This window comes from Paenibacillus sp. AGC31, assembly GCF_057334655.1.
Window position 1 is genome coordinate 56,595 of record NZ_JBHFJH010000034.1, and the last position, 57,671, is coordinate 114,265.

Annotated in this window: 58 protein-coding genes and 1 riboswitch (2 of these 59 cut by a window edge); of the genes, 38 read left to right on the forward strand and 20 right to left on the reverse strand. The window is 45.2% G+C overall.

The genetic code is table 11. The annotated features are described in order from the left end of the window. Positions 1-158: the final stretch of a tryptophan--tRNA ligase gene (gene trpS, locus ACE04G_RS21920; RefSeq protein WP_221823610.1), read on the forward strand. It extends 835 nt beyond the left edge of the window; the window shows 158 of its 993 coding nt (coding positions 836-993); its start codon lies off the left edge, out of view; the stop codon is at positions 156-158. A 123-nt stretch (positions 159-281) separates the two neighbouring features. On the opposite strand, the gene ACE04G_RS21925 is transcribed toward trpS, so the two are convergent. Beyond that, positions 282-482: a hypothetical protein gene (locus ACE04G_RS21925; protein WP_221823608.1), complete on the reverse strand. Its 201-nt coding sequence runs from the start codon at positions 480-482 to the stop codon at positions 282-284. A gap of 120 nt (positions 483-602) precedes the next feature. On the opposite strand from ACE04G_RS21925, the gene ACE04G_RS21930 reads away from it, so the two are divergent. Continuing rightward, positions 603-824, forward strand: a complete 222-nt coding sequence (locus ACE04G_RS21930) for an alpha/beta-type small acid-soluble spore protein (protein ID WP_056702318.1) — start codon at positions 603-605, stop codon at positions 822-824. Between the two features lie 115 nt (positions 825-939). On the opposite strand, the gene ACE04G_RS21935 is transcribed toward ACE04G_RS21930, so the two are convergent. Then, positions 940-1,920 carry a metal-dependent hydrolase gene (locus tag ACE04G_RS21935; RefSeq protein ID WP_221823605.1) on the reverse strand — a complete coding sequence of 327 codons (981 nt, stop codon included), beginning with the start codon at positions 1,918-1,920 and terminating at the stop codon, positions 940-942. Between the two features lie 424 nt (positions 1,921-2,344). On the opposite strand from ACE04G_RS21935, the gene ACE04G_RS21940 reads away from it, so the two are divergent. Further along, positions 2,345-2,956 carry an SCO family protein gene (locus ACE04G_RS21940; RefSeq protein ID WP_076319831.1) on the forward strand — a complete coding sequence of 204 codons (612 nt, stop codon included), beginning with the start codon at positions 2,345-2,347 and terminating at the stop codon, positions 2,954-2,956. A 68-nt stretch (positions 2,957-3,024) separates the two neighbouring features. Here the strand turns inward: ACE04G_RS21940 and ACE04G_RS21945 are convergent, their stop codons facing one another. Together ACE04G_RS21945 and ACE04G_RS21950 are read right to left on the reverse strand one after the other, a co-directional pair. Next, positions 3,025-3,372: a toprim domain-containing protein gene (locus ACE04G_RS21945; RefSeq protein ID WP_062837991.1), complete on the reverse strand. Its 348-nt coding sequence runs from the start codon at positions 3,370-3,372 to the stop codon at positions 3,025-3,027. Positions 3,373-3,903: 531 nt separating this feature from the next. After that, positions 3,904-5,079 carry an MFS transporter gene (locus ACE04G_RS21950; RefSeq protein ID WP_221823603.1) on the reverse strand — a complete coding sequence of 392 codons (1,176 nt, stop codon included), beginning with the start codon at positions 5,077-5,079 and terminating at the stop codon, positions 3,904-3,906. Between the two features lie 190 nt (positions 5,080-5,269). On the opposite strand from ACE04G_RS21950, the gene ACE04G_RS21955 reads away from it, so the two are divergent. From ACE04G_RS21955 to ACE04G_RS21990, 8 genes are all read left to right on the forward strand, one after another. Next, on the forward strand, positions 5,270-5,755 hold the full coding sequence (locus ACE04G_RS21955; protein ID WP_221823600.1) for an ATPase: 486 nt from the start codon (positions 5,270-5,272) through the stop codon (positions 5,753-5,755). A gap of 18 nt (positions 5,756-5,773) precedes the next feature. Continuing rightward, positions 5,774-6,919 carry a transglutaminase domain-containing protein gene (locus tag ACE04G_RS21960; protein WP_449003619.1) on the forward strand — a complete coding sequence of 382 codons (1,146 nt, stop codon included), beginning with the start codon at positions 5,774-5,776 and terminating at the stop codon, positions 6,917-6,919. A gap of 105 nt (positions 6,920-7,024) precedes the next feature. Further along, positions 7,025-9,061, forward strand: coding sequence for a peptidoglycan D,D-transpeptidase FtsI family protein (locus ACE04G_RS21965; RefSeq protein WP_221823595.1), 2,037 nt, complete (start codon positions 7,025-7,027; stop codon positions 9,059-9,061). 395 nt (positions 9,062-9,456) lie between these two features. Next, positions 9,457-11,406, forward strand: a complete 1,950-nt coding sequence (locus ACE04G_RS21970) for a peptidoglycan D,D-transpeptidase FtsI family protein (protein WP_179088519.1) — start codon at positions 9,457-9,459, stop codon at positions 11,404-11,406. 236 nt (positions 11,407-11,642) lie between these two features. Then, on the forward strand, positions 11,643-12,587 hold the full coding sequence (locus ACE04G_RS21975) for a metal ABC transporter solute-binding protein, Zn/Mn family (protein WP_449003618.1): 945 nt from the start codon (positions 11,643-11,645) through the stop codon (positions 12,585-12,587). A 31-nt stretch (positions 12,588-12,618) separates the two neighbouring features. Further along, positions 12,619-13,440 (forward strand): metal ABC transporter ATP-binding protein, encoded by an 822-nt coding sequence (locus ACE04G_RS21980; protein ID WP_260632921.1) that lies wholly within the window; start codon positions 12,619-12,621, stop codon positions 13,438-13,440. A 3-nt stretch (positions 13,441-13,443) separates the two neighbouring features. Then, positions 13,444-14,403, forward strand: coding sequence for a metal ABC transporter permease (locus ACE04G_RS21985; protein WP_221823592.1), 960 nt, complete (start codon positions 13,444-13,446; stop codon positions 14,401-14,403). Continuing rightward, positions 14,403-15,275, forward strand: a complete 873-nt coding sequence (locus tag ACE04G_RS21990; RefSeq protein ID WP_221823591.1) for a metal ABC transporter permease — start codon at positions 14,403-14,405, stop codon at positions 15,273-15,275. The genes ACE04G_RS21985 and ACE04G_RS21990 overlap by 1 nt, the downstream gene beginning before the upstream one ends. Positions 15,276-15,425: 150 nt before the next feature. Here ACE04G_RS21990 and ACE04G_RS21995 read toward each other — a convergent pair whose 3' ends face one another. Continuing rightward, positions 15,426-16,559, reverse strand: a complete 1,134-nt coding sequence (locus ACE04G_RS21995; RefSeq protein WP_221823589.1) for an SMP-30/gluconolactonase/LRE family protein — start codon at positions 16,557-16,559, stop codon at positions 15,426-15,428. 229 nt (positions 16,560-16,788) lie between these two features. Here ACE04G_RS21995 and ACE04G_RS22000 point away from each other — a divergent pair, with 229 nt between their 5' ends. The 4 genes from ACE04G_RS22000 to ACE04G_RS22015 all read left to right on the forward strand — a co-directional run bounded on the left by ACE04G_RS22000 (position 16,789) and on the right by ACE04G_RS22015 (position 20,719). Next, complete coding sequence (locus tag ACE04G_RS22000) at positions 16,789-17,484, forward strand: TetR/AcrR family transcriptional regulator (protein ID WP_221823587.1); 696 nt, start codon at positions 16,789-16,791, stop codon at positions 17,482-17,484. A gap of 300 nt (positions 17,485-17,784) precedes the next feature. Then, positions 17,785-18,534 carry a Cof-type HAD-IIB family hydrolase gene (locus tag ACE04G_RS22005; RefSeq protein WP_076211034.1) on the forward strand — a complete coding sequence of 250 codons (750 nt, stop codon included), beginning with the start codon at positions 17,785-17,787 and terminating at the stop codon, positions 18,532-18,534. Positions 18,535-18,588: 54 nt separating this feature from the next. After that, a complete protein-coding gene (locus ACE04G_RS22010; protein ID WP_047841365.1) occupies positions 18,589-19,029 on the forward strand; it encodes a DUF456 domain-containing protein in 441 nt (146 codons plus the stop codon). 61 nt (positions 19,030-19,090) lie between these two features. Beyond that, positions 19,091-20,719, forward strand: a complete 1,629-nt coding sequence (locus ACE04G_RS22015; RefSeq protein ID WP_221823585.1) for a putative polysaccharide biosynthesis protein — start codon at positions 19,091-19,093, stop codon at positions 20,717-20,719. 197 nt (positions 20,720-20,916) lie between these two features. On the opposite strand, the gene ACE04G_RS22020 is transcribed toward ACE04G_RS22015, so the two are convergent. After that, positions 20,917-22,203, reverse strand: a complete 1,287-nt coding sequence (locus ACE04G_RS22020; protein WP_221823584.1) for a DUF2515 family protein — start codon at positions 22,201-22,203, stop codon at positions 20,917-20,919. 141 nt (positions 22,204-22,344) lie between these two features. On the opposite strand from ACE04G_RS22020, the gene ACE04G_RS22025 reads away from it, so the two are divergent. The 6 genes from ACE04G_RS22025 (at position 22,345) to ACE04G_RS22050 (ending at position 28,033) form a co-directional block, all read left to right on the forward strand. Beyond that, a complete protein-coding gene (locus ACE04G_RS22025) occupies positions 22,345-22,689 on the forward strand; it encodes a thioredoxin family protein (protein ID WP_017692403.1) in 345 nt (114 codons plus the stop codon). A 483-nt stretch (positions 22,690-23,172) separates the two neighbouring features. Then, a complete protein-coding gene (locus tag ACE04G_RS22030) occupies positions 23,173-24,111 on the forward strand; it encodes a COX15/CtaA family protein (protein WP_221823582.1) in 939 nt (312 codons plus the stop codon). A gap of 191 nt (positions 24,112-24,302) precedes the next feature. Continuing rightward, complete coding sequence (locus tag ACE04G_RS22035; protein WP_221823580.1) at positions 24,303-25,019, forward strand: Cthe_2314 family HEPN domain-containing protein; 717 nt, start codon at positions 24,303-24,305, stop codon at positions 25,017-25,019. A 136-nt stretch (positions 25,020-25,155) separates the two neighbouring features. Continuing rightward, positions 25,156-25,297, forward strand: a riboswitch (SAM riboswitch). A 126-nt stretch (positions 25,298-25,423) separates the two neighbouring features. Then, complete coding sequence (locus ACE04G_RS22040) at positions 25,424-26,458, forward strand: methionine ABC transporter ATP-binding protein (RefSeq protein ID WP_221823578.1); 1,035 nt, start codon at positions 25,424-25,426, stop codon at positions 26,456-26,458. Further along, a complete protein-coding gene (locus tag ACE04G_RS22045; protein WP_036673326.1) occupies positions 26,459-27,118 on the forward strand; it encodes a methionine ABC transporter permease in 660 nt (219 codons plus the stop codon). A 75-nt stretch (positions 27,119-27,193) separates the two neighbouring features. Further along, positions 27,194-28,033 carry a MetQ/NlpA family ABC transporter substrate-binding protein gene (locus ACE04G_RS22050; protein WP_036605748.1) on the forward strand — a complete coding sequence of 280 codons (840 nt, stop codon included), beginning with the start codon at positions 27,194-27,196 and terminating at the stop codon, positions 28,031-28,033. 118 nt (positions 28,034-28,151) lie between these two features. On the opposite strand, the gene ACE04G_RS22055 is transcribed toward ACE04G_RS22050, so the two are convergent. After that, entirely contained in the window at positions 28,152-29,150 is a 999-nt protein-coding gene (locus tag ACE04G_RS22055; RefSeq protein ID WP_486094779.1) for a DUF2167 domain-containing protein, read from the reverse strand. Positions 29,151-29,323: 173 nt separating this feature from the next. Here ACE04G_RS22055 and ACE04G_RS22060 point away from each other — a divergent pair, with 173 nt between their 5' ends. After that, positions 29,324-30,103 (forward strand): SDR family oxidoreductase, encoded by a 780-nt coding sequence (locus ACE04G_RS22060; protein ID WP_221823574.1) that lies wholly within the window; start codon positions 29,324-29,326, stop codon positions 30,101-30,103. Between the two features lie 138 nt (positions 30,104-30,241). Here ACE04G_RS22060 and ACE04G_RS22065 read toward each other — a convergent pair whose 3' ends face one another. Continuing rightward, entirely contained in the window at positions 30,242-30,487 is a 246-nt protein-coding gene (locus ACE04G_RS22065) for a NifU family protein (protein WP_053783253.1), read from the reverse strand. A gap of 80 nt (positions 30,488-30,567) precedes the next feature. Here ACE04G_RS22065 and ACE04G_RS22070 point away from each other — a divergent pair, with 80 nt between their 5' ends. After that, positions 30,568-30,822 carry a YuzB family protein gene (locus tag ACE04G_RS22070; protein WP_036605750.1) on the forward strand — a complete coding sequence of 85 codons (255 nt, stop codon included), beginning with the start codon at positions 30,568-30,570 and terminating at the stop codon, positions 30,820-30,822. Here ACE04G_RS22070 and ACE04G_RS22075 read toward each other — a convergent pair. Together ACE04G_RS22075 and mqnE are read right to left on the reverse strand one after the other, a co-directional pair. Beyond that, the gene (locus ACE04G_RS22075) at positions 30,819-31,880 is read right to left on the reverse strand and encodes an NAD(P)/FAD-dependent oxidoreductase (RefSeq protein ID WP_036673332.1); all 1,062 of its coding nucleotides are present in this window, start codon (positions 31,878-31,880) and stop codon (positions 30,819-30,821) included. The two genes, ACE04G_RS22070 and ACE04G_RS22075, sit on opposite strands and share 4 nt — an antisense overlap. Positions 31,881-32,113: 233 nt before the next feature. Beyond that, positions 32,114-33,220, reverse strand: coding sequence for an aminofutalosine synthase MqnE (mqnE, locus tag ACE04G_RS22080; RefSeq protein ID WP_047841294.1), 1,107 nt, complete (start codon positions 33,218-33,220; stop codon positions 32,114-32,116). A 630-nt stretch (positions 33,221-33,850) separates the two neighbouring features. On the opposite strand from mqnE, the gene ACE04G_RS22085 reads away from it, so the two are divergent. Beyond that, positions 33,851-34,207, forward strand: a complete 357-nt coding sequence (locus ACE04G_RS22085; RefSeq protein ID WP_036605753.1) for a HesB/IscA family protein — start codon at positions 33,851-33,853, stop codon at positions 34,205-34,207. Between the two features lie 476 nt (positions 34,208-34,683). On the opposite strand, the gene ACE04G_RS22090 is transcribed toward ACE04G_RS22085, so the two are convergent. Beyond that, positions 34,684-35,061 carry a hypothetical protein gene (locus tag ACE04G_RS22090; RefSeq protein ID WP_221823572.1) on the reverse strand — a complete coding sequence of 126 codons (378 nt, stop codon included), beginning with the start codon at positions 35,059-35,061 and terminating at the stop codon, positions 34,684-34,686. 524 nt (positions 35,062-35,585) lie between these two features. Here ACE04G_RS22090 and ACE04G_RS22095 point away from each other — a divergent pair. The 5 genes from ACE04G_RS22095 (at position 35,586) to ACE04G_RS22115 (ending at position 39,366) form a co-directional block, all read left to right on the forward strand. Beyond that, positions 35,586-36,227, forward strand: a complete 642-nt coding sequence (locus tag ACE04G_RS22095) for an NAD(P)-dependent oxidoreductase (protein ID WP_221823666.1) — start codon at positions 35,586-35,588, stop codon at positions 36,225-36,227. 285 nt (positions 36,228-36,512) lie between these two features. Further along, entirely contained in the window at positions 36,513-36,878 is a 366-nt protein-coding gene (locus ACE04G_RS22100) for a hypothetical protein (RefSeq protein WP_221823570.1), read from the forward strand. A 345-nt stretch (positions 36,879-37,223) separates the two neighbouring features. Next, complete coding sequence (locus tag ACE04G_RS22105; RefSeq protein ID WP_486094784.1) at positions 37,224-37,802, forward strand: hypothetical protein; 579 nt, start codon at positions 37,224-37,226, stop codon at positions 37,800-37,802. Between the two features lie 150 nt (positions 37,803-37,952). Further along, positions 37,953-38,831, forward strand: coding sequence for an EamA family transporter RarD (gene rarD / locus ACE04G_RS22110; protein WP_017692421.1), 879 nt, complete (start codon positions 37,953-37,955; stop codon positions 38,829-38,831). A 193-nt stretch (positions 38,832-39,024) separates the two neighbouring features. Continuing rightward, positions 39,025-39,366, forward strand: a complete 342-nt coding sequence (locus ACE04G_RS22115; protein ID WP_339305561.1) for a hypothetical protein — start codon at positions 39,025-39,027, stop codon at positions 39,364-39,366. Positions 39,367-39,374: 8 nt separating this feature from the next. Here the strand turns inward: ACE04G_RS22115 and ACE04G_RS22120 are convergent, their stop codons facing one another. The 3 genes from ACE04G_RS22120 to ACE04G_RS22130 form a co-directional block, all read right to left on the reverse strand. Further along, the gene (locus ACE04G_RS22120) at positions 39,375-39,830 is read right to left on the reverse strand and encodes a hypothetical protein (RefSeq protein WP_449003617.1); all 456 of its coding nucleotides are present in this window, start codon (positions 39,828-39,830) and stop codon (positions 39,375-39,377) included. A gap of 865 nt (positions 39,831-40,695) precedes the next feature. Next, a complete protein-coding gene (locus ACE04G_RS22125) occupies positions 40,696-41,745 on the reverse strand; it encodes a glycoside hydrolase family 53 protein (protein WP_423804641.1) in 1,050 nt (349 codons plus the stop codon). A 347-nt stretch (positions 41,746-42,092) separates the two neighbouring features. Then, positions 42,093-42,320 carry a hypothetical protein gene (locus tag ACE04G_RS22130; protein WP_017692425.1) on the reverse strand — a complete coding sequence of 76 codons (228 nt, stop codon included), beginning with the start codon at positions 42,318-42,320 and terminating at the stop codon, positions 42,093-42,095. A gap of 248 nt (positions 42,321-42,568) precedes the next feature. Between ACE04G_RS22130 and ppk1 the strand changes: the two genes are divergently transcribed. Further along, the gene (ppk1, locus tag ACE04G_RS22135; protein ID WP_221821024.1) at positions 42,569-44,650 is read left to right on the forward strand and encodes a polyphosphate kinase 1; all 2,082 of its coding nucleotides are present in this window, start codon (positions 42,569-42,571) and stop codon (positions 44,648-44,650) included. On the opposite strand, the gene ACE04G_RS22140 is transcribed toward ppk1, so the two are convergent. Together ACE04G_RS22140 and ACE04G_RS22145 are read right to left on the reverse strand one after the other, a co-directional pair. Next, entirely contained in the window at positions 44,610-46,139 is a 1,530-nt protein-coding gene (locus ACE04G_RS22140; protein WP_221821023.1) for a Ppx/GppA phosphatase family protein, read from the reverse strand. The two genes, ppk1 and ACE04G_RS22140, sit on opposite strands and share 41 nt — an antisense overlap. A gap of 25 nt (positions 46,140-46,164) precedes the next feature. Beyond that, positions 46,165-46,419: a hypothetical protein gene (locus ACE04G_RS22145; RefSeq protein WP_017692428.1), complete on the reverse strand. Its 255-nt coding sequence runs from the start codon at positions 46,417-46,419 to the stop codon at positions 46,165-46,167. Positions 46,420-46,657: 238 nt separating this feature from the next. Here ACE04G_RS22145 and ACE04G_RS22150 point away from each other — a divergent pair, with 238 nt between their 5' ends. Then, on the forward strand, positions 46,658-47,317 hold the full coding sequence (locus tag ACE04G_RS22150) for a YheC/YheD family protein (RefSeq protein WP_221821022.1): 660 nt from the start codon (positions 46,658-46,660) through the stop codon (positions 47,315-47,317). A gap of 355 nt (positions 47,318-47,672) precedes the next feature. Continuing rightward, positions 47,673-47,816: a sporulation histidine kinase inhibitor Sda gene (sda, locus tag ACE04G_RS22155; RefSeq protein ID WP_017692430.1), complete on the forward strand. Its 144-nt coding sequence runs from the start codon at positions 47,673-47,675 to the stop codon at positions 47,814-47,816. Positions 47,817-47,837: 21 nt separating this feature from the next. Here sda and ACE04G_RS22160 read toward each other — a convergent pair whose 3' ends face one another. Both ACE04G_RS22160 and ACE04G_RS22165 read right to left on the reverse strand, forming a co-directional pair. Further along, positions 47,838-48,089 (reverse strand): hypothetical protein, encoded by a 252-nt coding sequence (locus tag ACE04G_RS22160; RefSeq protein ID WP_074096361.1) that lies wholly within the window; start codon positions 48,087-48,089, stop codon positions 47,838-47,840. 76 nt (positions 48,090-48,165) lie between these two features. After that, a complete protein-coding gene (locus tag ACE04G_RS22165) occupies positions 48,166-49,140 on the reverse strand; it encodes an NAD(P)/FAD-dependent oxidoreductase (protein ID WP_218639193.1) in 975 nt (324 codons plus the stop codon). Between the two features lie 551 nt (positions 49,141-49,691). Between ACE04G_RS22165 and ACE04G_RS22170 the strand changes: the two genes are divergently transcribed. Next, entirely contained in the window at positions 49,692-50,885 is a 1,194-nt protein-coding gene (locus tag ACE04G_RS22170; protein WP_221821021.1) for an NAD(P)/FAD-dependent oxidoreductase, read from the forward strand. Continuing rightward, positions 50,882-51,136 (forward strand): hypothetical protein, encoded by a 255-nt coding sequence (locus ACE04G_RS22175; RefSeq protein WP_017692433.1) that lies wholly within the window; start codon positions 50,882-50,884, stop codon positions 51,134-51,136. The genes ACE04G_RS22170 and ACE04G_RS22175 overlap by 4 nt, the downstream gene beginning before the upstream one ends. A gap of 332 nt (positions 51,137-51,468) precedes the next feature. On the opposite strand, the gene hemQ is transcribed toward ACE04G_RS22175, so the two are convergent. Beyond that, positions 51,469-52,215, reverse strand: a complete 747-nt coding sequence (gene hemQ / locus ACE04G_RS22180; protein ID WP_036605768.1) for a hydrogen peroxide-dependent heme synthase — start codon at positions 52,213-52,215, stop codon at positions 51,469-51,471. A gap of 274 nt (positions 52,216-52,489) precedes the next feature. Between hemQ and ACE04G_RS22185 the strand changes: the two genes are divergently transcribed. Together ACE04G_RS22185 and ACE04G_RS22190 are read left to right on the forward strand one after the other, a co-directional pair. Next, positions 52,490-52,783, forward strand: a complete 294-nt coding sequence (locus ACE04G_RS22185) for a YuiB family protein (protein ID WP_221821020.1) — start codon at positions 52,490-52,492, stop codon at positions 52,781-52,783. Between the two features lie 386 nt (positions 52,784-53,169). Continuing rightward, the gene (locus tag ACE04G_RS22190; protein WP_036605770.1) at positions 53,170-54,705 is read left to right on the forward strand and encodes a replication initiation and membrane attachment family protein; all 1,536 of its coding nucleotides are present in this window, start codon (positions 53,170-53,172) and stop codon (positions 54,703-54,705) included. A gap of 104 nt (positions 54,706-54,809) precedes the next feature. On the opposite strand, the gene ACE04G_RS22195 is transcribed toward ACE04G_RS22190, so the two are convergent. Beyond that, the gene (locus ACE04G_RS22195; protein ID WP_221821019.1) at positions 54,810-55,628 is read right to left on the reverse strand and encodes a hypothetical protein; all 819 of its coding nucleotides are present in this window, start codon (positions 55,626-55,628) and stop codon (positions 54,810-54,812) included. Between the two features lie 255 nt (positions 55,629-55,883). On the opposite strand from ACE04G_RS22195, the gene ACE04G_RS22200 reads away from it, so the two are divergent. Together ACE04G_RS22200 and ACE04G_RS22205 are read left to right on the forward strand one after the other, a co-directional pair. Beyond that, a complete protein-coding gene (locus ACE04G_RS22200) occupies positions 55,884-57,107 on the forward strand; it encodes an RNA polymerase sigma factor (protein ID WP_221821018.1) in 1,224 nt (407 codons plus the stop codon). A gap of 173 nt (positions 57,108-57,280) precedes the next feature. Continuing rightward, positions 57,281-57,671, forward strand: the 5' portion of a protein-coding gene (locus tag ACE04G_RS22205; RefSeq protein WP_221821017.1) for a type 1 glutamine amidotransferase family protein. It continues 275 nt past the right edge of the window; the window shows 391 of its 666 coding nt (coding positions 1-391); it begins with the start codon at positions 57,281-57,283; its stop codon lies beyond the right edge, outside the window.

The following is a 57,671-nucleotide window of genomic DNA, read 5'->3' on the forward strand; positions in this document are numbered from 1 at the left end:
TAATTGAACCGCTACAACAACGATATAATGAGATTCGTGAATCTGGCGAATTGTCGGATGTTCTGGATACGTCAGCCCGTCGTGCAGAAGAAGTTGCTGCTCAAACGTTGGATGCAGTGAAAGAACGTATGGGATTTGTTCCAAGACGTAAACAGTAGTCCTGAACAAGACCTTCATATTTCACGCAATGAATAGTTAACATGAATAAAGAGGAGCCCTATTGAAGGACTCCTCTTTATTTGTGCGTTCATTATTGAACTTTATTGAACTATATGACCCGCTTAAGAAGTGGGCTCTGAAACAGCCGATTGAACTTCCTGACGTTCTTTTTTGGCACGAATCACAAATCCCCAGCCAATGTTGGCGATGGACAGGACAAACAGTAGTGCAGCAAACCAACCGGAGTAGGAGATCATAATTGCTGAAACCGTTAACAAGATAATCGAAGAGAATGCGAACCATAGGGACAAGCCTTTACTCATTGGGAAAAACCTCCATCTACAAATTTAGTGAAATTCCGTATAACCTGAAGCCTACGAGCCATAATAATCTTGCAAGCTTGCAATACATTACAGACACAGATTGAAAGGAGATTATAAATTATGGCTCAAGGATCTCGTTCTTCAAACAACTTGGTGGTACCTCAAGCGACTGCAGCACTGCAACAATTGAAAATGGAGGCTGCACAGGAACTGGGTGTAACTATCCCACAAGACGGTTACTACGGTAACTACACTTCCCGTGAAACAGGATCTTTGGGTGGATATATCACCAAACGTCTGGTACAAATCGCTGAGCAGTCTCTGGCTGGGTCTGGCAAATAATTTATTTTAACCAACAGCAACAAACAGGATAAACAGAAAGCCCGGGGCGGAAACGCACCGGGCTTTCTCGCGTATCAGTTCCTAAGTTTGATTGTGCCTTGCCATGCTCACTTCGTCAAGGGCGTGCAGATAAAAGTTTTTTATCCATCTTCTCATCGCTTAACCAGCCTACATACGTATCAATCGTTTCAAAATTCCGATCCATCACAATCACAGCGACAAATGGATATTGTTTCCGGTGTCGATAACGTACATCTGCCCAGCGGACCTTGTACCCAGCAGGCAGTTCTTCAACCTCTGCCACTGCATAGGAGGTGAAATAGAGGAAGGCACTGACTTCCGGTGATTTGCGTGAAGCAGCAACGGCCGCATGAGTAGAAGAAGAGGCGTGCAGACTCCATACCAGATTAGAACCATCCATTTTACCGATCACATAACTGCCGTCCTCAACTCGTTTAACCACATGCCAGCGGTTCCAGGATATCGTTGGAATGACGATGTATCTTGCCTGCTCTGGGCTGTTGTCGAGACGTCTGACTTTTCTGACTGCTTGTGCACGAGCAATCGTTCGCCATATATAATATAAAGCGGTCAAACTATACAACGTAACGAAGAGTGGTGCAGGGGCGATCAGATCAAAGGCCCATAACAGGATAGCTATGACATGTGTAGTGAATAGAAACGGATCAAAAATATGAATGATGTTCCAGGCGATCCAGCGTTCCGTAAAAGGCCGGGCGGCTTGGGTTCCATAGGTGTTGAACAGATCGGTGAATACGTGAAAGCCTACGGCCACAGCGGTCCAGGTGGCAACGTGTCCAATAGGGACATCAGGGAATATCAGTGCAATGACGCCGGTGATGAGCAAAACCCATAACAGGAGAAATGGCAGAGAGTGTGACAAGCCCCGATGATTCCGGATGTAAAGCGAATTGCTTTTGAGACGTAAAGCAGTATCAATGTCAGGGGCCTGGGAACCGGCGATCGTGCCAATCATTACCGCAGCTGCAAGCATGGGACTCGCTGCGACGACAGGATCGACATAAGCCAGACCGGCTAGACCAATCCCCATGACAAAATGTGTAGAGGTATCCATAAACGTCTCCTTTGTGTGGTGTATCGTTCTAAGGCATATTACTTCTCTATCTAGGTGATACCCATATATAGTGTATAATATCCGTCTGTCAGGATGCAAAACATCCCTAATTTCAAATTTATGACAATAAACTGTATTATACCCAATAAATGTACGTAGTTTGTCAAACTATTTTGGTGTTTCCTATGATAAACTTTATATCGGATACTGAGAGAAGTTGCATCAGAGAATACGCGGTCGGATATGTTACATAAATATTTATGGGCATTGTTCCTTTTAACCGTTACAATAATATAGAATCTCATAAAAAGTAGGTTTCTTTGAATACATATGTCACAGTAGATGGATGAAGCGAAACAAAGGTGATTTTGGGTTCACATATGTATGCGTATTCATAAGAGAAGATACAGAAGGGACGAGGAAGATGCTGAAAAAGTACAAATGGACATGGATGCTGCTCGGGCTCGCACTGATAATGGCTGTGTATCTGATGTGGGGCACTGTATTTGCCAGTAAGGAAAAATTACCCGAGATTCGTGAAATCCAATCCTTTTCTATGGAAAATGTAGATGGCAGTACAGTATCACTGGAGGATACGCAAGGGAAAGTCCGCTTGTTCTACTTTTATTTCACCAGTTGTCCGGATGTCTGCCCGATTACGACCTTTACGTTATCTCAGGTGCAGGATCTGTTGAAAGAGGACGACACCTTTGGTAAAGATGTCTCATTTGTATCCATTTCATTCGACCCCAAAGTCGATACAAGAGAGAAGATTAAGACGTTTGCAGACCGTTTTCACGCGGATTATTCCGGATGGTACTTCTTGCGAGGGGATATGGACAAAACAAAACAGTTCGCCAGGGACTCATTCCAGATCTTGATCGAAGGGGAGAATAAGGACGATTTTGCCCATATGAACATGATCGGGTTGGTGGATGAGAATAACCAGCTGCGCAAGGTATATAACGCATTTAATACAGAGGACGTTGTGCCAGCTGTCATTGCTGAGGATATTCGCAATCTGATTAAGGAATAATCATCTGATACTCATATTGTAAAGGCTGCCTTGGATATCAACCCAAGGCAGCCTTTTGGTATTTCATTTTAAAAGGAAGGATGTTCAGGGTATTGGATGTATGTCTCTAACCCTGCTTTCTCCAGCTGGGCAATGATATACTCATCAGGTGTTCCTTCCACACCCGCATATCCTCGTCGTGTATACATCTGTACTGCATCCGGGAAAGCATCCCGAAGTACACCTCTAATTTTTTTGCCGGAACTGTCATTATCCATAAATAAAAAGACTTCATCGTAACCGACTTGCTTGCGCAGGGTCTCCAGCTTGAGTGAATTAAGTGTTCCAAACGTACATAGAATGTTGATCTCGGGTCCAACCAGACGTTTCAGTTTGCTTCGGTCATTCTTACCTTCCACAATGACATGAATAGGCATGATATTCACCTCTTGTTCGAGAGCTTATGTCGACATTCCCCGGGAAATGTTGCAGCGAAAATCGACTGATTATATAAAATGGACTCCTTTCTTTACACGATTGCTAACTGGAGAGAACAACCCATCAAGACAATTCTCTGAAATCTTATCTCATGTGCATCATTAGGTCAGTAATAGCTTGCAGTGGCCGTTCCGGTTACGGATCGTTCTTCCGATCGCTGTTGTCTCCATATATTTCTGATTTGCTTTTATAAAGTTAATATTTGGAGACAAAGGCGAACGCTACCGCTTCTTCAAAATCGATTACGTCCCCTTCACTACTTTTGGCTAATTGTTCAACTTTAATGATCTTCAATAAGATAAAACCTTCGGTGATTGTAAAAGATAGATTTCCCAGTTAGCTTTTATCAACGTGTAAAACGTCAGTCCATTTTATATAGTTTAGCTGTAAATGGGGGAATGATGCAAAGCTAATGAAAATACAGGCCTAATTGCTGTTATAACGGTAGGAAAGCAGAGCTTGAAACAGGCCTAATTTAATATACTTTTGGGATCGGCGAGGGAAGCTTCGCGTCTGGATGTATAGTATGGAAGCAGCAGCATACCAATCATTAATAAAACAAAGGCGATGAAATAGGGTGATAACCCGATACGAAGTTGTCCAGCTGTGATGGGACCGATGAAAGAGCCGATGGAGGTGGCAATGGATTGCAGCGAGAAAATGCGGCCCAACTTGCTTCCTCCGCTCAGACGGATAAATAGGGTAGCCATAGCTGGAAAGATGATGCCTTTGGACATCCCGAGTACAAACAATACGGTGGACAACGGAATTTGCGGAATGGCTGCCATCACAAAAAAACACAAGGACATTAACAGCACGCCCGCAACCAGACGCAGCTTGGGGGAATACCGGTTTAGAAATAACATGCTGAGGGTGAAGAGTGCCCCAATACTGATAATAGAGAACAGCAGTCCGGTAGACATGATGGACGATTGTCCTCCGCCCCGCAGGGGTAATTCGAAGAAGAGAATCCCTTGGGCACAGGCAATCACCAGAGGCAAGGCAAAGTATCGCCAAGACACCGGCAGGAATGCACTTGTGGCATCTGCTGGTGAAACAGCAGGTTTAGCAGGTTCCGTTACTCTCTCATGCTGCTTGATGATGCCACGAGGCATCGTCATGAAAGCAATAACACCAGTGAGAATAAGCAGATAGCCCAAGCCTGAAAATGTAGCTGAGAATCCCATGGAACCTACAATGATCGCACCGGCTGCTGGTGATACGACAGACGCGAGGGTATGCACTACCCCGTGACCCGACATATACTTCCCCTGTTTCACCGGATCGCTGGATAACTGTGCAAGCAGGGCGAGACATGCAGGAGACAGGAAGGCCAGTACAAACCCGCTGATGGAACGCAGCGCCAGCAGTTGCCATGGTGTCTGGACATAGGCTTGCAGGAGCAGGATGAACCCTGCACCGAGCAGACTGAATACAATGTAGCGGCGACTGCCATGTTTATCGATTTGTGTTCCAGCAATCAGATTGCCAGGAAGATGTGTTAAGGAATAGATGCCCATCATCCAGCCAATGAAGGTAGGGGCGGCTCCCAGCGAGATGGCAAAAGGAGTCAGAATGGGATACTGGGCGTGCAAATCAAATACGGCAAGGAACAAAAACAGGTATAGCCAGATGGCCGTTTTCACATAAGCCCCTCCTTGTTAAGCGATGCATGTTCAAACTACAGGTCTTGAACGTGTTCCCCGTTCTCCCGGAAGAACCTCATGGTACTACTTGTACGCCCGGCGGGACGAACTTAGACCGTTTATTTTTAAGGGAGAGGGCTTAGCTGACAGCAGCTTCGGAAATCATGTATAATATTCGGGAGTGTTACGAATGAATTCTAATACGGAAGGTGTAGTCATGAACATAGAAGTAATCAAAGAGTTTGTGATGCAGAACTGGCTGGTGATCGTGGTTGCATTGATCATATTGTTCTTTGTTCTGAATGTGGTCAAAACCGTATTGAAATGGGCGATTGCCATCATCATTATTGCGGCTCTACTGATATACAGCGGCATCTCCATTGATCAGATCAAACAGACAGTAACAGACGTACAATCCAGCACGATGGATACATTGAAGAAGGAAGCAACCAGCATGATGCTTAAGGAGGCTTCCAAAGCGAAATACGTCAAAGGACAGGATGGAGCGTTCACCATCACAAGTCCCAATGTGGAGATTAAAGGCAGAACTCAATCGGATAAAGTCGATGTGACCTTCCGCGGAATTTCACTTGGCGAATGGAAACTCGACAATGAAACGATACGTACGTTTGTCGAACAGGCACAGGAGAACAACAAAACAGCACCAGCATCGTAGTAAAGGGGGAATCGGTACGTGCTGCAGAATTGGCTGGACAGCCTGAAGGAATTGAATGGCATCACGATTATGCTGCTGCTGATTGTAGCTGCTTCATTATTGCAGGGTTGGTCCAGAGGGGCTTCGCGTTCAGCAGGCAGACTCTTTGGGTTCCTGATGGATGGCATTATGGCGGTCATTGGTATTCTGTTGTCGATCGGTTTAACGTTGTGGCTTGCGCCATATGTACAGCAGTGGCTGTCTGAGTATGCTTCAGCCATGCCTAACCGTGAGTTGAACCGGTGGGAACAGATGTATTATACGTTGGTTACGGCGATTGCAGATTTTCCGCTAATGCGGTTCGCTGTATTATTTGTACTTAGCTATGGACTCATCCGACTGATTCTCGGGTTTCTCTCATCATTTATTTTTAGCAGCAGGCAGGGGTCAGCTGAGGAAAGTGCGCCTAAAGGTATGTTTAGTCGGTTGACGGGTGCAGTCATTGGCACGATCATAGGCTCCGTCCGCGGAATGATTGTCATTGCGGTTTTGTTCATGATTGTCAGTCTTTACCCTGGAAGCATGTTCAGCCGATATGTGGAAGCATCCCCGATCTATATGCAAGGGGCCAAATCGGTTATCGAACCGTTGTCTGGCACGTTCATCAAGGACAAGCTACCCGTCTTTACGCAGGCTGTGCAGAAGGAACTGGGCGGCATCCTGCAACGTAAATATGAAGTCATCGACCACAATATTCCGACGGATATTGAATCTGCAGCGAGTGAGATTGTCAAAGGCCAATCGACAGATGAAGCCAAAGCAAAAGCGCTATACGACTGGGTAGGTTCACGTATTCAGTATGACTATGGTAAAGTGGATGACTATGAGCAAAAGGGCATATGGCATGAACAGAATCCACAGAATACATTTTACACACGCAAAGGCGTATGTATTGATTATGCCCGTCTTTATGCCGTGATGGCCCGTTCACAAGGACTTGAAGTCAAAGTGGTTACAGGACTTGGTTATAACGGCCAGGGAGGGTATGGTCCGCATGCGTGGAATGAGGTGTATTTGAGTGATTCCGAGAGCTGGGTTCCGCTTGACCCGACATGGGCAATCAGTGGAGACTGGTTTAATCCTCCGAATTTTGCCGACACCCATCTAAAGGATCAGTCAGCTTAACATTACAAGGGACATGGGTCCGGAATATGACGACGTTGCCAGGTTATCATGCCGCGAAGAACCAGTTTGAGCGGTATGCATCAAGTCATGAAAGAGGTAGGATGGATGAAAAAGCATTCCAATGAGAAGGATGAACTTACAGACAAACGGCGCTTTAGTTACCGAATGAACGTATTTTTCTTCGCTTCCTTTGTTATTTTTAGCGTTATTATTGTACGCTTGGCCTTTTTGCAATTTGTGGAAGGGCCTGAACTCAGTCAGGAAGAAGCAAGTAACATTACCAAAGATGTACCACTTCCTCCTGTGAGAGGCACGATCTATGATTCTACAGGTGAGGTGAAGTTGGCTTACTCCAAGCCCATTCAGTCTCTCTACCTGACGCTTTATAAAAACTATGGGGATGTTGATGGGAAACCGAGTCCTAACATAGGAGAAGTACAGGATATTGCAACCCGGTTGCATGATGTGTTTGAACAGTACAAGCTGAAGGATTCAGAGTCACTTACGGTGGAGAAAATTATTGAAGAGATGGACTTGAACTCCCGCAAAGCGAACGGTTTTATGCCGCGTCTGATCAAGAGTGATCTGTCCGAGGAAGAAGTTGCTTATTTCCTACAGCACAAGGACGAGTTCAAAGGTATTCAGATCGTCGAGGAGAGTGTGCGATTCTACGATCCGGATACGGTAGCGGTTCAGACCATCGGTTATCTCAAGAAGTTCAGAAGTTCGAAGTCCTTGAACAAATACAAAGAGGTGGATGAGGCCAATAAAACGCAAACGGATCCGGGCCTGGTGTATACGGAGAATGAATTTGTAGGTTTTGATGGACTGGAGTTGCAATATCAGGATGCACTCCGCGGCAAAAGCGGATATACATCCGTTGATGTTGATTTGCGTAATTTGCCTGAAGGTGTAGCAGGTTCTACCCCGCCGCAGAAAGGTTACGACCTGATTTCCAGCATTAACAAGAACGTTCAGGTGAAAACAGAACAGGCTATTACAGACCAGCTGAGCTGGCTCCATCGGAATCCGGTATCCGGTAAATTGCATCCAAATGCGAAGACGGGATATGCCGTGGCGATGGAAGTGGATTCGGGAAAAATTGTAGCAGCTGCCAGTATGCCTGATTACGACACCAATGTGTGGAAAACAGGCGGTGTAAGTACAGAAGATTATGAAAAAATAAAATATATTTATCAGAATGGTACGATTCGGGGCTTCCCGCCGGATGACTCTGGTAAACGGGCGGAATCTGTTGTGTTGCTCGGTTCAACGATCAAACCACTTAGTGTATTGATCGGTTTGAAAGAAGGTTTCTTCACTACAAATACCGTATATTCGGATAGAGGTTCAACGACCTTTGGTGGAGACAATCGCAGAGTGCAGAACTCATCAGGGCATGTGTATGGTGCAATGTATCCTCGTGATGCGATTCGTCATTCCTCAAACGTGTTTATGATCGACGAGATCGGGAAGAAACTGTATTCGAAGTATGGTGCAGAGGGTGTTGACGTATGGGATAAATATATGGAGCAATTCGGTCTTGGTGTATCTACAGAGGTAGATTTGCCTAATGAGCGGCCTGGTCTCAAAGAATACATGGAAAGCTCCGAGAGTTCCTTGACCAAGTTGGTATATGCCTCCTTTGGTCAGCAAGGAAAATATACAACTATGCAGTTAGCACAGTACACCACAATGCTTGCGAACAAAGGAAAACGGATGGAACCACAACTGGTTAACGAGTTCCGGGATTCGGAAGGCAACGTGGTCAAGAAAGTAAAACCGAAGGTACTGAGCACGGTGGAGTTTAACGACGCCTACTGGAACGAAGTGCAACGAGGCATGGCTACCGAAGTTTCGGCATTTAGCGGCTTCCCTTATGATTTCGCCAGAAAAACAGGAACATCGACGCAACTCGTCGGCGGTAAACTGGTGGATAACGGGGTGTTTATCGCCTATGCCCCACGTAATAATCCAAAGCTTGCTGTCGCTGTAGTTATCCCCGAAGGGGGCTTTGGATCAAGCAGTGCGGCTCCGGTTGCACGTGCGATCTTCGATGCCTATGACGAGGAATTCGGTCTCGACGGTGTACCGAAAAAGGACAAAAATAAAGAATCAGATTCGGAATCAGGCACACAGTGATGTGAGGCATTGGTTACAGAGGGGACCCTTCGTGGGTCCTCTTTTTTGTTTTTACGCGGAGAATGGATCGTAAGAGTGAACTAATTAGTTGCATTAATATGTAACCATATGAGCTGTACCACGTTTATATAAGGGAAGGGTAAACGCGATCCGGAGAACGGGATAACGTTGATATGTCAGTGTTTACATTGAAATCCGTAGATTGGGTAGTGTAACGGTTCTGTTTACGAAAATGTAACCAAATATTGAAAGACGTGACAGCTAACCTTTGGTAGACTTGTATGAGAAAGGATTAAATATGGATTGAACACGTTCACAAGACGGATTAAATATTTTATTTTTATAGAGGAACGGGAGAGGCTTAAAACATGTTTAACCGATTGAGGAAGAAACCCATGACTGAGGAAGATACACCCGTCAACAAGCCTTCCACCGCAAGGCTGAATCTGTTTTTTTTCGCGGCATTTGTCATATTCAGTATCCTTATTTTCAGGTTGGCCTTTGTGCAATTTGTGGAGGGTCCTGAACTGACGTATATGGAAACGAGTCGTAATACCAAAGACATTCCACTCGCACCTGTTCGTGGTCCCATCTATGATGCGACAGGGGAAGTCGCGCTGGCTTATTCCGAACCTGTACAGTCCCTGTATGTGTTGTTGTACGAGGATTATCGGAATGATGAACGTAGACAGGAAGCAGAGGAGCTGGCTCATGATTTGGCGGCTGTGTTTAAGCAGTTTAATCCAGGGGACAAAGAGCAGCCGGACGCGGAAGAGATCATCAAACGATTGGATCTGGATTACCAGAAAACGTTCGGGTATGTGCCAAGATTGGTGAAGTCGGATCTATCGACTAAAGAAATTGCCTTTTTTATGGAGAAAAAAGCAGAATATCCAGGTGTTATGGTGCTGGAAGAAAACATAAGAAAATATGACCCGGATGGCGTAGCGGTTCAGGTTGTCGGTTACACAAGAGAGTTCAAACGGGCACCAGATTCCATTGCCAAATATAAGGCAATCCGCGAGGGGGCAAGTACCCAGCGTGATCCTGGTCTTGTGTACCATGAAGAAGAGAAGGTTGGCTTCGATGGGCTGGAGCTTCAATATCAGGAAGAACTCCGTGGACGAAGCGGATATCAGTCCATTGATATTGACGCACGTAATCTGCCAGATGGGACGATGTTACAAACACCACCGGAGAAAGGCTACAGTCTGGTTTCCACCATTAACAAGGAAATTCAGATGGCTGCACAAGAGGCGATAACGGACGAATTGCGCAGACTTCCCAAGGCAATTACCGGATACGCAGTAGCCATGGAAGTGGATACGGGGAATGTGGTAGCTATGGCAAGTATGCCAGATTATGATCCGAACGATTGGGATTATGACAAAATCAAATATGTATTCCGGAACGGAACCACTGAATCGTTCCCACCGAATGATGCCAAGCCTAGTCGGGCGGAATCCGTTGTACTCCTTGGATCAGTAATCAAGCCGCTAAGTGTGCTTATTGGATTAAAAGAGGGATTATTTACAGCAGGAGAGACCTATCATGATCAGGGATATGCGGTTTTGGGGAAAGACGGGCGACAAGTGAAGAACTCGCATTCTGCGTATAATGGTTCTATTACGGCGAGAAGAGCGATTGAGAAATCCTCCAATGCCTTCATGATTGATATGGTGGGTAAACGTTTGTTACGTAATTATGGCTCAGAGAAAGGCATCGATGTCTGGCACAAACACATGCAGGAATTTGGCTTGGGTGTGTCTACGGGAGTAGATTTACCAAGTGAATACCTGGGTACACTGGAATATAAAAAGGATCATGAATCAGCTCTAACACGTTTGGCATTTGCCTCCTTTGGACAACAAGCCAAGTACACCACGATGCAACTCGCCCAATATACCACGATGCTTGCGAATAAGGGTAAACGGATGGAACCACATCTGGTGAAGGAAATTCGTGACGCGGACGGTAATGTGGTGAAAGAGATCAAACCTAAGGTGCTCAATGAAGTTGATTTTGCCGATGCGCACTGGAATGAAGTGCACAAAGGTATGGTTACCAAAGTAAGTTCATTTGACGGTTTCCCATACGATTATGCACGGAAAACAGGAACATCAGAGCAGGGGACCGGACCGAACAAAAAAGAGAATGGTGTATTTATTGCCTTTGCACCACGAGATAATCCGAAGCTTGCTGTAGCTGTTGTTGTACCGGAAGGTGGATTCGGGTCAGTCAGTGCTTCACCGATTGCACGGAAAATTTTCGATGCATATGATGAAGTGTATGGTCTCGATGGAACGCCGAAAGGTAAGAAAGACGAAGGAAAAGACAAAGAGTAATGCAAAAGAACCTCGCGGAAGTTAGCTCTTTTAACATCGTGACCGAAAGGTTTATGAAGTGAATTAAATATATTTGGACAGGCAGGGGAAATAATCCCTTGCCTTTTTTTTTGGCTTCGGATAAAATTTGCACAAGGGAAACATTATTAGTCTTGATTAAAATTTAATACCTTGTACAACAAAATTAGATGTAGACAAGTATTTTAGGAGAGGGAAAGGGGACGATTGAATTGTTAATGGTGAAAATGAGGAGTATTCAGAGGGGGGGCATTACGCTAGCGGCTCTGGTTCTGGTTATTGTACTTACGGCATGTTCCAGTGATGCAGAGACGAGCAGTGGTGGCAAGTTACAAGTAACCGCTACAACGGGAATGATCGCTGATGTAGCACGTGAGGTAGGCGGGGTATATGTTGATGTTACCGGGCTAATGGGCCCGGGAGTTGATCCCCACTTGTACAAGGCATCCCAAGGTGATATTCGCAAGCTGGAACAAGCAAAAGTCATTTTCTATAATGGACTGCATCTTGAAGGCAAAATGACAGACATTTTGGAGAAAATGTCCTCAAGCAAGCTGGTTACTGCTGTTACAGAGACTATTCCAGTCGAGGAGTTACACTCAGGCAAAGATACAGGCGGCACCGAATATGATCCACACGTCTGGTTTAACGTCAGCCACTGGATGCATGCGGCAGAAGCCGTACGCGATACGCTCGTGGAGGCGGACCCGGGCCATGCGGAAGAGTACAAGGCTCAGGCAGAGGCGTATCTGGCGAAGCTCGAAGCACTGGATGCCGAGGTGCGTGAGAAGATTCTGGAGATTCCGGAAGCAAGCCGGGTATTGGTTACGGCGCATGATGCATTTGGATATTTCGGTCAGGCTTATGGCATGAAAGTGATGGGGCTTCAGGGCATCAGTACAGCAGCCGAATATGGTGCAAAAGATGTTAGCGAACTGCGGGATTATCTCGTGGATAACCATATCAAAGCAGTATTTGTTGAATCGAGTGTACCTGCAAAAGCGATGGAAGCCATCATTGCCGGAGCAGCTCAAAAAGGCCATACGGTCAGCATTGGTGGAGAACTGTTCTCGGATGCCATGGGGGCTGAGGGAACGGAAGAAGGCACATACATCGGTATGATTCGCCACAATGTTGAGACGATTGTAGAAGCCCTGAAATAATGAATCACATGAAGAGAGGAGTTACAGGATTATGGAAGATACAACTTTATTGGAACAAACTCCTAAGAAACTGAACAATAGTCACTTGCAGGGAACGCAGCCAACATCGGCTCCTCTCAGTGTGAGGGATCTGGCCGTTGCGTATCACAAAAAGCCGGTGCTTAGCAGCGTATCCTTCGATATTCCGGAAGGACAGCTCATCGGAATTCTCGGACCAAATGGTGCAGGGAAATCAACACTGATCAAAGCGGTTCTGGGACTGGTACCGAAGATGCATGGTGAGGTACGGATCTTCGGACAATCGTACAGGGAGCAACGTCGCCGCATCGGTTATGTGCCCCAACGGGAATCGGTGGACTGGGATTTCCCTACACATGCGCTCGATGTGGTGATGATGGGACGGTATGGTCATCTGGGCTGGTTCCGTCGTCCGGGGAAAAAGGAGCGGGACTTGGCGGCACACTGCCTGGAGCAAGTAGGCATGGGCGACTACATGTACCGCCAGATCAGTCAGCTGTCCGGTGGACAGCAGCAGCGTGTCTTTCTGGCACGGGCACTGGTGCAGGACGCAGATCTTTATTTCATGGATGAGCCGTTTGCAGGTGTGGATGCTACAACGGAGAAAGCTATCATTTTACTTCTGGAACAGCTGAAGAAAGAAGGAAAGACGGTACTGGTCGTTCACCATGATCTGGCGACAGTCGAGGAATACTTCGACCATGTGCTGCTGCTCAATGGACGACTCGTGGCTGGCGGACCGACAAGCGAAGTATTTGTACCGGATACACTGCAAGAGACGTACGGAGGCCGGATTGCGATGATCGGAAGCCGGACGGAGAAAGGCCAGGTGTAGTGCATGTGGAACTGGATCATTGCCATCTTATCTGACCCCAATACACGTTGGATATTGCTTGGCTGTCTGTTGTTAGGATTCAGTAGCGGAATTATTGGCTCCTTCACCTTTCTTCGTAAACAGAGCCTGATGGGGGACACCCTTGCTCATGCTGCTCTGCCCGGAATCTGTATTGCGTTTATGTTAACGGAAACGAAGTCCGTAGGCTTATTTCTGTTCGGTGCTCTGGTGGCTGGCATTGTGGCTACATTTGGAATTTCGTGGATTACACGTTACTCCCGGATCAAGCAGGATGCGGCGATGGGGATCGTGCTGACCGTATTTTTCGGGGTTGGCGTAGTCATGCTTACGCGCATTCAGCATGGGGCGAGTGGAAGCCAAAGCGGACTCGATAAATATTTGTTTGGACAGGCGGCATCCATGGTCATGACGGATGTCTATGTCATGGGGGGGGTATGTCTCGTGTTACTGATTGCCTGTCTTGCCTGGTTCAAGGAATTTAAGCTGGTGAGTTTTGACCAGGGTTTTGCACGAGGCATGGGTCTGCCAGTTGCCATGCTGGAGCAGCTCATTCTGCTCTTGACGGTGATCGCGGTGGTTGCCGGGATTCAGGCGGTGGGTGTGGTGCTTGTCGCGGCCCTGCTGGTGACTCCGGCTGCAGCGGCACGCTGCTGGACCGACTCCCTTGCACTCATGGTATTATTGGCAGGCATATTTGGTGCATTGAGCGGAGCGACGGGTACCATCTTCAGCACGCTCGTGCCCAATCTGCCGACAGGACCTGTAACGGTTCTTGCGGCTACGGTGCTGTTTGCCGGATCAGCCTTGCTCGCCCCACGTCGTGGATTGTTAGCCCGACGGTTGCGTAGTATTCAGGCAAAGTCCGCATATATGCGTGAAGAGCGAGCTACACTCCAGACTCTCGCCGCACAGCGAAATCAGCAGGAACGGGGGGAGATGTAATGGCAACGTTTTGGATTATCTTGACGGCCGTTTTGGTATCTTCTGCTTGCGCCATTCTGGGTTGTTTTCTGATTCTGCGGCGAATGGCTCTGGTCGGTGATGCGATCAGCCATGCGGTTCTCCCCGGTATTGCGATTGCTTTCCTGTGGAGCGGTTCCAGAGATTCGTTATGGATGCTACTTGGTGCAACAGTGTTTGGATTACTGACGGTGTTCTTCATACAGAGTTTGCAGGCAGGTGGACTGTCGTCTGATGCCTCGATCGGAATTGTGTTCACAGCACTCTTCGCAGTAGGAGTCATTCTGATTAGTCTGAACGCCCAGCATATTGATTTGGATCTGGACTGTGTCTTGTTCGGAGAGATCGCTTATGTACAGTGGGATACGCTAACCCTTGGAGGTACCGATGTCGGTCCGAGGGCAGTCTGGATGCTGGGTATCACTTTGCTAGTCATCCTCGTCGTTATTGGGCTGTTCTACAAACAGTTCAAGCTGTGTGCCTTCGATCCGGCGCTGGCTGCGGCCTGCGGCATTCCAGTAGTGCTGTTCCACTATCTGCTCATGGGACTTGTTTCGATGACGTCCGTAGCTTCATTTGAAAGTGTTGGTTCGATTCTCGTGGTGGGCATGCTGATCGTACCAGCGGCGACGGCTTACCTGCTCACAGATCGTCTGGGCAAAATGATACTGTATGCCGTCCTGATCGGAGCAGCATCTTCGGTTGGAGGTTACATCATGGCATACGCCCTGGATGCTTCCATTGCGGGCTGCATGGTAGCTGTTGCTGGAATTCTGTTTGTTCTTGCACTGCTTCTGTCACCGAAACATGGCATCGTATTCCGTTACGTTCGTCGCAAATTCGCGGCACGTTAATTCATAGAGATTGTTAGCCGCCTGCTTTGCAGGCGGTTTTTTATGATTGGACTGTGAACGAAGAAAAATTCAATAGCAGCCCCTCCTGCTGGAGTGAGCTGCTATTGGGATGCCTAAAGGTGGCAATGAGGTAGATGAATATAACAATCCTTACGGTTTCAAAGGCACCCGATGAACCCCTTGGCTTCCTCCCGGTGCGGTTCCGAGATACACATATTTCCCTTGGTTTACGGCCGTGGTGATGCCATACAATGTTCCTTCTGGATCATGCCAACTACGAATAAGCTCTCCTTCTGGTCCATATTCTGCAACAAGTCCGTGTTTCACCGGGGCACTGGCTCCATTTAACAAGGACTGTGGAACTTTGGACATCGTCGCTGCTAACCAAGGGTGACTATGCATGTAATCGGCAAAAGACAGACGGGTTGTGAATACCCCTACCCAGAAGTGTCCCTCTGCGTCACGGGTGATATTGTCCGGAAACCCAGCCAGATTCTCCGCAAAAATATCAGAGGTGCCTTGTTTGGGACCCTTCAACCAGTACCTGGTCAACTGGTAATGATACGATTCTGCGACTAGCACGAAGTCTTCTTCGGCAGACAGTACCACCCCATTGGCAAAATATAAATCCTTAAGCAGAACGTTCGTCTGTTTGGTCAGTGGATCATATTTCAACAATCGTCCATGCGGTTTATTCTCGGCAATTTCTTTGAACATGACTTTGCCATAGTTAGAGGTATCGGAGAAATAAATAGATCCGTCTTGCGCGATGTCCAGTTCGTTCGCCAGGTAGATCGGCCCCCCATCTACTTCAGTGGTTAGTACTTCGATGTTTCCGTTCGGGTCAATGGACAGGAGCCCTTTCTGAATATCCGCCACAATCAAATTTCCGGCAGCATCAAATTTCAGGCCGTTAGGTGTTCCATGGGTATCAGCGAATACCTCTGCTGGCTGTGCCTTGTCTTCGGCGTCAAAGGTTACTCTGTAGATTTTGCCGTCGGAGTCACCCGTATACAGTCGCCCTTCTTTGTCAAAAGTGATAAATTCCGGGAACTTCGCGCGGCCGGTAACCAATTCAGCGGAGCTAAGTTTGTTGTTCTCTTTCCAGGGACCCTCCTTCTCAAAAGAAGGAGCAGCAGGTGCAGACCAAACAGCGGGTTCTACCGGGGCGGGCATTAGCAGGAATACAACGATTCCCAGCACAATTACCCCTAGCAGAGTCAGGCTCCATTTACGAATTTGTTGACCAGTGGATCGTTTGCGTTGTTTTTGTTCTGTTGACATATTAATCCTCCTTAATACACTGTTTCTTTTGGGGAACAACGTTACCGAAACTCCAAAAAAATATAAAATGAACTCAAGACCATTTTCAGTAACATTGTTTCCTATAAGAATCATAGTAACCAAAAGAAAACGATTGTGTCAAATTCTTTTTTTTATCATGATGACTTCATTGACAACTTTTCTGCTAATGGTTAGAATGCCTGTTAGAAGTCGGAAACGTGATAACTAATTGAAGGTGATCCTTATAAGTAACGAAGACAAGCCCTCACCATCCAAGAGGCGGGCATTAAAAACATATCAGCAAGCTCGCCTGCAAAATACGGAAAATCTCCGTAAGCTTGTGGTTGATGCGGCTGCAACCATTTTGCAGGAAGAAGGTCCGGAGGCTGTTACTGTACGCAGAGTATCGCAAAAGATGGGCTGCTCCACCAAGATCATTTACAGTTTGTTTGTCAATAAAGAGGGCCTGGCCCAGCAGTTGTATCTGGAGGGCTGCAAATTGCTCGCCAAGCGTTTGGAAGAAGTGCCGCCGTCCTCTGACTTCTTGCAGCATTTACTGGATTTGGGGGAAGCCTTCTGGCAGTTTGCGCAGGATTATAGTAGCTACTATAAGCTGATGTTCGGAGGGGCTTTTGCAGAGTTCAAGCCGGATGCAGAGAGTATGCAGGGAACGATGACTGCCATACACCGCTTGCTGATTCTAATTAGCACTGCCCAGAAGCAAGGACAGATTTCGGACCAGGAAGAGACCGAAACTCTTGTTAGTACTATATGGGCATCGCTGCACGGTGTAATCCACCTGTATATGGGCGGGTTCCTTGGTGATGTAAAGGCAGCCCATACCGTATATAAACAAACCATGAATCTGATGTCCCAATCCTTGTTTGCAGTATCCAAGCAAGACAGAGGAGCGGACAGGGGATAATTGGATTTAATCTTGGCTACGGGTTAGGCAGGGAAAACAGGCAGATTGACTAAGGTTAAGCTAAAAGCGGTTCATCTGTAGGAGATGGATCGTTTTTTATTTAGGAAATTATATATTACATAAAATGTAATAACTTCGAAGTGTAATCCTGAGCGGGTTATTTTGTTGCAGGTCGACGATCTGTGGTAAAATGTCGTTAGCTGTGACGTCCGGAGCGTCCGATTTTGCGGATGCCGGGCGATCTTGTTGTGAGTTTAAAATTAGGGAGAAATAGAGAGACAACCTAGGAGGAACTACTGTATGAGTGAATTGAAATACAAATTGCTTGCATTGGATATGGATGGAACATTACTTAACGATAATCATGAAATTACACAGGAGACCGCCAAGTGGATTCAGATTGCCATTCGTCGGGGTGTACATGTGTGCCTTTCTACGGGAAGAGCTGTATTCCATGCGATGCCTTATGCGGTCCAGCTTGGGCTGGAGACACCGATGGTAACCGTTAACGGTAGTGAAGTCTGGAAAGCACCGCATGATCTGCATATGCGTCATCTGATGGATCCGGCATTGATTCGTAAAATGCAGGAGATTGGTGAGAAATATAACAGCTGGTACTGGGCATACTCCGTGGAAGAGCTGTTCAATCGTGATCGCTGGACGGACAATATTGAAGGTCTGGAATGGCTAAAATTCGGCTTTAATACCGAAGTGGATGAAGCTCGTCACCAGATCATGATGGAACTGCAACAAATGGGTGGTCTGCAGATGACGAATTCTTCACCTGTTAATATCGAGATCAACCCTGCTGGAATATCCAAAGCCAGTGGTGTAGCTGAGGTTTGCAAACTGCTGGGTATCGAGATGTCCGAAGTTGTTGCTGTCGGAGACAGTCTGAATGATCTGGCTGTCATTGAGGCCGTAGGTCTGGGTGTAGCGATGGGCAATGCGCAGGAGCAGGTCAAGGAAGCGGCTGATCTGATCGTAGCGAGTAACAATGAAGACGGCATTGTTGAAGTGATCCGTGAACATATTTTGAAGGGGGAGTAACCTTTGCTCGCAACCATTGCCTGGATTTTAATTGTGCTGCTGTTTGCAGTGGGGATGGCTGGAACGGTATATCCCATATTGCCTGGTGCTGTAGCGATTTTCTTTGCGTTTCTGGTCTACGGCTGGTTCTTCAGCTTTGATCCGTTTGGTGTGTGGTTCTGGATCATTCAGATTCTGATTGTTGTTGTGTTGTTTGTGGCTGATTATGTCGTCAGCGCATGGGGTGTGAAGAAGTTTGGTGGCTCCAAGTTATCGACCACGCTGAGTACCATTGGTGTTATCATTGGTCCATTTGTCATTCCGGCATTTGGACTGGTACTAGGACCATTTATCGGTGCTTTTATCGGTGAACTGATCGGAGGTTCTTCACCTTCCAAAGCGTCGAAAGTTGGATTTGGTTCCGTCGTGGGGCTATTTACGAGTACTGTGATGAAAATTATTTTGCAAATCGTCATGATTGTTCTCTTTATTATTTGGGTGGTAAGATTCGCCTAAACGTTCAGGATTAGCTTCAACGGGATGCACGTCCGGTGTGGAGGAAAGAAGGGGAATTCGTTTGTCTAAGAAAGAAACATTCATTAGGGGTACGCTCATTCTGGCGGCCGCTGCACTGATCGCAAGAGTACTCGGATTGGTTCAACGGGTGCCGCTTGAGCATATCCTTGGAGATGTCGGTAACGCATCGTTTACGATCTCCAATACGGTATATTTAATGCTGTTAACTGTAGCAACGGCGGGCATACCGAGTACTCTGAGTAAAATGGTATCGGAACGTTATGCGCTCGGACGCGCGGGTGAAGCTCAACAGATCTACCGTGCAGCCCTGATCTTTGCAGCTGTTGCCGGGGTAGTCATGTCTGCTTTATTGTGGTTCGCGGCACCTTATTATGCTACGTATGTCTCCAAAGTACCGGAGTCGGTCAGCGCCATTCGCGCCTTGGCTCCAGCCTTGCTGCTGTTCCCGGCCATTGCGATGATGCGTGGATATTTCCAGGGACGCGGCAACATGACAGCGGGGGGTATTTCACAGATTGTTGAACAGTTCGCCCGTGTAGGTACAGCCATTATCGTGGCTTATGTCATGCTGCAATGGAATTATGATGACCAGACGATTGCTGCGGGAGCCTCATTTGGTGGGGTATTGGGAAGTGTGGGTGCCTTCGGTGTCATGCTGTACTTCACCTTGAAGCTGCGTCGTAGCGACCGTGCTGCCCAATTGAATTACGAGCGTGCAGAGCAGTTACCAATGCGAGGTATCTACAGTGATATCTTCAAGCTGTCTATTCCAATTGTGCTGTCTTCACTTGCGGTTCCAGCCATTAACTTCATCGACTCATCCCTTGTGGTACCACTGCTTAGTGGCCAGATCGGACTCGAAGAAGCGACTGGTGTACTTGCGATCCTGGGTGCGAAAGCCCAAAGTATTGCGGGTATTCCTCCGATTCTGGCTATCGCTTTGAGTCAATCATTGGTGCCTGTCATATCGGCAGCATTTGCCCGCAAGGATGAAGCTCATCTGAAAAGTCAGGTTACACTTGCCTTGCGCATTTCGATTCTGACTGGTATGCCGATTGTCATTGCACTTTGTGCGGCAGCATATTCGGTCAACGGATTGCTGTTTACCAATCTGGATGGAACGCCGATCATTGCCTTGCTGACATTCGGTACCATTTTCCAGATTACGATGATGACCACCAACTCTATTTTACTAGGGGTAGGGAAACCGCGGATTACGATGATCAGTGTCGCAGCAGGAGTTGTGATCAAACTGATCGCAAGTCTGATTCTGGCGCCGATCTTCGGCATTTACGGCATCATTATTGCAACGGCCCTCTGCTTCTTGGTCATCACGTACCTGAATCTGCGGGTCCTTCGTAAAATCGTTGATTTCTCCATCATGGGAGATCGTTGGAAAGGGTTTATCATTACAGTGTTGCTTGCAGCAGGTGTAGGATTTGCAGCGAACTGGATTGGCAATATGATCTTTGGACTCTTCCTGCCAGCACGCGTATCCTTCTTGCTTACCTGCCTTGTGGTTGGTGTGCTTGTTGTGGTGGTGTATCTGGTTCTCATGGTTGTGCTGCGTGTATTGCGCAAGGACGAACTGGGCAGTTACCCACGTATCCTGCAAAAAATTCTTCGTCCACTTATGCGTCTTCAACGTGGAGCTGGGCAAAGAGCTTAAAATGCAAGGAGTACCATTCAAGCATTACTATTTTGTGAAAATAGGATACAAGCTCTGTCTGCTGTTAAGCGGACAGGGCTTTTTGTATAGATAAGGAGAGCTGAGCGACTGAACTTTACATTAGTCCAGCAAGCGAGGATTAGCGGTACATCGGTGTTCACATCATCCGTCTTTGCCTGCTCTATATGATCTTTAGATTAGTGTGTGATGGCTTTAGCATCATGAGCCAGTGCTGTTTTCAGCATGCCATACCGGTGTTCGTGACTCATCTCGAATAGCCATGGACGCCGCGGTGCCGTCAGATAACCGAGACAATCCCGAGTCTGAAGCCAGTCCTGTCTGGTGATCGGTTCATAAGGCGTGTCTCCCCATACGGAGAGCAGTTCCGGACTATATAATCGTTGCCCTTCTGGAAGCCATTCCTCATCCAGTAACGCCTGAGCGTATAATGTATGTTCACCCGCCTCGTCTTCACGATTGGTAAACAGGCCAGGCCAATATTCAGCGCGCGAGCCACGATGGGGAACCAAACGTGCGAACTCCAACACTTGTGTGTGTACTTGCTCCACGCCAAACAACAGAGCATATAGGCCTTTGCCAAACATGATTCGCTCATCCAACTTGCCAAAATGTTCAATGACGCGTCCTGCGAGTCCTGCTCCTCGTCCAAGAGGGAAGACGATATGATTCAGACCGGCCAGATTATGCAGATGGAATGCGGGTTTGGAAAGTACTTCTTTTTGAAAATAAGGATGCTGCACGACTCGGCTCTCGATATAGTTCTGCTCATTAATAATTAATGCCACACTTAGCAGTGAACTGCATCGTTCCAGCCAAAAGCGTTCCCAAAACGGCGTCATAAACGCCGATACGTGAAAGTGCGACAAGAGATGGAAACAGCTTCGTCCGATGCGACGGCTGTTCATATACAGCAGAAGCTGGGGATATGCATCCTGGAAAATGAGTGCATTGCATCGCTCCAGCAGCCGATACATACGCTCGCGATCGCTTTGATTCTGCAGATTATGCATCAAGTCACTCTGAAGATCTGTCATGTGATATCCGCCGTTGCGAGAGACCATATGGGCCAGCAGTGCCCAATGCAGTTCGGGATATTGCTCATAACATTCCAGATAGGCTGCCGTGCGGGTGATATTACTCCGATTGTGCTCCTGGGTCAGTGTCTTAATCTCTTCCAGAATGATGCAATCTTCTTCACAGACGAGTGCGCTTTGAACCTGGTCCGTGCGTGCAAAAGATTTGCTGCTGGCAGGTAACAAACGCTCCACCTCAGACTGTAAGGCAGCTGCCGTATCGGTATCCCACTCGATGTCACGCAAAGGGTGACGAAGCTGTGCTGAAGCTTGCCATGCAGCCTGTTTGCCACGCCATATTTCCCGGGCAGCACCCGGAATGGAACGAACCATCTGCAGGAGGGACCCGTGATGTTGTTCGCTGGAAGAATCGGTTCTGGTGGAAGTCATGATGTGACATCCTTTCATGATGTTCTGGGTTTAATTTCACAGACCATGTGGTTATTCTAAGTATGCGCTGATTATTTGACTTCCACTCGCCAATTTGCTTCACTTAGGGTAAGACAAGGTACAGAAAGGGAGATGAACCGAATGGAACAGATTACTTCCAAACCGGCTTTTGATGTAGCCATCCAATCCCCACGTTTGACGATTGCCGTATTCAAGGCAGACTGGTGTGGTGACTGCAAATACATCGATCCGTTTATGCCTGAGGTTGAAGAGAAATATGCACGTGAACTGACTTTGATTGAGGTCGATGTGGATCAGGTTGGAACTGTTAGTGAAGAACAGAATATTCTTGGCATCCCAAGCTTTGTGGCGTATACAGATGGCCGCGAACTGGTACGGTATGTGAACAAGCTGCGCAAGTCGAGAGAAGAGATTGAGCAGTTCCTGGATCGCGCAGTTGAGGTGTACAACACGATCCATAAATAATGTTATATAAGTTTGATAAATTTACATAGACACTCCGATGACAGAATAACCTTCCGATCGCTGTTATCTCCAGATTTCTTTGATCCCTTTTATAAAGGGGGAAATCTGGGGATAAAGGCGAACGCTTCGCTTCTTCTGGTTATTTCTGTCCTCTCCGCTATTGTGTAAATGTTTCATTGAACTTATATAAAAGTATGAGAGGTTCATGTTGTAAAAGGGTATAATACAAAGAACGCCATTTCTCTTGAAATAGGGAAATGGCGTTTGTGTGTTCGACTTGTTCTATATAAGAAACGTTTCTGTACATATCACCAATGACCTGTGGGTCATTATTTCACCAGACGTTAACATTTTGTCACAAAGCGCGACGTCAATGAACATTTTATCCGGTATAATGAATTTAGTTGTGAAATAAGTGTCAAAGTACCGAAACAAGCGGAGAATATTCTTCGCCATCTTAAACCAACAGCGGGTGAGAAAAAATTGAAACACTTAACTTTGTTTAAATGGTTAACCGTATTAACCTGTCTTGTCATGTTTCTGGCCACTTTTGGTGGAGGCATTGTAACCAAAACGGAATCGGGCCTTGGCTGCGGAACGGAATGGCCTTTATGTAACGGAAAACTCGTTCCCGCACATACTGTGGCTTCACTCATTGAATATTCCCATCGCGCTGTAAGTGCACTGGCTGGACTGTTGTCCATTGCCTCGTTTGTGGCTTTTCTGCGATTCGGCAAGTCACGCCGTGACCTGCAATTGTTTTCTTTCTTAACTCTGGTATTTGTTATCGTCCAGGGAATCATGGGGGCTTTTGCCGTCGTCTTCTCCCAATCTTCAGCAGTCATGGCACTGCATTTCGGCTTTGCACTGATTGCTTTTGCCAGTTCCCTAATGATGGCGCTGGGCATAAGGCAGGAGGCCAAAGATGGTGGATTGGAGCGCCTGAATAAATACCCTCGGGTCACTAAAAAATTCAGGAATCTGGTCTGGTTCTCCACCATTTACACATATCTCGTGGTATACACGGGTGCATTTGTGAGCCACACGGATTCTGCCGGCGGATGTTCCGGATTTCCGCTCTGTAACGGGCAGATTATTCCTGAGCTTTCAGGTGGGGTAGCGGTTGCTTTTGCTCACCGTGCAGCAGCTGCGTCGCTCGTGATTGTTATCGCAATCCTGGGTCACTTCGCTTACCGTAATCATCCGGACAACAAGGAAATGCGTACTCTTGGTGTGGTATCCGTTGTTCTTATTCTGATGCAAGTAGTCATTGGTATTTTCATGATGGTGACAATGAACCGTCCGGAAGTATACATGTTCGTAGCTCTTGCTCATATGCTGGATATTGCCCTATTGTTCGGAATCTTAACGTATATGAGTTTCCTGGTGTACAAGCTGCATCGCCCGGTTAATCGATTCTAAGACATAGCTCCATTCTTTTGGGCTAAACATGAAAGTCCACCACCCAGTGATGTACATCATTGGACAGGTGGACTTTGTTTGATGTCAGTGGGATCAGGGCAACCTATGGCATGCAGCAATTACACGGAATGGATGATGTTTTACGTTTACGGTGATGAATTCTTGTTGATTTGGAAAAGAGGAGGTTAGATATGCTACGAACGTTGTTGGGGGAAAAGCCACGTATAAACGAAGGTAAATTGAAGGCAGCGATGGACGCAATGGCGCATACGCTTGAGCTATTTCAGCGACAAATGCATGTAGACCATGATCCCACGCATGACTATCGAAAGCTGTATGTGTGGACGCAGGGACTCATCTCCTCACTGGATGAACTGGAGCAAAGCTGTTTCGCTGCTGCTCATTTTCGCAAAAAGGTCGTTGCAGGTTCAACGAACGATATGACGCCGACTGAAAAAGCCGAGTATGCCCGATATGTGTATTTCTACAAAGATGGCTTTATCCGCTGCTTTGCCATTCTGGATAAAGTGGGCACGGTATTAAATGAAATATTCCAGCTGAATACTTCCAATACCAAAGCGCATTTTTCTTATTTTACGGTGTTAAGGCAGTTCGATTATGCGAGGGAGCATCATGATCTTGCGTTGCAATTAATACAGATCAAGGACTCTTATCGTGAACCGATGAGCAAGCTGCGCAAACGACGTAATATGGAAATTCACTACATGAACTCTGAAATGCATGATGACCTGTGGCAGTTACATCAGACCCTGCAAGGTAAAGTGAAATTGGAGGATCTGAATCAGCATGTGCAGGAAATGCGTCAGGGCGTGGATATGGTCTGTGAAACGTTAACAGCCTCTTATAGTTATATCAACAAAATATGGAAAAGAAATAATTCCCTTTGACAAATCGGAATACTTGGAATATACTGAGTTTCAATTAGAATGTTACAGTGACAAAGATTGAACTGATATTTCAAAAGTTACGTTCACATTATAAAGCATAAACTACATGAACTTATAAAATCCTACAACAACATATTTCTTATCGAGAGCGGCGGAGGGACAGGCCCGATGAAGCCCGGCAACCGATTTGTAACGACATGATACATGTATCATTCGTTATAGATGTTAGGTGCTAATTCCTACAAAATGGTGCGAGACACGATTTTGGCAGATGAGAAGGTATATTCTTTCACGTAAAGAGCCCTCTTTGTATCTGCAAAGGGCTCTTTTTTTGTACTTTAAGGGGAGTTTTCCTTTAGATCGGGTAAAGATACATGTAGGTGGTTGGAAAGGGGCAAGTGCGATTGATTGAATTAAAAGGTTTAACGAAAACGTACGGCAAAGGGGCAAAATCTACAACAGCGTTGTCCGAGCTGAATTTAAGCATCCAAAAGGGCGAAATCTACGGAGTGATTGGCCATTCCGGAGCGGGCAAAAGCACATTGATTCGCTGTATTAATTTGCTGGAACGGCCTACGGAGGGTGAGGTATGGGTCGACGGAATCAACCTTACTGAACTAAGAAAAACCGAATTGCAGCAACAGAGACGCAAGATCGGGATGATTTTTCAACACTTTAATCTGTTATCTTCGGCAACGGTATATGACAATGTAGCTTTTCCACTAAAGCTTGTGAATACACCCAAGGAAGCCATTGATCGCAAAGTGAAGGAAATGCTTGCACTGGTTGGTCTGGAGCACCACAGCAGCAAATATCCGGCTCAATTATCGGGTGGCCAGAAACAACGTGTAGGGATTGCGAGAGCACTTGCAAGTGACCCAAATGTTCTTCTCTGTGATGAGGCTACTTCGGCACTTGATCCGCAGACGACAAATTCAATCCTTAAGTTATTACTCGACATTAATGAAAAGTACAACCTTACGATTGTGCTGATCACACATGAGATGCATGTCATTCAGAACATCTGTGACAAGGTGGCTGTCATTCATCAAGGTGGCATTGTGGAACAAGGACCTGTAACAGACGTGTTCCTGAAGCCGCAGCATGCGATTACGCGGGACTTCATGATGCGTGACCATGAAGCTGGACTTGCTCTGGAAGAGACCGCTCTGGCAAATGCAGGCGTTGAATTGCAGGCAGGTGCTGCTTCCAAACTTGTGAAGATATCATTTCTGGGTAACAAAACGTATGAAGCGATTTTGTCTAGAACGGTACGTAAAACAGGCGTGGATTTTGCCATCCTGCAAGGTACAATCTCTACGATCAAACAGGTTCCTTATGGGCAACTGACCGTTCGGTTCGAGGGTGATTCAAATGCGATTGATCGGACGATATCAGAATTAACCGCTGAGGGACTTGATGTGGAGGTGCTTCGTTAGATGGATTTTTCAACCGTACGTTGGGAAGAGGTTGGCAAAGCTTCCATAGAGACACTGCAAATTTTGGGTGTATCAGGCTTGTTTACCGTTATCTTAGGTTTACCGCTCGGAGTACTGCTATTCATGACAGCCCGATCTGCTTCGATTAAGTCACGGGCAGTGTACACTATACTATCCCTGATTGTGAATATTTTGCGCTCAGTCCCATTTATCATATTGATTGTTGCTCTTATTCCATTCACTCGTATACTCGTCGGTACAGCTACGGGGGTGCTTGGTGTTATACCACCTTTGGTTATTTCGGCAGCTCCTTACTTCGCTCGTTTGGTGGAGACGACGTTGCGAGAAGTTGATCGTGGTGTCATTGAAGCGGCACAGTCGATGGGTGCATCGACCGGACAGATTGTAAGACGGGTATTACTGCCTGAGGCACTGCCTGGACTGCTTGCTGGTATAACGATCACCATTGTTACGCTCGTCTCCTATACGGCGATGGCGGGCATGGTTGGCGGTGGAGGTCTGGGAACACTGGCAATCAACTATGGATACTTCCGTTATCAAAATGAAATTATGATCATATCCGTAGTGTCGATGATCATTCTAGTGCAAATTCTCCAGATGGCTGGAGATCGCTTGGTTACATTTTTCACCAGGAAATAACACATAGATAACATGATGGATATGCATTAATGCAGATGCCACATGACAAAAATGATTAGAGAAGGGGTTTTACACATGAAAAAATGGTCTTTTGCTCTACTTAGTCTTATGTTGATTGCGGTTCTCGCAGCTTGCGGAAACAACAAGGACGCCGATAGCGGCGCAGACAATTCAGCAGGTGCACCTCGTACAGTTGAATTGAAAGTTGGAGCTTCACCTACACCACACGCAGAGATTCTGGAAAGCATCAAGCCTGAACTGGAAGCACAAGGTATCCGTCTGCAAGTTGTCACGTTCAATGACTATGTTCAACCCAATCAGCAACTTGCTGACAAAAAATTGGATGCAAACTTCTTCCAGCACCAGCCTTATCTGGACACAGAGAATAAAGAGCGTGGATTCAACCTCGTTTCTGTAACACCTGTTCATGTTGAACCTTTTGGTGGATACTCCAAAAAGATTAAGTCTTTGGATGAATTGGCAGACGGCGCAAAAGTAGCAATTCCAAATGACCCATCCAATGGTGGACGTGCACTGTTGTTGCTTGCGAAGGAAGGTATCATTACGCTGAAAGACAACACAAATATTACATCTACGATTCAAGATATCACAGCCAATCCGAAGAACCTGGATATCATCGAGCTGGATGCAGCCATGATGCCTCGTCAATTGGATGAAGCGGATCTGGTATTTATCAACGCTAACTATGCGCTCGAAGCGAACCTGAATCCGGCGAATGATGCTTTGCTGATCGAAGATCTGCAAGGTAACCCATACGCAAACATCCTCGTTTCCCGTGAGGACAACAAGGATGCAGATGCAATCCAAAAACTGGCTGCTGCTTTGCACTCCGAAGAAGTAAAAACATTCATCAAAGAACGTTATAAAGGTGCAGTTGAACCTGCAACTGAATAATTCACGATATGTATGATATGATGTGAAGCTATTAAGAATAAGCCGTATATCTCTTCTGAAGAGATATACGGCTTATTTTATGTTTCCTAATCTGTGCTGACGTGGGGATCAACATAAGTCAGAGCTTTTCCGGTTTATCCACGTCAGATTGATGTCCAGATTGGCGGTAATAGGATAATTCATTTTGATCAGCATGCTGCTGTTCATCTGCTTCTTGCAGGTACGTCCTCTCGGAGGGAGAGAGTTTCTCTTCTTCTCCGTGTGAGCTTTTGATCTTGTATCTGATCCAACCGATCAGCCCAAGGACGACAACGAGGATCAACGCCCATCCTTTTTTGATCAAAAGAAGAGCACTGAATTTCTGGGAAGCTGTGTATCCGATCCCGCCCATCAGAAGACTGTTGAGCCCTATGGTGGATGTTTTGTCAGTCGAAGCATTGTACTCCTCGTAGGTGTATCCTGCATTGATGCTAAGCTTATGAAGTACGGTTTCCTCGAATGCCTGACGGCTCTGTTGAAAGTTGGCCGTATCTGTAACCAGAATGGCTGTGACGTACCCTTCGCGTGTCAGGAGTTTTACATTGTAATTGACCATGGATTGCTGATCAGCATTCTTGAAACCAAGGGAGTAAACCAACTGATGTTTGGTACTGTCATATGCCGGTTCGATTTCCCACCCCGTTATGTACGTTCTATATTCAGGATCAAGTTCTCTGTTATCTTCTTCTGTGCCTCGGATATAACTGCTTAACAGTTCTTCAGCACTCAAATTCTGATCGTCATCATGAATATGATCTGTTTTCACGTATTCAAACACAACATACCACGAGCCGAATTCACTATTGCTGGTTAGGCTTCCGATTTCGTTCCCATTAGGTTTTCCATCACTGTTAAGTATCGAGCGTTGGGTATTGGGCTTATCCAGATAGGAATGGCTTTCAGGGACTTCCAGGGTGGCCTTACCGTCCAGAGAGACAGATGCTGGTCCAGTAATCCAATCATACTCATCAGGTGCTTGTTCAGTCTCATTTGCGGCTGATACCTGTAAGGCACTAAAGACTGTGAATAAACTCAACATTAAAAGTGTAAGAAATGCTATCCATCTTTTGTTCTTCATATTCATGTAGAGGTCCTTTCGGGTTATATCCTCGACAGTACCATAGGTGTTTGTTTTCAATCAAGATATATTTGGAATTAAAGGTGGATAATCCCTTGTGGATAAGTGAGTTGTAGGAGGACGATAAATCTTTTATACTGGATAGTGACTGCTCTTTGAAGAGGGGGATGAACGTGAAGGGAAAGATTGCCCTCATAACGGGAAGTGCCAAAGGTCTTGGTAAAATGACGGCCCTCAGTCTGGCAGATCAAGGGTGTCATATTGCCCTTAACTATGTACACAGTAGAACAGAAGCTGAGGCTTTAAAGGCTCAGATTATAGCCAAGGGTGTGCGGTGCATTGCCATCCAGGCTGATATATCCAAGGTGGAAGATATCTCTTCATTGGTTGAGCAGGTGGAAGGCAACCTGGGCAGCATTGATATTTTGGTGAATAACGCGGGTCCATTTGTCCGTGAACGACGATTATTTGCGGATTATTCTGAAGCTGAGGTCCAGATGCTTGTGCAGGGAAATCTGTTGGGACCGATGGTACTGGATCAGCGTGTATTGCCAGAGATGAGACGCAAGCAATGGGGACGCATTATCCATTTTGGCTTCAGTCATGCTGGAGAAGCAAGATCTTGGCCTCATCGCGCCGTATATGCGGCTGCCAAGGTGGGTCTGGTATCTTTTACAAAGACACTCGCGGTTGAAGAAGCCCCGTATGGAATTACGGTTAACATGGTATGTCCAGGTGACATTCGTGGTGCGAACAAAGAGAAAACGATTGATGAAATGGCAGGCATCACCGATGTCGAAACGCCAAGAGGGCGACCAGGCAGCGGTGAAGATATTGCACGAGTGATTACGTATCTGTGCCTGGATCATTCCGATTTTATAACAGGCAACATTATGGATGTATCTGGAGGACTTGATCCGATTCGTCCAACCATACAGCGCGAGGATACTTAAAAGGTGAATTGAAGGATTGTTCGTGGAAACCCGTCAAAGGGACAGATGAAATGGACTCTCTGCATATGCACACAAAAAAAGAGCCCTCCGCTTCATGCGAAGCGAAAGGCTCTTGAGGTTTATTTCGTGAAGGATTGATTAGAATACTTGTACGACTTCTTGTACACCCTCTACTTCTTCGAGAAGGGCACGTTCAATCCCGGCTTTTAAGGTAATGGTGGAGCTTGGGCAACTGCCGCAGGCACCGACCAGTTTCAGCTTAATGATGCCGTCCTCCACGTCGACCAGTTCCACGTCACCGCCATCGCGCTGCAGGAACGGACGAAGTTTATCAAGCACATCAGATACCTCATCATACATGGTGCTTTGTGCGTTTTCGCTCATATTGTTCAACTCCTTTCCTTCCTATATTATATTACAAATGGCCACAAATTAAAATGGTCAAACAAAGCAGGTGAACCTAAATGAGACCGATTATTGAATTTTGTGCCAATAATATGCATTTTGGCACAGATGAAGTCATGGATCAACTGGAAGAAAATCCAGACTATGACGTGATTGAATACGGCTGCCTCACCAACTGCGGCCAATGTTCCATGACTCCATTTGCACTGGTGAATGGTGAAGTTGTCATCACGGACAAAGTGGAAGATCTATATAACGCCATTCTGGCCAAAATTGCCGAAGCCGATGTCTGGGACGAGCTCGATCTCGACTAACCGAGATGGCGCTTGGACATCCAGAGCACACCACTTTTCAAAATACGAGGTACACGTCCCATCATGGACGTTTTGCCCATCAGCCCAAACCCAGACTTCTTGCCGAGTGCACCCAGTGTGCCACGAAGCTTGAGTGGATGTGGATTGGGCTTTTCGCCTTTCCAGAGGGCATGCTGAATATGGGCGATCTGCTCACCCTGTACTTCCGCAGCTTGACCGCTAGGTGCATAAGGTACACTGGCACAGTCACCAACGACATACACATCGGTATATTCCGGGATTTGGTAGTATTCATTCAGGACGACACGTCCTTGAGGGTCTTTGGTCACGTCCAGATCCTGTACCACTTTTACGGGCTGAATGCCTGCAGTCCACACGACAGCATCCGTTAGAATCTGTTCATCCCGGTTATAGATAGCATTAGGTTCAACACGTGAAATGGCGATATGCCCGCGTGTCTCTACCTGATGTTCGTTGAACCATTCATGCACATACACGGATAGACGTTGCGGGAAAGCGGATAATACACGTTCACCACGATCCAAAATGCTGATGTTTAGATCCGGTCTGCTCTCACGAAGTTCGGCTGCCATCTCGACCCCACTTAATCCACCGCCTACGATATGCACATTACCATAGGCTTTGACTTCATTAAGGCGAAGGTAGGTCTCGCGTGTTTTGCTAAAGCTCTGAATGGTACAGCTATAGTCTTCGGCACCTGGTGTATTGTGGAAACGGTCCGTACAACCAAGTCCAATGACAAGTTTGTCATACACGAGCGGGTCTTGGCCTTCAAATTCAATCTGACGCTGTTCCAGGTCAATCGAAGTAACTTCTCCATAACGGTAAGTGACTTTATCGCTCACTGGAAATTGGATACGCAGGTCATAATCAGATACGGTTCCTGCTGCGAGTGCGTAATATTCGGTCTTTAATCCCTGAAAGGGGCTGCGGTCCACCAAAATAATTTGTGTATCGGATGGAATTTTACCCTCCAGAAGTTCCTTGATGATGGTGAGGCCGCCATAACCGCCTCCAAGAATGACGAAATTTTTCATGACTCGGCTTCCTTTCTGCATCAGTCCCACTGAAATGGGGCTGTAAACTGTGGAGCAGCTATGCAATAACATAGCTGCTCCTTTTGTTTGGTTTTGAATAATTAAAAAGTAGACGTTAAAAATTGAAGATATTATTCAGCAGTTCGCACCACTCGAATTCAAACGTCTCCCTATAATGAAAGCTGCGTTCTGGAGTGGTGCTGGTACAATATTGGTTGTGATGGAGTTATATCCTATTCGTACACTTGAATTTCATTGTAGAACGTATCACGTTCTACCGGAATACGTCCTGCACCCTTAATGAGCCATATGAGCTCTTTACGTGTAAGGCCTTCAGGAGTGAGTGCACCTGCCGCATGACTAATCCGTTCGCGAACGATTGTGCCGTGTGCATCCGAAGCACCGAATCCAAGGGCAACTTGAGCTAGCTGTGGACCGATATTAATGAAGTATGCTTTGATATGATCGATGTTATCCAGCATCAGACGGCTGATCGCAATCGTTTTGAGATCCTCATAAGCCGAGTTACGACGCATAATGCTCGCGTTTTTACTTTTTGGCTGCATGGAAAGCGGGATAAAGACCATGAATCCGTTGGTCTCGTCTTGCAATTCACGGATCTGCACCATATGGTTGACCCGGTCCTCATAGGATTCAATCGATCCATACAACATCGTAGTATGTGTACGCATGCCCAGGTTATGAGCAGTACGGTGCACCTCAAGATAACGATCCACGTTCGCTTTGTCTACACGCATTTTTTTGCGATATTCATCCGACAGAATCTCAGCGCCGCCACCAGTCAATGTTTTCAGACCTGCTTTTTGCAGCTCTTGCAGAACTTCCTTAATACTGAGTCCGCTGATGCGGGTGAAGAAATCAATCTCGGCTGCCGTGTAAGCTTTCAGTGTAACATCCGGATATTTCTCGTTTAAAGCACGTAGGGAATCGACATAATATTGAAAAGGAACATGGTTGTTATGTCCGCCTACGATATGGAACTCACGTACGCCCGGATGAATATGCTGTTCTACATAATCGATCATTTCCTGACCGGATAATGTATAGGAGCCTTCTTCACCCTGGTCTTTACGGAAATTACAAAAAGCGCAGTGGGCTTCGCATACGTTCGTAAAATAAAGACTCATGTTTTCGATGAAATATACTTTCTTACCATTTTTACGCAAGTTGGCCTCATTGGCCAGCTGGCCCAAAGTCAGCAGATCATCTGTTTCATACAGATATACGCCGTCTTCTACGTTCAGCCTTACGCCGTTCTGCACTTTCTCAACGATTTCAGCCATTCTTTTGTCTGTGAACGGTGTTACCAATGTAGACATACTGTTTCCTCCTGTTCTTAACCGGATTTGAGTTGTGTGTAGGATCTGTATACAGAACTACATAGCAAAGATGCGGTCAACTGCCGCCTTCTTATATGGACTAACTCTTATTTACCCGGTGCAGCGTGTGCTGCGTACGTAAAGCTAATTTTTTCATTAAAGTGAGTCCTGTGACTCTATATGCATTGGGGACTGCGGACAGTCTCGAAATGTGAAAAAAATTACAACTCTATATATGATCGTCACCTGAATAAGTCATGACAAAATATCGACATTTCAGTGCGACCACCTATTCATTATAAACCTCGTGTCGCGGGGGTTCAATACACTGGGAAGAAAAAGGAGTAGAGGGGGAACGCGGAAAGAGGCAAACATGACTTGAGACCCTTGACGGGGTGGAGTATAATTTAAAGAAGGGTTAATGAAAGGTTGTTCAAAAAGTACGCTTTTGATTACGAAGGATGCCTAGCGGCATCTCAGCGTCGAATATGGGATTCAGCCGAAATGTCCGTTGCTCACGTAGTTTTGCCTACGCTCCGCTACTCCATTTCTTTCTTCATCCCATCTTCTTGGTACTGAAAAGCGTCCTTTTTGAACATGATTTTATATGAAAAAGGAGAGTGACCTGGCATGATTAACATCAGCGAAACGGCTGCTGACAGATTGAAAGAGATGCTTGCACAGCAAGAGACACCTGGTATGTTCCTGCGTCTTGGCGTAGCACCGGGCGGTTGCACCGGATTTTCGTACGCCATGGGCTTTGACGATAAAGAGTCCGATGAGGACCTGTATATGGATATTCAGAGCATGAAGGTTGTAGTCGAGAAGGAAAACCTGAAATACCTGGATGGACTTGAAATTGATTTTGAAGAGTCCGGTATGACGGGTGGTTTCACTATCCATAATCCGAACGCGGTAGCCACTTGTGGTTGTGGATCTTCTTTCCGTACGAAGGAAGACGCGGGCGTACCTGATAAAGATTGTTAAACTGGCGTGGTTTTGAGCGCATTCGGTAACGGATGACGGACGCAAGCATGTAACGGTAGCCTTACCAGTGCAGATTGTGAATTGCGCAGATATTTCGGTAGGTTAACAACCCCGGAAGATGAACGTTATCAATCCTTGAAATGCCATTTCAGGGTTGTGAATCACGACCTCTATGACGTATTAGTCTCGTACTAATTACGTTGTGGAGGTCTTTCTTTTATGGTCCGAAAAAAGGAAGGGTTCCACTCTGAGGCGGAAATCACCACTATCTTGCTAATGTACATAGAAATTCGAATGATATAGATTAAAACAACCACTCAAGGTTTTTCTAATTTCAGTCCTGTTTTCTATAACAATATGTAAGTATCGCTGAAACAAAAAAAGTACTGATTGAAGTTGTAAGTTGCAATCAGTACTTTACATTAGTTAATATGTTGTTCTCCAAAATATTCTTTAGCTAGCTAACTTCATTTGAATTATGGCTGCACGATTTTGTCGAGATAATAATTCTGAATCCATCCCCAGGCTTGATATTTGTAACTATAGACATAGAGGTATGTCATCCCTTCTGCAACAACACTTTCCGTTCCGCCATAAACTACATCTCCGTAAACATGCGAACCAATATTTACTCCAGTTGGTGAAGGTGTTTTTCTAAAATTAGAATAGTCATTCACTCTATAGTATGAAGATAGAGCCAGTATGGATACATCTGAATTAGGTAATTCTTGAGTGATAGATGTTGCCTGTGTAGGTTGGATTACTGTATTACTAACATCTTCAGAAGCAAAGACTCCAGAAACAGGGATTAACATCGATGCAACTACGGATGTTGCGATGAATTTTTTTAACATGGCTAAACTCTCCTTTTTTTTGAATAGATTATAATTCGCTAAAATGAGTAAAATCACCGAGTGAGATGAAATAGAGTTATCTCTGATTACAAACAAATGCAGAAGAGTAAACTTAAATTATAAAATCAATTAACCTCCTTATGTTTACTTTTTTTTCTTTTATATCCCATCCCACATATATAATGTAACATATATATGATGGAAAAATATTGTAAAATATGTGTCATTTTTTCCATATAATTTAGGTTATCTATTCCAAATTAAAATGTAATTTATATAGCTGTATGTAGAAAACTCTATAACTACGCTCTTTTTCATAGTCTATAAATGGATAAAAAAAGGAAAAATATCGAAGTGATTTTATTCATATCTTTATAAATTAGAAGATTGAGTTCAGTTTGTGGGTATCCTTTAATAAGAATACTGTCTGAGAGAGAAGAGTTGACAAACCTAGTTGTAACAACTATAGTTACAATATAAAGTTCAAACATAAACAATATCGATAATTTAAAGGAGAGATCATGATGAACATTGCAATCATTGGTGCAACAGGCAAAGCAGGAAGTGTGATTTTGAAAGAAGCGGCAGACAGAGGGCATGAAGTGACGGCAATCGTTCGTAATGCATCCAAATTGGAAGATAAAAGCCTGAATACGCTGGAGAAAGATGTATTCGATCTTACAGCTGAAGATCTTAAAGCATTCGATGTGGTTGTAAATGCATTTGGTGCACCAGCGGGTAAAGAAAACCTTCATGTGGAAGTAGGACAAGCGTTGATCAACATCCTGAAGGATGCACCAAACACTCGTCTGATCGTTGTGGGTGGAGCAGGAAGCTTGTTCACAGACGAGTCCAAAACATTGCGTGTCTTTGAGTCCCCAGGATTCCCGGATGCTTACAAAGCAACTGCAACGAACCAAGGCCAAAACTTGCAGGATCTGCAAGCATCTTCAGGTATTCAATGGACATTCTTGAGCCCGGCTGGATTCTTTAATCCAGAAGGCGTACGCACCGGCAAATATCAAGCAGGCAACGACGTTATTCTCGTGAATAGCGAAGGCAACAGCTACATCAGCTATGCAGACTATGCGATTGCTTTGGTTGATGAGATCGAGAATCCACAACACAAAAACGAGCGTTTTACCGTTGTTGGTGAAGTGAAGTAACACTTTTAAATGATAATATGGAACATACAAACGGACGCTGATCTCCACAGATCGGTGTCCGTTTTTTTATGTTATCAAAGAGGGAAGTTCTGCAATAACGTTAGACAGGTTAGATGATCATCGCTCAACTTCCAACTACTCCTTTGAATCTATGTTATATTATTCTAAAGATGGGAAGATAATGTGATTACGTGAAAGCTATCTTCTCTTCATTGGAATTTCTGCGAGTTCAAAAGTATAAGGGAGTGAACAGTTGTGAAGATGTATTCTAAAGGAGTCATACTATTGATATTTGTGGTTTTAATGATTAGTGTATCGAGTGGTTCAGGGTTATCCCAATATACAAACGTTAAAAATACGATGAATCAATTTCACATTACTTCTCTTTATCCGAAAAATAAGAATGGACAGACATATGGTTCTGCCGCATATGCGACTTCTCCAGAAACGGAACCTGATTTAATCTTGGCTACTGGTGTGGATGGTACAGAAGGATATCTGCTGAAAAAAGACATGGATGGCGAGCAACCAAAAACACCTGAAGAAGCTATTGCGATACAGAACAGCAGATCACCAGACGGATGGGATATTCCACTGTATGACAAAGATGGTGAAACCGTAATTGGCGTGTTTCATGTTGGAGGAAAGTGAAAGTAACCAAAATAGGATCAAATGTGATGCTACCATACATAGACGATTCTTTTCTGAATGGCTTCCTACTACAGGATATGAACAGGTCGACGGAATGGAATTTGAAATTACTGGTGGTAAAGATGGACTGAATTTTGTTGAGTTATGGTTTGCTGTAAGAAAAATATCTTAGTTTTATTTCTTTTAGATTAGTCTTGAATGGTAACTTAATAAAGACAAATGGAGCAACCAACTGTGTCCGATTGGTTGCTTCGTTGTTCATTCACCTAACGGCCAGGGGAAATGCAACATTTTTCCTGTTAAAGAGGTCAATAAAGATGTACGAATTAATGTTATGAGAAGAAGGTGGATAAACTGAAGCTTCGTATAATCATGTTGATTTTTTTTATCTCTACCGTGTTTTTTATTTCTGATGTACAAGATGTTAAAGCCTTGTCATGTGCCGAATCGGGAGGTCCCCAAGAACAGTTAGAAATATATGATGGAGCTGTTTATGGTGAAGTAAAGCAAGTAAAGGTCGACTTGAAGCAAGAGGGATTTACGGGGACCAAAGAGAAAATTAGATATATTTTAGTGGAAGTTGAGAGGAGTTGGAATACTGAAGTTGACTCTCAACTAATTATTGCAACTAACTTCACATGGGGATTTGATTTCAAGGAAGGTAACAAATACTTAATATACTTTAGCGAAGTGGATGGTGAATTAAGTAGTAGTTCGTGCAGTTCAACCATCGAAATGAACAATATTAATCAAGCAACTGAACTATTCGGGGAAGGCTTTCCACCAAAACAACAAGTAAACGTAGAACACAAAATGTGGTTTATGTTTGAGCAAGATATTGATTTGTTTATTGTAGGTGTGGTCGTATTTGCGGCGATCTTTACCTTCATCATGAGAGTAAGAAAGAAAAAGCACAAAGTATAATTTGGTAGCGCTAAACGGGGAATTTTGCTCAAAGAAAAAGTCATTTGAACTAGGCATGGATTCCTGTATGACCTATTACCCCCTTTACTTAAACGAGGATCGAGGCGTATAATCCGTTGAGATATCAGAGCAATAAGAGGGGATACAGTTATGAATAGTGGATTAATCAACGCGATCATTGCGTATATCATGTGGGGAGTTCTCCCGCTGTATTGGAAGTTGTTTGAAAATGTACCGGCAGGTGAGATTTTATCGCACCGGGTTGTCTGGTCATTTGTCTTTATGGGGATTTTCGTTGCCGTCCAACGTCGTTGGAGTGACATGAAGCGCATTCTGACCAGTCGTTCGACCCTGCTGTCCCTTACCGCGAGTGGGCTGCTAATTGCTATTAACTGGCTTATCTTCATTTGGGCCGTTAACAACGGTCATGTCGTTGAGACAAGTCTGGGCTATTATTTGAACCCGTTGCTGAACGTGTTACTGGCGGTTGTCTTTCTTCATGAAAAGCCAAACCGTGGACAGTGGCTCGCGATTGCCATCGCTGGTGTCGCGGTGCTTATCATCGCCATCGACTACGGACGTTTCCCATGGGTAGCGATCTCGCTGGCCGTGTCATTTGGCTTGTACGGTCTGGCGAAGAAAAAGATTAAGCAAGACGCTTCTGTGGGTTTATTTTCGGAGACAGCTGTAGTTCTACCCGTCGCACTGGGCTACTGGATCTACTTAGCCATAGTAGGAAAAGCAACGGCATGGACGTTACCTGCGCCGATGTTCTTCGAACTGCTGCTTTCCGGTGTGGTGACGGCGCTGCCGCTGCTGTTCTTTGCAAGGGCGGCTGCTCGGATGTCGTTGTCCACACTAGGCTTCGTACAGTATATTGGGCCGACAATCATGCTGATCCTGAGTGTGTTTGTGTTCAAGGAAACGGTCTCGCCAGTTCTGCTTGTTGGTTTCGCACTCATCTGGACAGCGCTTATCGTATACGCTGCCGCATCGATACGTGCTACGAGACTCGCTAAGGTAAGCTGAACAGAGGTATCTGAATCGTTATAAATGCCCTTTCTGCCAATGAGGTGGAGAGGGCAATTTTTTGTTTGTTGGGGAGCGATAGGTCGATAAAAACTAAAAAGGAAGGCTGATCAACGTTATGGTAAAATACAGGAGTAGTAACTAAAAATAGTAACCAAAAAGAGTAATCGAAAAACAAGGAGGCGACAGATATATGATCGTTAATGACCGTTACCGCAAACATGATCCATTCTTTGTAAAGAATGCTGTAGTTCAGATACTATTTCAGTTTGCAGTTTCAGCGATAATCGGTATTATATATGGGTTCATGATGGTCAACGAAACGATAGGTAGATATATTAATAAACTATTACCAAGCACGGATGGTCCGGATCTTCATTTATATCTGCCCGTTGTGGTTACAGTGTTTATCTACTCGTGTTTAATTCAAAAGAGACAACGGATTTTACTTGAAAAAATCTCATTTAGTTGTCTTCATATTTTGGTTGCCCTGCTAGGCTGTATTTGTTCAGTTGTTGTGTTATTAGTGATCTAATCTAAATCCTACGTATCTACACCTTCAGTCCCATCAACTGCATCAATGACACCGACAGCGAGTGTTGTTACCGCAGCAGCAGCTAAAAGATTCTTGGCACCAAGCTTCACTCTGTCCTTATCTTCCTCTTTCATGCCCACAACAACATCTTTACCGCTGTTATATACATACTTGGCTGATATCGCTACACCTTTTGCAGTATTGGTTACGGCACCTCCAATATCGGCAAGCCCCGCGTCTATGGCGGTATCATCTTTTCGAATTGCACCACTGGCAAGATCATATGTCCCGCTAGCCAGTTGTCCAACGGTTTTGCCTGTATTAATCGTAGCTTTTTCTACGCCGTTCCCGATTTCTTTGATAAAGGGGCTTCCTGCAATTTCACCAACAACCCTCACGCTGCCGCCCAACACTTTCCCAGTAACTTCCCCAGCTAACTGACCGAATCCTTTTAAAAAACTCATCCTTATGCCTCCTCTCCAATTAGAAGTTGATCCTATGTGTTATCTCAATAAACTTATTATATTCATATGTAAGCCAAAAGAACATCAGTCTCCAGCCCGAGTGATGCACCCCTCCTCGAATGATTGCGACACGCTTTAGGAGTGCCCGATCAGGAGCAGCAAGGCAGTGGAGGGGGCGGAATCGATTCTGAAGAAGCGAAGCGTGCGCCTTTATCCCCGGATTTTCCCCTAATAAGGGAATTCATAAAATCTGGGGATAACAGCGATCATAAGAACGATCCGCCACCGGAACGTCCACTACGCTACCCCCTCAACGCAATCCAACGTAAAAAAAGGCGCTACTCCCACCGGGAACAGCGCCTTCCGCCTTTCGTTACCCTAATAACTTGCCTACACACGGTTTTAGAAGTGTCTCAAGGAGCAGCAAGGCAGTGGAGGGGGCGGAATCGATTCTGAAGAAGCGAAGCGTGCGCCTTTATCCCCGGATTTTCCCCTAATAAGGGAATTCATAAAATCTGGGGATAACAGCGATCATAAGAACGATCCGCCACCGGAACGTCCACTACGCTACCCCCTCAACGCAATCCAACGTAAAAAAAGGCGCTACTCCCACCGGGAACAGCGCCTTCCGCCTTTCGTTACCCTAATAACTTGCCTACACACGGTTTTAGAAGTGTCTCAACGAGCAGCAACGTAGTGGAGGGGGCGGAATCGATTCTGAAGAAGCGGAGCGTTCGCCTTTATCCCCGGATTTTCCCCTTATCAGGGGAATTCATAAAAATCTGGGGATAACAGCGATCATAAGAACGATCCGCCACCGGAACGCCCACCACGCTGCCCACCAATTCACTTCTACCCACCGTACCTAGTCAATAAATCCTTCCATGACCACCGTTGGCATCATATTGGACTGCCATGCGCCTTTGCCGTAGCCGCCGTTGTATCCTGGTGTAGCCTGAGGCTCCCAGTAGAATACACCTTTACCTTTGCCATTTGGCAGATTACGAATTTGGTTTTTCATCGCAGCAACAAAACTTTTACCAGCTGCAGCCTGGTTATTGTCCATGCCAATTTCGGAGATGATGATCTCTTTGCCATAACGGTTAATCATATCCTTGGCGTTATTTACCGTATTTGTCACAGCGGTGTTCCAGCCCGAAGCTGAAGGATAGAGGGACATGGCAATCATGTCAAAGTTAGCTCCGTTATTGATCAGACCACCAATATTCCATACATAGAGGGCGTTATCATCCCCACCTGCCAGATGCACAATCGTTTTGGTGCCGCTGCTCAGGGATTTCACTGCGTTATGGCCTGTGTTCACCAACCACGCATAGTTTTTCATGTTGGTGGATGCTTTGCCATCTTCCCATAACATGCCGTTACTTGTTTCATTCCCGATCTGTACCCAGTCCGGGGTAACGCCTTTGCTTTGCATCGCCGTCATAACTTCACGAGTGTGGTTCCATACCGCATCCATGAGCTGTTGGAAAGTATAATTTTTCCAGGCAGCAGGTTTGGTTTGCTGCCCAGGGTCTGCCCAGGAATCGCTGTAGTGCAGGGTAAGCATCACACTCATGCCAGCATTCTTGGCACGTTGTGCGAGTGCAGCCGCACGGTCCTTATTCATGTAACCGTTCCCATAATCATTCGAAGGATTAACGAATACCCGAATGCGAACGGAGTTGATTTGATAGTCTTTTTTCAAAATATCAATGATGTCGCGTTGTACGCCGTTTTTATCTTTCCATTTGTAACCTTGGGCTTCCATTCCGGGAACCCAACTGATGTCGGCTCCTTTGGCGAAACTTGGTGCTGCGCTGGCATGCTGACCTGCGGGCAACATGATGGAGGTGAATAACAAAACAAAAGCCAACATGATGGATGTCTTGAAACCCCTTACATTTTTGAACATTACAAGATGCCTCCTCGGATTTAGGTTGAGTTGCATCCTAATTATAGCCATCCTGGTTTGCTCTACTAAAGGGTCCATTTCCAATATTTTGGGTGTTTTCTCAACCTCTCTACAGAAAAAGAGAAAACAAAAAGCCGTCCGAAGACGGCTTTTCTACCCGTGGCGCTTTTTGAAACATTGATCCGTATCCCGCGCCTCCACCAGACTCTTTTAATTTGAGCTAGTGGATCGGGTAAGGGACACGTTCAACATGACATTAGAAATGTTGACGCACCTCCTTTCCTTGTGGCAAGAGTATACAACACCTTGTTTCGGAAAGCTAGTCTTTTTTACGTATTTAAGCAAAATTATTTTTCAGTCTGGAACATCGTGATATCTCGTGCATAATGACTCTTTGTTCCGTCATTGTTTCGGATGCGCACACTGTCTTCACTGATTCGCTCCACAATGCCACAGCCGACCTCACAATAGACACCAGCCGGGTCTTCCTGCCACGCGCTTACCATACATTGGGATAGTGCAGCCGTGAAAAACTCTATATTTTTTTGTAACGTTCTAGGTTTGTTGGATTTCATTATATACTCCTTTAATCAACTATATTTGGAATGAGAACAAGCAACCGGACCAAATCACACTGTACTTCACTTTACTCTGTCTATTGACCTTTGTAAAGGGATGGAAAAAGTTGCGGCCATGAGGTATCATTTACATAAATTTTACGTAGCGTTTACACTGCGCTGACGCTTGATGTTGATTACGAATAGTACAATTATATGAGAACTTCTAACCAAGAATAGATATGCAACACATTCGGAGGCCATACATGCATAGAGACGTCAAAACAGGTAACTACGTTAATCGTGATTTGAGTTGGGTTGAATTTAATCGGCGCGTACTTCAGGAGGCCCAGGATCCAACAACGCCTCTGCTGGAACGCATGAGATTTCTCGGCATTGTCGCTAGTAATCTGGACGAGTTCGTCAGTGTAAGGGTGGCGGAGACAAAAGAGAAGATCAAGGCCGGATTCACGCAAAAAGATTTTACAGGATACACGCCTTCGGGATTGTACCGCAGATTGATCAAACGAACCGGGACCATGGTCGCCGAACAGTATAAAACGTATCGTGAACTCATTCGTATACTCGCCAAGAAAGGCGTGAACATTCAGGAATATACAGATCTTAATGTGACACAGCAGCGCGCAATGGACCAGTACTTTCATGAAATTATTTTTCCGGTACTCACACCGATGGCGATTGACCAGAGTCGTCCGTTCCCGCTGGTACACAACAAGTCTGTCTATCTGTCCGTGATGTTACAGAAGGAAGGGGAGCAAGAGGGCGAGCCGTTTATGGCTATTGTTCAGGTACCTTCCAATCTGCCGCGGGTAGTTCAGGCTCCCATTCGGGCGAATAGCAAAAAGAAGACATTCATACTGATTGAAGATCTTATCAAACATCATATCCATACGCTCTTTAGCGGATATATCTCGCTTGCTGCACAGGAATTCCGAGTGACCCGGAATGCGGATCTGTTCATTAATGAAGAAGAAGCGGAAGATCTGCTTGAGGCTATTGAGAAAGAATTGCGCCGCAGACGCCGCGGGGCTCCTGTACGACTGGAAGTCTGCAAGGATTTTCGTCCGGATGCTTTATTAGAATTGCAGGATGAATTTGATATTCAGGACCCGGTATATGAAATTGATGGACCACTTGATCTGAGTTTTCTGGCGGGATTCGTGGATAGTCTGGAAAGTTTCTCACATCTGAAATACAGTCCGGTGAAGCCAGTCTACCCCCTTGAGTTTCTGCCAAGAGAAAGTCATTTTGAGCTGCTGCGCAAACGCGATGTACTGGTGCATCATCCATATGAATCGTTTGAACCGGTCACTGATTTTATACTGGAGGCTTCGGAAGATCCAAGAGTACTGGCCATCAAGATGACATTATATCGGGTCAATGGCGATTCACGCCTTATTCCGGCACTTGCACTTGCCGCTGAGAGTGGTAAGCAGGTCACGGTGGTGGTGGAACTGAAAGCCCGGTTTGATGAAGAGCGCAACATTGCTTGGGCCCGTAAGCTGGAGAAGGCCGGATGTCACGTGGTATATGGACTGGTTGGACTGAAGACCCATGCCAAAATCATTCTCGTCGTACGCAGGGAACAGCAGGGGCTGAGACGTTATGTTCATGTAGGAACCGGTAACTATAATGAGAGTACAGCCAAAGTGTATACGGACGTGGGACTATTCACCTCTAATCCAATTATTGGGGAAGATGCATCCGAATTGTTCAATGAGATTACCGGATACTCCGGTCCGAAGGCATTGCAGGCGTTCCGCGTAGCTCCAGATGGTATGAAGGATGAGCTGTTTGCACTGATTCGAAGAGAAACAGAGCATGCGCTGAAAGGCAAACCTTCCAGAATCATTGCCAAGATCAACTCCTTATCCCATCAGGAAATGATTGATGAATTGTACGAGGCTTCTCAAGCCGGCGTTCAGATCGATCTGATTGTGCGTGGTGTATGTTGTCTGCGTCCAGGGGTGGAGGGACTCAGTGAGAACATTCGGGTCATTAGCATTGTGGATCGCTTCCTGGAGCATTCCCGGTTGTTTTATTTTGAAAACAGCGGCAATCCCGATGTATTCATCTCCAGTGCAGACTGGATGACACGTAACCTGAATCGAAGAATTGAACTGATGTGTCCCGTATTCGATCCAGAGTTGAAAAAGATGCTGGTGGATATTCTTAATCTGTCGCTTATGGATAATGTCAAAGCCAGAGAACTTATGCCTGGTGGCAATTATGTATTTGTAAAAAATGAAAAGCCCCCGCTGAGAAGTCAGACGGAGGCCATGGGTATTATCCCTTGGAAGCCTGCTGAATGGAGTGCGTTAACGTAACTCCCCAGGCTTCCTTCAGATCCTTGACGGCCTCTTCCAGGCCATCAAGTTCCAGTAACGGCTCAGCTGTACAGGTGAATTGCACCTGCAGCGAGTCGTTTTCTTTTGTTGCTTTGATCGCAGCGATGCTCTCAGATCGATTAATGGCTTCGACTACGCGCAGCAGAGAGCCAATTCGATGAGCATGCCGCTCATCCGAGTTTTTCAGAATGTCCCGGTGCTTATTCAGCAGCTGGGGCGTTCTTTTTTTGGGATGATAATCAGCTGCACTGGCACTTAGAATGGTCTCCCGATGAGAAAGTCCATAGATGCTTGCATTCATAATCCAATAGGCCGAATGCTGTGTATAACGGAAATAGTTAATTTGCTTACCTGCCATGTGCAGCATGGAGGATGCATACAGGATTCGGGCATCTGCTTGATCAGGAGGGGTACCTTGTAATGCCGTATACAGGGTGACCATATCCTGATGAATCCGTTGCAGACGTTTCTCTGGAATAGGCGGACCAAAATGGATAAAGTTGCGGATACTGTCCTTCAGCGCGTCTGGAACGACCGGCTGACCTCCAGCCATGTAATCTCGCAATAACCCGTCTCGTAGACCCGCGCCACTAACCACATAACGATCTCCCTGTATTAACTGGAAGATTGTTCGCAGGATCAGTACGCCAGGCACAATGATGTCTGCGCGATCTTTGGCGAGCCCAGGTACCTTTTTGCGTTGTGCTGAGGTGAGATGTGGCAAGGAGCGAGCGATGTTCTCCATCGCTTCCTCACTGATCTCATAATGATGGCTGACAGGCAAAGAATACTGGGTACGCTTTTGTTCCACTTTGGCGAGTGTACGCATTGTGCCGCCAAGTCCGATGAGTGGCAGACCAGGATGCTCACGAATCCAATCCTGTCCACGGAGAGCCTCAATGACTTCGTTGCATAATGCATGTGCATTAACCTCGGTCCACTGATCTTCGCCCCCGTAACGGGCATGTGAATTCACTGCACCAATGGGGAGGGAGATGCTATGTAACCTTTTCCGATCCCGAAAGACCGTGATCTCTGTGCTGCCACCTCCAATATCCACGACGTAACCGTCTGCCAGATCAATGGATTGAGTGACACCAAGGAACCCATAATAGGCCTCCCGATCTCCCGATACACATTCAATGGTAAGTCCCGTCTCTGTCTCCAGCCATTCAATAATCTCCAGAACATTGCTTGCATTACGAATGGCAGCGGTAGCTGCTGCGCGAATCAGTTTGGTCTGATACGCTTCACAGGTCGCTTTGAATTGACGCAAGATGGTAATGGCTTTATCCAGAGAATGGCGCAGAATGGTTCCATCGGACTCAACAACGCTGCTCAGACGAGCGGCATATTTGTCTTCATGAATGATGCGATAGGCTGCGTCCTGATCCAGTTCATATATAACTAGACGAATGGAGTTCGAGCCGATATCAATAATTCCTAAGGTTTCATTAGTACGTGTCATAAGCATCTCCTTCTACAGAGTTCAACTACCCAAAGTGAAGAAGGGCAGCCATGGCTTCCGGTGAACCCGGCGGTGTGGCAGAGAAGGGCGTAGTTAACATAACAACAATGATAAAGACGATGAAACAGGCAAATATAAGACAACTCACGGCAAAGCCGCGATTACGCTTTTGCATAAACAGTCGAATACCTGTGACAAAGAGAAGTACCGTAACAGCTACCAGAACGATCGACATTGCAAAATAGGCTACGCCATAAAGTGATTTGAAAAATGCTTCCATTTGTTCTTAACGCTCCTTAGATCCTCATATTTAAGCCCTTCCAAGCCATTCCTTAGTAGCATACGACAGATTGACTTGTTTGAAAAGCAAACCGGGCGCTTGTTCCCGTTTCCGCCATCACCCCTGGGACAGGTTACATGGAAAAGGGGCCTTTGCCGTGGACAGACATCCAAGAAAGCAAGGCTTCTGTTGAGTATGTATAAGGAAGGACTATGGTTTCAAGGAAGGAGATCAACCCATGTCGAGACAACTTGCAAGCAAATGGCGGAAGACAGCGGCTCTGATGAAATACCCGATAGCTGCTGTCCATATCCCACAGACCAAGGCATTCAACCCGGGTAATCTGCTGCAAATGCTCAGTCGTTATGGAATGGTGTATGTCAAACCTATTGTCGGTGGTGGAGGTTACGGTGTCATCCGGGTATCGGCGAGCGGTGGGGCTTATCGATACACCCATATGAAAACGACCCGTTCTTTCGCCAGTTTCAGTCAGATGTATCGCTCTCTGGTGCGTGTAAAGGCTAGACGCAGGTACTTGATCCAGCAAGGCATTCATCTGGCAACGATTCAAGGGAGACCTGTTGATTACAGAGTCAAAGTAGTCAAAACCGAACGAGGCTGGGTATTCCGTTCTTTAGTAGGACGACTCGCTCGTCCCGGGCTCTGTGTGACGAATCTGAGCAAGGGTGGCACCATGTTATCAGGAAGGCGAGCTCTTGGTTTATCCCTGCCACATATATCCGGTCGGCACAAACGCCGGGAGATGCGTTCACTTACACTGACATGTACGTACATTATGGAAAGTCAGTTCCCTGGTGTAGGTCAGCTTGGATTTGATTATGGACTGGATTATTCAGGCAAGATCTGGATTTTGGAAGTAAATACCAGACCCCAATAGAAAATGAATGGGAAAGCTCAAGAAAATCCAAGAAAAACCGATAATATATAGAAGAAAACGTTATGAAAACCGTTTGAAATTTTACATTACCGGGTAATTTACTCGCAACAAGTCTTGAAACTATGAATTTATTCCAAAAAAAATACGCTGATAAACGTTCTGACAGTAGTACAAACTTCCTGTGCATAAATATTGTCCACACTATACACGTTGATTACTCTATATATTTTCCATTTATCAACAAACTATGCACAGGATTTCCACATATCGTTGTGGATAACAAGAACGCTTGTTCTCTATATGAATCTCTGATATGATAGTTTTGAGGAAAAAAAAGGAAAGGTTGTGGCGGGAAATGGCTATGTTATCCGATGAGATGTTGTTGGATTCCTACCATAAAGCGATTGAGTTGAATCTCGAACGAGATTTCATCGCACTGCTGTTGGCAGAAATCCATAAGCGCAAACTGGGTACCGACGTATCTGCCATTCTTCACTAGAGATCCTCATTGCAGGCAATGTTACAGGTTTCCGGACAAGTCCCATAGTGAGACAGGCCATGGCGTGCTCGTCTGACAATGGTGACAGTACATCACATGATTGCAAACGTTTTCGACTTCGTCTGCCGTGTCAGAGGAAGGTTGGAATACGTAGGGGCTGTATGGTCCGGTGTAATCATCCAATTTGCCGCATTCTAACAGTCCCTGAAGGCAGTGGGGGCAAGCCTGCTCCGGTACAACCAGACCGTTACACAGCGGGCATATATAAGACAAGGGTATCCCTCCTGATATGGATTCACTCAGGAGTAAGATACCCTTTTTTGTATCAATATATGTTATTTCAGCAAAACTAGCGTTTCATGTTACTGCTGTGTCCTGGGGACAACTTGGCATCCGGATCGAAGTATACCTTCGCATTGTTGACAGCTGTTGGAGCTTCGCCGAATCCGACAGCGATCAGTTTCAGTTTACCCGGGTATGTTGTGATATCACCGGCAGCGAAGATTCCTGGAATGGATGTTTCCATGCGGGAATCAACAACGATGGAGTTACTATCAATTTCGATTCCCCACTCGGCAATTGGTCCGAGAGAAGAGACAAATCCGAAGTTAACGATCACATCATCTACTTCGATTTCCTGAGTTTCTTTGGTTTTAACATGGGAAAGGGTTACTTTGGTAATCGTGTCATCTCCGTGAAGTTCCGTGATTTCGGTCGGTGTAACGACATTTACCTTGGAATTCATCAGGTTTTCGACACTGTGCTCATGCGCACGGAACTTGTCCCGGCGATGGATCAGCGTCACTTGCTCAGCGATAGGCTCCAGCATGAGTGCCCAGTCTACCGCGGAGTCACCGCCGCCACTGATCAGTACCTTTTTGCCAGCGAAGGCATTCAGATCACTGATGAAGTAGTGCAGGTTGCTCTTCTCGAACTTGGCAGCACCTTCAAGCTCCAGGCGACGTGGTTCGAATGCACCTACACCAGCTGTAATAATGACGGCTTTGGCATGATATTCATTCTCATCCGTCTTCACGATGAAATGTTGTTCATCCTTTTTCTCCACCGATACAACCTTTTCTTCAAGGCGGATGTTCGGGTTAAAATGATTCATTTGCTCAACGAGGTTATTCACCAGTTCCTGAGCTGTTACTTTCGGGAATCCGGCTACATCATAGATGTATTTCTCCGGGTAAAGAGCGGCAAGTTGTCCGCCAAGCTGTGGCATGCTTTCAACCAGTGTAACGGATGCCTGACGCATCCCACCATAAAACGCGGCGAACAGACCCGCAGGGCCTCCACCGATAATAAGTAAATCAGTCATATCATGACTGGAATTTTGTGCAGTCAAGAATCAACAACACCTTTCATATTTTAATAGGTAGTTAACAGAAAGAATGTGCAGGCTACGGATCGTAACCGGCATGGGTGCTGAACTGTCTTTCCTATTATAAACGGTGTACTCAGGGTTGCAAAGTTAGCTACATCACGAATCAGAGAATAATTGATGAAGATCAGATGAGAATAGGATGAAATTGGAAATGAAAGGTTATGAAAAATAACAAAAAAAACCTTGATCTTTACTTGAAATACAGATATCCTTGACCTGTACTATGTGTTTTTTTGTCTAATTTAGAGTCAATATGTAATAAGAAGAGAGATCCCGTGTTTTGTAGAATCTTGTGGTTAATTTCACAACTTAAAACGATAACTTGCATACAAACGGATCAATTTTGATGCAAACGTTTAAATAAATTCGCGAAGTTAACATTTGTCGTCATAATGGGCAAGACCTCATCAATATTTGTAAGTATGTGCATTTTGCATCTCACCCAAGATCGGGCTGATGCAAGTGAAACCGGAAGGGGTATAGACATGAGCAGTATTCCCAAAATCGTCATCCTCGGCGCGGGCTATGGCGGGATTCTGACAGCCCAGCGGCTGCAGAAGGAATTGAACTATAACGAGGCCGATGTCACATTGGTGAACCGGCATGATTATCATTATATTACTACACATCTACATATGCCGGCAGCCGGCACGGATACCATTGAGCATGCAAGAGTGCCCATTTCCAAGCTGATTGATGAGTTCAAGATTGATCTGGTCAAGTCTTCCGTGAAGGAGATTCGTCTGCAGGATCGGAAGATTATTCTGGAGGATGGTACGTTATCCTATGATTATCTGATTATTGGACTAGGCGGTGAGCCTGAGACCTTCGGTATTCCGGGGATGCTCGATCACGCCATGACAATCCGCAGCATTAACTCGGTCAGACTGATTCGAGAACACATCGAATATCAATTTGCGATGTACAAAAACGATAATAAACGAAATCGTATTCGGTTTGTCGTAGGTGGAGCGGGTTTCAGTGGTGTTGAATTCGTAGCTGAACTTGCAGATCGTATTCCACAGCTGTGCAAGGAGTTCGACGTGAATCCAAAACATGTGCACATCTATAATGTAGAGGCAGCGCCTTCGGCCTTGCCTGGATTTGATCCGGAACTGGTAGAACATGCGATGAATGTGCTCAAGAAGAAGGGCGTTACTTTCAAAATTGGTGTTCCAATCAAGCAATGTCTCCCGGACGGGGTTATTGTGGGTGAGGGTGAAAAACTCGATGCGGCTACAGTCGTATGGACCGGCGGTATTCGCGGTAACTCACTGCTTGAACAGGCAGGTCTTGAAGTGATGCGAGGACGTGTGAAAGTAGACGACTACTTGCGTGCTCCAGGGCATGAGCATGTCTATGTCATTGGTGATAATTCACTTGTCTTCAACGCTGAAGGACGGCCTTATCCACCAACAGCCCAGATTGCGATGCAGCAGGGTGTGAACTGCGCCAAGAACGTCGTGGCATCCATTCGCAAGAAACAGCAACAACCTTTTGTATTTACGAGCAAAGGCACGGTTGCCTCATTGGGTAAAGGTGAAGCTATTGCCGTTGTAGGCGGCAAGAAATACAAAGGCTGGAAAGCAGCTCAGTTGAAGAAGCTGGTTGATCTGCGTTATCTGTTCATCATTGGTGGTATTCCGTTAGTCCTGAAGAAAGGGCGGTTTTTTGGATGAGACATTGCAGTGTTCAGGTCCGGGGACTATTAACACGTGAAGAGCTGGATCGTTACAACGCCCTGATGCAGGTCGGTGGTTATCTGGAGGAACAGGATCAATATGATCTGGCCTACATTGTGCAGAAAGAAGTGGATATTCTCATTATGCCTGCGATTGAGCGGCTTAAAGAGAAGGGACGTGACCGTGACCGGGCCACAGCCGAGTTCCTCGAGTCGCTGAAAGCGGTAGATGAAGAGGACGAGGATTAGAGACATAACCTTCCAATCGCTGTTATCCCCAGATTTTTTGATTCCCTTTTGTTAAAGGGAAAATCCGGTGATAGCGTATGCTTCCGATGCAGCTTTCTTTCAGAAAGCTTTTAGGCGAAGTGGATGCTTTCGAAGTAGCTTTCTTTCAGAAAGCTTATAGCTTCACTTTTTTAGGTTTTTTCTGTCCTTTCCGTTTTTATGTAAATAAATAGTTCAAACAATATAGATCTAAATCAAGCTTGAGGTAGTAGAATATTGATAGATAATAAAGCACCGCAGACAATATCCTTAATAGGAGATGTCGCGGTGCTTTATTGTGCTTTGTGCTATTTTTACAGCTTAAGCATGTCTTCCAGTGTTCCTTCGTTCAACAGACTTCCCACATAGAACGAACCGAATTCGCCATAACGGGCGCTAACTTCATCGAAACGCATCTCATAGACGAGTTTCTTGAACTGAAGTGCATCATCCGCAAATAACGTAACGCCCCATTCCCAGTCGTCGAAACCGACAGAGCCGGTAATGATCTGTTTCACTTTACCCGCATAGCTGCGGCCAATCATGCCGTGACTGCGCATCATGGTGCGACGCTCGTCCATGGAAAGCATGTACCAGTTGTCATTCAGCTCACGTTTTTTGTTCATCGGATAGAAGCAGATGTATTGTCGTTGTGGCAGAACAGGTTTCAGACGGGCGATAATATCCGGATTTTGCATCGGGTCTTCGCCTTCTTTGCCAAGATAGTTGCTCAGCTCCACTACACTGACGTAGGAATACGATTTGGTTGTGTATTGGGCAAACATCGTTTTGTTAAACGCGTTCTCAACAGCCTTCAGATCTTCCAGCGTTTCACGCAGGTGCATCATGACGAGGTCTGCTTTTTGACCTACAACCGTATATACAACGGTACTTCCTTTGGATGAATCCTCGACTTCTTTCCATTCTTTCCAGAATTCCTGAAGCTCGTCCAGTGCTACAGCGCGTTCTTCATCATCTGCTGCTTTCCAGGCGGCCCAGTTAATCGAGCGAAAATCATGCAGGGCATACCAGCCCTCCAGTGTTGATGCGGCTTCGTTCATTGGTTGTGTTCCTCCTGCAAGGTATATTTCCAAATCCCTATAAGAGGTTGTTCAAAAAGTCCGCTTTTGATTTTGAACACGCACTATAAGGGACGGGTGATTGCTTTATCGTTTACATTGTATCCCAACATGAAGCAGAAGGGCAAATGAACAGAGTATAAATATAGGGAAATTTGTCCAGAAAGTTCGTTGCTTCGCCACATTTTTTGCGGTACACTAACTACTATCCAGAAGTGAAACCTGAATGTGTGAAAGAAGAGGTGAATGTCGTCCGATGCAATTTATACCTGTGTTGGTATTGATGGTATTATTTTTCGTTATGATGTTTGGTATCGGTTTCATTCTGAACATGCTGATGAAGACAACCTGGTTTCCTTCCTATCTGTTCATTATTGTAATTCTACCTATTGTTGTGTACTCTCTATGGGATCAGTCGTCATCTCTGATGTCACATCTGGGTTCTTTCCAGATTGTAGACTATATGACGGGCATCGCTGGACTGGCTGGTGCGGTAATCAGTGGCTGGACGATTCAGAAGTTACGTTTGGGTGGGTACAGAATGTTTTAGATTGATGGAAAGAGGTAACACATGCCACTGTAATCGCGTGAAAAGTCTTGTCTTTGTCGTAAACGCTTACGAGTACAAAGGGAAGGCTTTTTTGCTGTTCATTTTTATTAGAAGGATTATTGTAGACTTGTACTTCATATACATCTGGAGAACATTCTCTTTAGATATTCCCTTGTATTCTGCGGCTACAGCTTTTATAGTATTCTAGCGGCTCTCGACATTTTTATTTTAGAAATTTGCTAAATTCGGCGAAAACGTGAATGATGTCGACCTAGGACGAAACGGAGCGAGAACAGGCCATCTTTTTACCTGTTTTTGAGCATTTGATGATCAGACATTTATGATAGAATAGATAAACATACTTTTGGGGAGAAGGAGATCAGGCTATGCGCATGAAGAATCTGCACCATTATACTGAACATCATCGCTACTGCGTATACAGGGAGTTTGGACTTAGCGCCCTGGATGACCGTATGCTTACAGGAGCATATCAGCCCATGGTAGGTGCTTTTGCGGTTGGCTTGTATCGGCTGTTGTTTCAGCATCTTCCCGGTGAACAGGTCGGTTATTCGCCGCTTGAACAGCAACGGAGGCTGTTCATGACGCTTGGCTTGGAGCCAAGTGAGAAAGGGCGCAAATATTTGTTAGAGCAGACATCCAAGCTTGAGGCAGTGGGGCTACTTCAGACATCACGCCTATATATACCGGAAAATGATGATTACATCTACGAATATGAGCTGCAACCGCCGCTCTCTCCGGCAGAGTTTTTCCGGACACAGCATTTGACACTGCTGCTTCGTGACAAGATAGGTAAATTCGCCGTCCTTTCCCTGCGTTCGGGTTTCTCGGCAGTGGAAAATGGGGACGCGCCTTATCCGGCAGCCAATAAAGAGAATATTTCCGTTCCCTTTTACGATATATTTGAATTGAATACCCACGTGATTGATTACGAGTTGGAGCAGGCTTTGTCGGAAGTATCAACTACGGCCCAACGGACAGGCACGAATGATGCAGCGGAAGAAAACAGTTTGAACTATGCCGACATTATTTTGCGTTTCCCGCGGGAGTCGGTCAATCGTCGTCATGTAGAACAATTGCGATTTGATCATGAACAACTAGGCATTGTAAATTATGTCGTGAACAAGTTTAATCTCAGTGTGCAGGATGTATGCCGTCTGCTGGATGAAGATGATATTTTCAGTCCACAGGGCCAGCTGATTCTGGATGATCTTCAGCATAAGGCGAGTATGCAGTTCAGACAGACGAAGAAGCGCCATGAGCAACAGACTGTACAGGCAGCCAAGGTCGTGGCACTGAGACAGCATATGGAGGAGCCTGAACGGAAAGAAGACTCCGGTGAACCACCTGTGGAGCATGGAGTGCAGATGGAATATTACGTCGAAGTGCCTCCACAATTTATGACCAAGTGTGATATTCATCAATATAATATGATGCTGCGCAATGAGCCATACACACGTCTGTTGCAGACATTTTTCCCGGGCGCAGTACCGGACAATCTGATCGATATATTTGAGAAAATTGATCTCAGCTACAAGTTACCTGGCGAAGTCATCAATGTACTGATTCATTATTTGATGGCATTACTTGTATCCGGCGGAGAGCAGCGGATTAACCGTAACTTCGTTGAGGCCATAGCCTCCAACATGTTGCTTAAGCAGGTAAACTCATATGAGAAAGCTGTGCAATATATTCGTGATCAGGCCAAGGTCAAAGGCAAACAGGCTGCTGGTGCAGCTGGAACCCGTACCCGTACATACGGCAAAGGAACCAAAGCCAAACCCGAAATTCCAATTGTACAAGACATAAGCACCGATGGGGATGCCGTATCCGAGGAAGAGTTCGAAGAGATGATGCGATTTGCCCAGCAGATGCAGGCGAGTAAGCAAAAAGGCACTTCTTAAATTTAATAATAAAGACAAAAAAGCGAGTCCCCGATTAATGGAGACTCGCCTTTTTGTTATATAAGTTGAACGAAAGAAATGTATTTTCCGTCCAATCATTTTTTTTAGCTCGTAGGATATTTATCTAATTTAAACCACTGCTGAAATTCCTTTTTTGTGATTCTTTTTACAGGCTTAACTTTTTTGCTTCCTGTATCGTATCTGCAAAGAATCCATTGATCTGAAGGATACTCACTAATGTAATCCATAATTTTTCCGTTCTTATGCCATAAAACTAAACCGGTGCTAATATAGTTGGTTGCCCGAGGGAGATAAACAACACTGTCTTTCTTAGTGTCGTATATTGCTAACGTGCTTTTCTCCGTATTTCCATAAGAAAATGCAATGATGTCTTCTTTTGGTGACCAATTATATGATGAAATGGTTTCTACATTTTGTTTACCTGCTTTTTCAAGACGTTCGTTAATAATCGTGTACTTTCCTGTTTTAAGGTTCATGAGAATGAGGTTGCTACCAGCACTTTTTTCTACTTGGATAGCAATCCATTGATTAGATGGAGATTTAACAACACTAGTGATATCCAATAATTTAACCTCAAAATCTCCTGTTTGTAGGGTGTACTTTTCTTTATCATGAGTAACTACAATGGTGTCAATGATGTTCTGCTCAAAATCGGCAGCAGCATCTAGCTTTAAGATGTTCGCGGTTATCGTGATGTTGTCACCTTTCCAGACAATTTTATTTGAGCCGGTCGTTTTTTTTAACTTAGGTATACTCTGGTATGTCGAAGAGTTCACAGATGTTGAGTCAACAGCAATGTGTGCTACTTTATCAGAAGTATGAAACGAAGATGATGCTGTTGATAACGTGCCTAAGCTACCTAAAACAATGACGCTTGATAATAAAACATTGGTGTATTTCATTACTATCTCTCCTTCATTTTGGGAAGTCGTTACATGATGTGATTCCCTCCAGAACTACTCCAATCTTTGCTTATCATTATAAATTTGTAAAGATATGAAATCATAGAGATGATATGAAGTGAGATTTCAAAAAAGGGTGATTAGTCCTGTAAGTAACAAACCTGAAAGATTGAATACATATTTATTTTATATTTATGTGGCCTTCTGACTCTCTCTGGTGTCTAATTCATTGTAAATCAAGAGGAGGTTCTTACCATGTCAGGAGCTCATGACACAAAACCTGTTTATCCGGATAAACAGGAAAGTATCACTAACTTTGAAAACACTTATGAGCTGTATCGTCAAAGAATTTGCAACTACTTTTCCCTGAAATTGAACCCGATGGTTGCAGATGATTTGACTCAACAGGTGTTTTTAAAAGCAGTCGAGAATCTTCACCGATTCCAAGGGAAATCAAATTTATTTACATGGATATTCAAGATTGCTCAGAATACAGTGAAAAACGAATATAGAAGATTATCGCGAAAAAAAGAAACGCCGTTTGATTTTACGGGATATGAATCACAGTCGATCTCCCTAGAATTTACGAAGTATGTTGATTTTCGAATTGATATCGGAGTTGCGCTGAAAAAGTTAAATGAAACCGACCAGGAAATCATTGCATTACGCTTTTTTGTGGACTGCACATTGCTTGAAATTTCTAAGATTGTAGGGATGCGTGAGAGTGCAGTAAAGAACAGACTCTATAGAGCTTTGGAAAAACTTAAAAAGGAACTGAAAGAATGGGGAGGCGTTACGATCATGTCTATTCAAGATTTGATTTCAATTGTTAATAAGGGTAAAAACGAGGGATTGAACAATACGCCTAATAAAGTACACCATGATTTGTTCAATGAACTAAGTGATCATATTGAACGAATCTCGTTAAAGTACAATTATCATCCATCGCGAAAAGTAACGATTGAAGTATATCCTGATATGCCATCGTTTCACCAAGCGGTCGGAGAAGCAGATGCTCCGAATTGGTTCATGGGTACCTATGAAGGGAGTATTCTTAAAATTGTATCTCCATTAAATCCAGGACCGGAGCATACCTATCAATCGATTCTTAAAGGTACGGTTCACTTGTTCACCATGTGGCTAATAAGTGAAATCAATCCGAAGGCTCCGAAATGGATAAGGCAAGGAATTGGTGGATATGAAGCCAAGCTGATGACTCAGGACTATATTGAAGGTACAACAGAAGAGGCTATTCACAATTTAGAGATCCCAACGTTCGAACAATTAGATAATGATACCTGGGATTTCGAAACGATGAAAGGTTTTCAGTTTTCGTTCCTATTTGTGGAGTTTGTTGTTCAACAATATGGAATAGACCAGTTAAACACATTGATCCGTAACCCTGAGGATTTTAATGGTATCTTTCAATGTTCCGAGAAGGAATTGCATCAGAAGATGGTAGAGTTTATAAGTAAGTAACCCATACAAAAATGTATGTTGCCCGGGGGAAGAACCGGGCTTTTTTTAACGGGGTTATAGTTATGTTAAATGTACTATCAATTAATTGGATTATTTTGTATAATGCATATAAAAAGAGGTTGTTTATGAATCCTATGGATGAATGTAAATAATACATATGGAGGTAATTAAGTTTGAAAACTCACTACTATTTCAGTTGGTTTAATCATTTTTTTCCTGAGAAGCTGGTCCATTGTTTGCAGGAGGATATACAAGACAGAAAATCGCTTGTTATGATTAGTGCTGATCCGTCTGGTTATACAGATGAGCAAGTTAACTTTGATGATATTTCTGAATGGACATGGTTGAATCAGGCTAACATTATTTTTGATGAATATCATTTCATCGATTACCGTATGCAGAAAGAAGATGCTCAGCGATTCATTCAGAACGCTTCTGTCATTTTTTTATGTGGTGGATATCCTGTTTTGCAGAACGATTTTTTGGTGGAATATGAATTATCGGATGTTATTAAGAATAGCAATGCCATTATAATGGGTGCCAGCGCCGGTGCGTTAAACATGG

What these genes read in the sequence shown, in the direction of transcription:
- ACE04G_RS21925 (WP_221823608.1), bottom strand. Translation starts at nt 482, where the DNA reads ATGAGTAAAGGCTTGTCCCTATGGTTCGCATTCTCTTCGATTATCTTG.
- ACE04G_RS21930 (WP_056702318.1), top strand. Translation starts at nt 603, where the DNA reads ATGGCTCAAGGATCTCGTTCTTCAAACAACTTGGTGGTACCTCAAGCG.
- ACE04G_RS21935 (WP_221823605.1), bottom strand. Translation starts at nt 1,920, where the DNA reads ATGGATACCTCTACACATTTTGTCATGGGGATTGGTCTAGCCGGTCTG.
- ACE04G_RS21940 (WP_076319831.1), top strand. Translation starts at nt 2,345, where the DNA reads ATGCTGAAAAAGTACAAATGGACATGGATGCTGCTCGGGCTCGCACTG.
- ACE04G_RS21945 (WP_062837991.1), bottom strand. Translation starts at nt 3,372, where the DNA reads ATGCCTATTCATGTCATTGTGGAAGGTAAGAATGACCGAAGCAAACTG.
- ACE04G_RS21955 (WP_221823600.1), top strand. Translation starts at nt 5,270, where the DNA reads ATGAATTCTAATACGGAAGGTGTAGTCATGAACATAGAAGTAATCAAA.
- ACE04G_RS21965 (WP_221823595.1), top strand. Translation starts at nt 7,025, where the DNA reads ATGAAAAAGCATTCCAATGAGAAGGATGAACTTACAGACAAACGGCGC.
- ACE04G_RS21970 (WP_179088519.1), top strand. Translation starts at nt 9,457, where the DNA reads ATGACTGAGGAAGATACACCCGTCAACAAGCCTTCCACCGCAAGGCTG.
- ACE04G_RS21975 (WP_449003618.1), top strand. Translation starts at nt 11,643, where the DNA reads ATGGTGAAAATGAGGAGTATTCAGAGGGGGGGCATTACGCTAGCGGCT.
- ACE04G_RS21980 (WP_260632921.1), top strand. Translation starts at nt 12,619, where the DNA reads ATGGAAGATACAACTTTATTGGAACAAACTCCTAAGAAACTGAACAAT.
- ACE04G_RS21985 (WP_221823592.1), top strand. Translation starts at nt 13,444, where the DNA reads ATGTGGAACTGGATCATTGCCATCTTATCTGACCCCAATACACGTTGG.
- ACE04G_RS21990 (WP_221823591.1), top strand. Translation starts at nt 14,403, where the DNA reads ATGGCAACGTTTTGGATTATCTTGACGGCCGTTTTGGTATCTTCTGCT.
- ACE04G_RS21995 (WP_221823589.1), bottom strand. Translation starts at nt 16,559, where the DNA reads ATGTCAACAGAACAAAAACAACGCAAACGATCCACTGGTCAACAAATT.
- ACE04G_RS22005 (WP_076211034.1), top strand. Translation starts at nt 17,785, where the DNA reads ATGAGTGAATTGAAATACAAATTGCTTGCATTGGATATGGATGGAACA.
- ACE04G_RS22010 (WP_047841365.1), top strand. Translation starts at nt 18,589, where the DNA reads ATGGCTGGAACGGTATATCCCATATTGCCTGGTGCTGTAGCGATTTTC.
- ACE04G_RS22020 (WP_221823584.1), bottom strand. Translation starts at nt 22,203, where the DNA reads ATGACTTCCACCAGAACCGATTCTTCCAGCGAACAACATCACGGGTCC.
- ACE04G_RS22025 (WP_017692403.1), top strand. Translation starts at nt 22,345, where the DNA reads ATGGAACAGATTACTTCCAAACCGGCTTTTGATGTAGCCATCCAATCC.
- ACE04G_RS22035 (WP_221823580.1), top strand. Translation starts at nt 24,303, where the DNA reads ATGCTACGAACGTTGTTGGGGGAAAAGCCACGTATAAACGAAGGTAAA.
- ACE04G_RS22045 (WP_036673326.1), top strand. Translation starts at nt 26,459, where the DNA reads ATGGATTTTTCAACCGTACGTTGGGAAGAGGTTGGCAAAGCTTCCATA.
- ACE04G_RS22050 (WP_036605748.1), top strand. Translation starts at nt 27,194, where the DNA reads ATGAAAAAATGGTCTTTTGCTCTACTTAGTCTTATGTTGATTGCGGTT.
- ACE04G_RS22055 (WP_486094779.1), bottom strand. Translation starts at nt 29,150, where the DNA reads ATGAAGAACAAAAGATGGATAGCATTTCTTACACTTTTAATGTTGAGT.
- ACE04G_RS22065 (WP_053783253.1), bottom strand. Translation starts at nt 30,487, where the DNA reads ATGAGCGAAAACGCACAAAGCACCATGTATGATGAGGTATCTGATGTG.
- ACE04G_RS22070 (WP_036605750.1), top strand. Translation starts at nt 30,568, where the DNA reads ATGAGACCGATTATTGAATTTTGTGCCAATAATATGCATTTTGGCACA.
- ACE04G_RS22075 (WP_036673332.1), bottom strand. Translation starts at nt 31,880, where the DNA reads ATGAAAAATTTCGTCATTCTTGGAGGCGGTTATGGCGGCCTCACCATC.
- mqnE (WP_047841294.1), bottom strand. Translation starts at nt 33,220, where the DNA reads ATGTCTACATTGGTAACACCGTTCACAGACAAAAGAATGGCTGAAATC.
- ACE04G_RS22085 (WP_036605753.1), top strand. Translation starts at nt 33,851, where the DNA reads ATGATTAACATCAGCGAAACGGCTGCTGACAGATTGAAAGAGATGCTT.
- ACE04G_RS22090 (WP_221823572.1), bottom strand. Translation starts at nt 35,061, where the DNA reads ATGTTAAAAAAATTCATCGCAACATCCGTAGTTGCATCGATGTTAATC.
- ACE04G_RS22095 (WP_221823666.1), top strand. Translation starts at nt 35,586, where the DNA reads ATGAACATTGCAATCATTGGTGCAACAGGCAAAGCAGGAAGTGTGATT.
- rarD (WP_017692421.1), top strand. Translation starts at nt 37,953, where the DNA reads ATGAATAGTGGATTAATCAACGCGATCATTGCGTATATCATGTGGGGA.
- ACE04G_RS22115 (WP_339305561.1), top strand. Translation starts at nt 39,025, where the DNA reads ATGATCGTTAATGACCGTTACCGCAAACATGATCCATTCTTTGTAAAG.
- ACE04G_RS22120 (WP_449003617.1), bottom strand. Translation starts at nt 39,830, where the DNA reads ATGAGTTTTTTAAAAGGATTCGGTCAGTTAGCTGGGGAAGTTACTGGG.
- ACE04G_RS22125 (WP_423804641.1), bottom strand. Translation starts at nt 41,745, where the DNA reads ATGTTCAAAAATGTAAGGGGTTTCAAGACATCCATCATGTTGGCTTTT.
- ACE04G_RS22130 (WP_017692425.1), bottom strand. Translation starts at nt 42,320, where the DNA reads ATGAAATCCAACAAACCTAGAACGTTACAAAAAAATATAGAGTTTTTC.
- ppk1 (WP_221821024.1), top strand. Translation starts at nt 42,569, where the DNA reads ATGCATAGAGACGTCAAAACAGGTAACTACGTTAATCGTGATTTGAGT.
- ACE04G_RS22140 (WP_221821023.1), bottom strand. Translation starts at nt 46,139, where the DNA reads ATGACACGTACTAATGAAACCTTAGGAATTATTGATATCGGCTCGAAC.
- ACE04G_RS22145 (WP_017692428.1), bottom strand. Translation starts at nt 46,419, where the DNA reads ATGGAAGCATTTTTCAAATCACTTTATGGCGTAGCCTATTTTGCAATG.
- ACE04G_RS22150 (WP_221821022.1), top strand. Translation starts at nt 46,658, where the DNA reads ATGTCGAGACAACTTGCAAGCAAATGGCGGAAGACAGCGGCTCTGATG.
- sda (WP_017692430.1), top strand. Translation starts at nt 47,673, where the DNA reads ATGGCTATGTTATCCGATGAGATGTTGTTGGATTCCTACCATAAAGCG.
- ACE04G_RS22165 (WP_218639193.1), bottom strand. Translation starts at nt 49,140, where the DNA reads ATGACTGATTTACTTATTATCGGTGGAGGCCCTGCGGGTCTGTTCGCC.
- ACE04G_RS22170 (WP_221821021.1), top strand. Translation starts at nt 49,692, where the DNA reads ATGAGCAGTATTCCCAAAATCGTCATCCTCGGCGCGGGCTATGGCGGG.
- ACE04G_RS22175 (WP_017692433.1), top strand. Translation starts at nt 50,882, where the DNA reads ATGAGACATTGCAGTGTTCAGGTCCGGGGACTATTAACACGTGAAGAG.
- hemQ (WP_036605768.1), bottom strand. Translation starts at nt 52,215, where the DNA reads ATGAACGAAGCCGCATCAACACTGGAGGGCTGGTATGCCCTGCATGAT.
- ACE04G_RS22185 (WP_221821020.1), top strand. Translation starts at nt 52,490, where the DNA reads ATGCAATTTATACCTGTGTTGGTATTGATGGTATTATTTTTCGTTATG.
- ACE04G_RS22190 (WP_036605770.1), top strand. Translation starts at nt 53,170, where the DNA reads ATGCGCATGAAGAATCTGCACCATTATACTGAACATCATCGCTACTGC.
- ACE04G_RS22195 (WP_221821019.1), bottom strand. Translation starts at nt 55,628, where the DNA reads ATGAAATACACCAATGTTTTATTATCAAGCGTCATTGTTTTAGGTAGC.
- ACE04G_RS22200 (WP_221821018.1), top strand. Translation starts at nt 55,884, where the DNA reads ATGTCAGGAGCTCATGACACAAAACCTGTTTATCCGGATAAACAGGAA.